At 47.2% G+C, this 57,671-nt stretch carries 43 protein-coding genes (2 of these 43 cut by a window edge); 31 read left to right on the plus strand and 12 right to left on the minus strand.

Annotation, left to right across the window (positions count from 1 at the left end):
* The 18 genes from ACN08Z_RS02390 to nrdR all read left to right on the plus strand — a co-directional run.
* On the plus strand, positions 1-945 hold the 3' portion of the coding sequence (locus ACN08Z_RS02390) for a UDP-N-acetylmuramoyl-tripeptide--D-alanyl-D-alanine ligase (protein WP_419103006.1). It extends 645 nt beyond the left edge of the window; 945 of the gene's 1,590 nt are visible here — the last part of the coding sequence; its start codon lies off the left edge, out of view; its stop codon occupies positions 943-945.
* Positions 942-2,060, plus strand: a complete 1,119-nt coding sequence (gene mraY / locus ACN08Z_RS02395; RefSeq protein ID WP_419103007.1) for a phospho-N-acetylmuramoyl-pentapeptide-transferase — start codon at positions 942-944, stop codon at positions 2,058-2,060. The genes ACN08Z_RS02390 and mraY overlap by 4 nt, the downstream gene beginning before the upstream one ends.
* A gap of 4 nt (positions 2,061-2,064) precedes the next feature.
* Positions 2,065-3,606 (plus strand): UDP-N-acetylmuramoyl-L-alanine--D-glutamate ligase, encoded by a 1,542-nt coding sequence (gene murD, locus ACN08Z_RS02400; protein WP_419103008.1) that lies wholly within the window; start codon positions 2,065-2,067, stop codon positions 3,604-3,606.
* Between the two features lie 95 nt (positions 3,607-3,701).
* The gene (locus ACN08Z_RS02405) at positions 3,702-5,498 is read left to right on the plus strand and encodes an FtsW/RodA/SpoVE family cell cycle protein (protein WP_419103009.1); all 1,797 of its coding nucleotides are present in this window, start codon (positions 3,702-3,704) and stop codon (positions 5,496-5,498) included.
* A 66-nt stretch (positions 5,499-5,564) separates the two neighbouring features.
* Positions 5,565-6,665, plus strand: coding sequence for an undecaprenyldiphospho-muramoylpentapeptide beta-N-acetylglucosaminyltransferase (gene murG, locus ACN08Z_RS02410; RefSeq protein ID WP_419103010.1), 1,101 nt, complete (start codon positions 5,565-5,567; stop codon positions 6,663-6,665).
* Entirely contained in the window at positions 6,658-8,139 is a 1,482-nt protein-coding gene (murC, locus tag ACN08Z_RS02415) for a UDP-N-acetylmuramate--L-alanine ligase (protein ID WP_419103011.1), read from the plus strand. The genes murG and murC overlap by 8 nt, the downstream gene beginning before the upstream one ends.
* A 2-nt stretch (positions 8,140-8,141) precedes the next feature.
* Positions 8,142-9,083: a cell division protein FtsQ/DivIB gene (locus ACN08Z_RS02420; RefSeq protein WP_419103012.1), complete on the plus strand. Its 942-nt coding sequence runs from the start codon at positions 8,142-8,144 to the stop codon at positions 9,081-9,083.
* A gap of 205 nt (positions 9,084-9,288) precedes the next feature.
* Complete coding sequence (ftsZ, locus tag ACN08Z_RS02425; RefSeq protein ID WP_419103013.1) at positions 9,289-10,473, plus strand: cell division protein FtsZ; 1,185 nt, start codon at positions 9,289-9,291, stop codon at positions 10,471-10,473.
* A 98-nt stretch (positions 10,474-10,571) separates the two neighbouring features.
* Positions 10,572-11,396 (plus strand): polyphenol oxidase family protein, encoded by an 825-nt coding sequence (locus ACN08Z_RS02430; RefSeq protein ID WP_419103014.1) that lies wholly within the window; start codon positions 10,572-10,574, stop codon positions 11,394-11,396.
* Positions 11,383-12,147: a YggS family pyridoxal phosphate-dependent enzyme gene (locus ACN08Z_RS02435; RefSeq protein ID WP_419103015.1), complete on the plus strand. Its 765-nt coding sequence runs from the start codon at positions 11,383-11,385 to the stop codon at positions 12,145-12,147. The genes ACN08Z_RS02430 and ACN08Z_RS02435 overlap by 14 nt, the downstream gene beginning before the upstream one ends.
* A 162-nt stretch (positions 12,148-12,309) precedes the next feature.
* Positions 12,310-13,011 (plus strand): cell division protein SepF, encoded by a 702-nt coding sequence (locus ACN08Z_RS02440; protein ID WP_419103016.1) that lies wholly within the window; start codon positions 12,310-12,312, stop codon positions 13,009-13,011.
* Positions 13,012-13,016: 5 nt separating this feature from the next.
* Entirely contained in the window at positions 13,017-13,319 is a 303-nt protein-coding gene (locus ACN08Z_RS02445) for a YggT family protein (protein WP_419103017.1), read from the plus strand.
* 350 nt (positions 13,320-13,669) lie between these two features.
* Complete coding sequence (locus ACN08Z_RS02450) at positions 13,670-14,371, plus strand: DivIVA domain-containing protein (RefSeq protein ID WP_419103018.1); 702 nt, start codon at positions 13,670-13,672, stop codon at positions 14,369-14,371.
* 174 nt (positions 14,372-14,545) lie between these two features.
* Positions 14,546-15,157 (plus strand): signal peptidase II, encoded by a 612-nt coding sequence (gene lspA / locus ACN08Z_RS02455; protein ID WP_419103019.1) that lies wholly within the window; start codon positions 14,546-14,548, stop codon positions 15,155-15,157.
* On the plus strand, positions 15,154-16,104 hold the full coding sequence (locus tag ACN08Z_RS02460) for an RluA family pseudouridine synthase (RefSeq protein ID WP_419103020.1): 951 nt from the start codon (positions 15,154-15,156) through the stop codon (positions 16,102-16,104). Before lspA ends, ACN08Z_RS02460 begins: the two co-directional genes overlap by 4 nt.
* Positions 16,105-16,154: 50 nt before the next feature.
* The gene (gene dnaE / locus ACN08Z_RS02465) at positions 16,155-19,697 is read left to right on the plus strand and encodes a DNA polymerase III subunit alpha (RefSeq protein ID WP_419103021.1); all 3,543 of its coding nucleotides are present in this window, start codon (positions 16,155-16,157) and stop codon (positions 19,695-19,697) included.
* 58 nt (positions 19,698-19,755) lie between these two features.
* Positions 19,756-21,138 (plus strand): histidinol dehydrogenase, encoded by a 1,383-nt coding sequence (hisD, locus tag ACN08Z_RS02470; RefSeq protein ID WP_419103022.1) that lies wholly within the window; start codon positions 19,756-19,758, stop codon positions 21,136-21,138.
* Positions 21,138-21,728 carry a transcriptional regulator NrdR gene (nrdR, locus tag ACN08Z_RS02475; RefSeq protein WP_419103023.1) on the plus strand — a complete coding sequence of 197 codons (591 nt, stop codon included), beginning with the start codon at positions 21,138-21,140 and terminating at the stop codon, positions 21,726-21,728. The genes hisD and nrdR overlap by 1 nt, the downstream gene beginning before the upstream one ends.
* A 93-nt stretch (positions 21,729-21,821) precedes the next feature.
* Here nrdR and ppgK read toward each other — a convergent pair whose 3' ends face one another.
* On the minus strand, positions 21,822-22,667 hold the full coding sequence (gene ppgK, locus ACN08Z_RS02480) for a polyphosphate--glucose phosphotransferase (RefSeq protein ID WP_419103024.1): 846 nt from the start codon (positions 22,665-22,667) through the stop codon (positions 21,822-21,824).
* A 29-nt stretch (positions 22,668-22,696) separates the two neighbouring features.
* Positions 22,697-23,608 carry a type I methionyl aminopeptidase gene (gene map, locus ACN08Z_RS02485; protein WP_419103025.1) on the minus strand — a complete coding sequence of 304 codons (912 nt, stop codon included), beginning with the start codon at positions 23,606-23,608 and terminating at the stop codon, positions 22,697-22,699.
* Positions 23,609-23,852: 244 nt separating this feature from the next.
* Between map and ACN08Z_RS02490 the strand changes: the two genes are divergently transcribed.
* From ACN08Z_RS02490 to ACN08Z_RS02505, 4 genes are all read left to right on the plus strand, one after another.
* Entirely contained in the window at positions 23,853-24,050 is a 198-nt protein-coding gene (locus ACN08Z_RS02490; protein ID WP_419103026.1) for an SPOR domain-containing protein, read from the plus strand.
* Positions 24,051-24,136: 86 nt separating this feature from the next.
* Positions 24,137-25,054, plus strand: coding sequence for a 3-methyl-2-oxobutanoate hydroxymethyltransferase (panB, locus tag ACN08Z_RS02495; RefSeq protein ID WP_419103027.1), 918 nt, complete (start codon positions 24,137-24,139; stop codon positions 25,052-25,054).
* A 173-nt stretch (positions 25,055-25,227) separates the two neighbouring features.
* The gene (gene glnA / locus ACN08Z_RS02500; RefSeq protein ID WP_419103028.1) at positions 25,228-26,568 is read left to right on the plus strand and encodes a type I glutamate--ammonia ligase; all 1,341 of its coding nucleotides are present in this window, start codon (positions 25,228-25,230) and stop codon (positions 26,566-26,568) included.
* A gap of 121 nt (positions 26,569-26,689) precedes the next feature.
* A complete protein-coding gene (locus ACN08Z_RS02505; protein ID WP_419103029.1) occupies positions 26,690-29,851 on the plus strand; it encodes a bifunctional [glutamine synthetase] adenylyltransferase/[glutamine synthetase]-adenylyl-L-tyrosine phosphorylase in 3,162 nt (1,053 codons plus the stop codon).
* A 12-nt stretch (positions 29,852-29,863) separates the two neighbouring features.
* On the opposite strand, the gene budA is transcribed toward ACN08Z_RS02505, so the two are convergent.
* Both budA and glnA (ACN08Z_RS02515) read right to left on the minus strand, forming a co-directional pair.
* Positions 29,864-30,622, minus strand: a complete 759-nt coding sequence (budA, locus tag ACN08Z_RS02510; RefSeq protein ID WP_419103030.1) for an acetolactate decarboxylase — start codon at positions 30,620-30,622, stop codon at positions 29,864-29,866.
* Positions 30,623-30,783: 161 nt separating this feature from the next.
* Complete coding sequence (gene glnA / locus ACN08Z_RS02515) at positions 30,784-32,208, minus strand: type I glutamate--ammonia ligase (RefSeq protein ID WP_419103031.1); 1,425 nt, start codon at positions 32,206-32,208, stop codon at positions 30,784-30,786.
* 201 nt (positions 32,209-32,409) lie between these two features.
* Here glnA (ACN08Z_RS02515) and ACN08Z_RS02520 point away from each other — a divergent pair, with 201 nt between their 5' ends.
* Positions 32,410-32,844, plus strand: a complete 435-nt coding sequence (locus ACN08Z_RS02520; protein WP_419103097.1) for an RDD family protein — start codon at positions 32,410-32,412, stop codon at positions 32,842-32,844.
* 80 nt (positions 32,845-32,924) lie between these two features.
* Here ACN08Z_RS02520 and ACN08Z_RS02525 read toward each other — a convergent pair whose 3' ends face one another.
* The 3 genes from ACN08Z_RS02525 to lipB all read right to left on the minus strand — a co-directional run bounded on the left by ACN08Z_RS02525 (position 32,925) and on the right by lipB (position 35,588).
* Complete coding sequence (locus tag ACN08Z_RS02525; RefSeq protein WP_419103032.1) at positions 32,925-33,650, minus strand: DUF4191 domain-containing protein; 726 nt, start codon at positions 33,648-33,650, stop codon at positions 32,925-32,927.
* A gap of 151 nt (positions 33,651-33,801) precedes the next feature.
* Positions 33,802-34,809 carry a lipoyl synthase gene (gene lipA, locus ACN08Z_RS02530; protein WP_419103033.1) on the minus strand — a complete coding sequence of 336 codons (1,008 nt, stop codon included), beginning with the start codon at positions 34,807-34,809 and terminating at the stop codon, positions 33,802-33,804.
* A 104-nt stretch (positions 34,810-34,913) separates the two neighbouring features.
* Positions 34,914-35,588, minus strand: coding sequence for a lipoyl(octanoyl) transferase LipB (lipB, locus tag ACN08Z_RS02535; RefSeq protein ID WP_419103034.1), 675 nt, complete (start codon positions 35,586-35,588; stop codon positions 34,914-34,916).
* Between the two features lie 211 nt (positions 35,589-35,799).
* Between lipB and ACN08Z_RS02540 the strand changes: the two genes are divergently transcribed.
* Positions 35,800-37,398 (plus strand): protein kinase domain-containing protein, encoded by a 1,599-nt coding sequence (locus ACN08Z_RS02540; protein ID WP_419103035.1) that lies wholly within the window; start codon positions 35,800-35,802, stop codon positions 37,396-37,398.
* Positions 37,399-37,470: 72 nt separating this feature from the next.
* Here ACN08Z_RS02540 and ACN08Z_RS02545 read toward each other — a convergent pair whose 3' ends face one another.
* From ACN08Z_RS02545 to ACN08Z_RS02560, 4 genes are all read right to left on the minus strand, one after another.
* Positions 37,471-37,842: a hypothetical protein gene (locus tag ACN08Z_RS02545; protein ID WP_419103036.1), complete on the minus strand. Its 372-nt coding sequence runs from the start codon at positions 37,840-37,842 to the stop codon at positions 37,471-37,473.
* A 178-nt stretch (positions 37,843-38,020) separates the two neighbouring features.
* Positions 38,021-39,685, minus strand: a complete 1,665-nt coding sequence (sucB, locus tag ACN08Z_RS02550) for a 2-oxoglutarate dehydrogenase, E2 component, dihydrolipoamide succinyltransferase (protein WP_419103037.1) — start codon at positions 39,683-39,685, stop codon at positions 38,021-38,023.
* A gap of 98 nt (positions 39,686-39,783) precedes the next feature.
* The gene (gene lpdA / locus ACN08Z_RS02555; RefSeq protein WP_419103038.1) at positions 39,784-41,199 is read right to left on the minus strand and encodes a dihydrolipoyl dehydrogenase; all 1,416 of its coding nucleotides are present in this window, start codon (positions 41,197-41,199) and stop codon (positions 39,784-39,786) included.
* A gap of 280 nt (positions 41,200-41,479) precedes the next feature.
* On the minus strand, positions 41,480-42,997 hold the full coding sequence (locus tag ACN08Z_RS02560) for a leucyl aminopeptidase (protein ID WP_419103039.1): 1,518 nt from the start codon (positions 42,995-42,997) through the stop codon (positions 41,480-41,482).
* Between the two features lie 320 nt (positions 42,998-43,317).
* On the opposite strand from ACN08Z_RS02560, the gene ACN08Z_RS02565 reads away from it, so the two are divergent.
* From ACN08Z_RS02565 to cydC, 7 genes are all read left to right on the plus strand, one after another.
* A complete protein-coding gene (locus ACN08Z_RS02565) occupies positions 43,318-44,286 on the plus strand; it encodes a PAC2 family protein (RefSeq protein ID WP_419103040.1) in 969 nt (322 codons plus the stop codon).
* Positions 44,287-44,521: 235 nt separating this feature from the next.
* Positions 44,522-45,916, plus strand: coding sequence for a hypothetical protein (locus ACN08Z_RS02570; RefSeq protein ID WP_419103041.1), 1,395 nt, complete (start codon positions 44,522-44,524; stop codon positions 45,914-45,916).
* 318 nt (positions 45,917-46,234) lie between these two features.
* Positions 46,235-47,620, plus strand: coding sequence for an RNA polymerase sigma factor (locus tag ACN08Z_RS02575; protein WP_419103042.1), 1,386 nt, complete (start codon positions 46,235-46,237; stop codon positions 47,618-47,620).
* A 260-nt stretch (positions 47,621-47,880) separates the two neighbouring features.
* Complete coding sequence (locus tag ACN08Z_RS02580; RefSeq protein WP_419103043.1) at positions 47,881-49,986, plus strand: DNA gyrase/topoisomerase IV subunit B; 2,106 nt, start codon at positions 47,881-47,883, stop codon at positions 49,984-49,986.
* Between the two features lie 631 nt (positions 49,987-50,617).
* Positions 50,618-52,189, plus strand: coding sequence for a cytochrome ubiquinol oxidase subunit I (locus tag ACN08Z_RS02585; protein ID WP_419103044.1), 1,572 nt, complete (start codon positions 50,618-50,620; stop codon positions 52,187-52,189).
* A gap of 18 nt (positions 52,190-52,207) precedes the next feature.
* Positions 52,208-53,278 (plus strand): cytochrome d ubiquinol oxidase subunit II, encoded by a 1,071-nt coding sequence (gene cydB / locus ACN08Z_RS02590; protein WP_419103045.1) that lies wholly within the window; start codon positions 52,208-52,210, stop codon positions 53,276-53,278.
* A gap of 209 nt (positions 53,279-53,487) precedes the next feature.
* Positions 53,488-57,150 carry a thiol reductant ABC exporter subunit CydC gene (gene cydC, locus ACN08Z_RS02595; RefSeq protein ID WP_419103046.1) on the plus strand — a complete coding sequence of 1,221 codons (3,663 nt, stop codon included), beginning with the start codon at positions 53,488-53,490 and terminating at the stop codon, positions 57,148-57,150.
* 85 nt (positions 57,151-57,235) lie between these two features.
* On the opposite strand, the gene ACN08Z_RS02600 is transcribed toward cydC, so the two are convergent.
* A protein-coding gene (locus ACN08Z_RS02600; RefSeq protein ID WP_419103047.1) for a DNA gyrase/topoisomerase IV subunit A crosses the window boundary here: on the minus strand, positions 57,236-57,671 show its end. Its footprint extends 2,168 nt past the window's final position; the window shows 436 of its 2,604 coding nt (coding positions 2,169-2,604); its start codon lies beyond the right edge, outside the window — the gene reads right to left on this strand; it ends in the stop codon at positions 57,236-57,238.

Raw genomic sequence — 57,671 nt, forward strand, 5'->3', positions numbered from 1 at the left:
AAAGGCGAACTTGCTGAAGGCGTGAAACTCAGTCTTTGCCTCAACGATGATGACCAACGTGTACGTCGAATGGTCTCACGAGCCACAACACCCGTCACCTATTTTGGTATCGGAGCAAACAATCAGCAAACAGACCAACACTATGAGCGTGTATACGCTCAAGACGTCCAAACAAATAACAATGGGTGCCCAGAATTTACTCTAGTCTTCCCCGATCATTCCTCATATAAGGTATGTTCACAACTCATCGGTGAGCACCACGTATACAACCTTCTCGCTGCTGCTAGTGTTGCGTATCAGGCAGGAATTTCTACGGAGGCTATTGCACAGGTCCTTAATACTTCTCAAGCTGTTTCGCGTTGGCGTATGCAACGTACGGACCGTCCCGATGGAATTATCGTCATTAACGATGCTTATAACGCAAACCCCGAATCTATGGTGGCAGCTTTACGAGCCTTAGCTCAATTGGGTCGTACTCAACAGCGACGGACGTGGGCTATTCTTGGGCCCATGCTTGAGCTGGGTGAGGTCTCTGTTGCCGAACACGATAAACTTGGACGTTACGCAGTACGGATGAATATTTCGAAGATTGTAGCTGTCGGCGATATTGCTCAGCCTATTTACAATGCAGCACACCTTGAAGGCTCCTGGGGAGAAGAGGCAACGTGGGTTGCGACTGTAGAAGAGGCCTATCAACTCATTCGTCATGAAGCTCAGCCAGAAGATATTCTTCTCTTTAAATCCTCTCATGCTGCCGGTCTTGGAAAATTGGGAGAACGTGTGGCTACCGTTGAGAAGTTGCTCAGTGAAGAACGTGACACAAACGCCACACAGTGGTTGAGCGCCGGTGAGCCTTCGCAACAGGTAAACTCAGATTTTGATATTCAGAACATGACCGAAAATACTCTTGTGCAACACAAGCCGGAAGGCGATACCACAGCATGATTCCCATTCTTTTAGCGGCAACTTTTGGATTGACGATTTCAATTTTCGGCACTCCAATACTCATCAAATATTTAACCCGTCATCGTTATGGCCAATTCATCCGTGAGGAAGGTCCAGAATCGCATCAGAAGAAACTGGGCACCCCTACTATGGGCGGGCTTGTGATGATGTTGGCAACTGCTTTGGGATTCTTCCTATCGCTCGTGATAACCGCGGTGTTTTTCAAATCTTCGTGGGTACCTTCTGCCTCCGCGCTATTGGCCTTATTCTTGATGTTGGGTATGGCAGGAATCGGACTCATCGACGATATACGCAAGATTTCTCAGAAACAGTCTGAAGGTCTTAAACCTCGTGAAAAATTTATTCTTCAAGGGCTTGTAGGTACTATCTTCACCGGTCTGGCTCTACTCTTCCCAAACGCTCAAGGTCGCACTCCAGCCTCTAGCGCGATTTCTATTACGAGGGACACCGCGTTTGACTTCTTAACCTTTGGCCCAATTATTGGAATACTCCTTTTTATCCTTTGGGGCAATTTGATTATCACCGGCACGAGTAATGCGGTGAACCTTACCGACGGTTTAGACGGTTTAGCTACTGGTGTTTCTATTCTGGTGTTTTCTGGATATCTGATGATTTCGCTGTGGCAGACCCAGCACCTGTGCAGCGGTGTAGCGGGAGAATCTGTCTGCTACGAAGTTCGTGATCCTCAACAGTTAGCGATGATTGCTGCTTCCCTTATTGGTGCGTTGGTCGGATTCTTATGGTGGAATACCTCTCCGGCTTCAATCTTTATGGGAGACACCGGAGCCTTAGGGCTTGGTGGGGCGTTAGCCGCTTTCGCTATCTTGACAAGAACTGAGCTGCTTCTTGTCCTCCTCGCAGGGCTATTTGTCGTGATTACCGTGACCGTTATAATGCAGCTAACTTATTTTAGGCTAACCAAAGGTAACCGTATTTTCCGGATGACTCCGTTGCAACATCATTTTGAGCTGGGTGGATGGCCGGAAGTTCAGGTTGTGATTCGTTTTTGGATTATAGCTGGAGTCTTTGTCATGCTTGGTCTTGGCGTATTTTATGGTGACTGGCTGATTGGCCACGGAGGGATAGTAAACTAGAACTATGCGTGCAACCAATGAGAACCCTGTCTACTCATCTTCACGTCTTGAAAACCTTACGAGCTGGGACGCACCATGGAAAGGTCTGCGTGTCGTCGTCGCTGGACTTGGCGTTTCAGGATTTTCTGCTGCCGATACTCTGATTGAACTGGGCGCAGAGGTATTAGTGATTGATAATGCTGATACTGAAGAAAACCGTTCAAAAGTTCAGACCCTTAAAATTGTTGGTCTAGCTGATGCGCTCTTATCTGAAGATGCGATGGATCATCTACCTCTCGTTAACGGGCAGCTTCCTGAACTTATTGTCACGAGCCCTGGGCTACGCCCTAACCTTGGGTTGTTCGTTGAAGCTCAAGAACACGGTATTCAGGTATGGGGTGATGTGGAGCTTGCTTGGCGTCTGAATACTCGTCAGGGACGAAAAACTCCACAATGGTTGTGTATTACTGGAACTAACGGTAAAACAACAACGGTGGGCATGACGGAATCTATCCTTCAGCAGGCAGGGTACCGTGCGGTTGCTGTGGGAAATGTGGGAACACCTATTCTCGATGCCTTGAGAGATCCTGTCGAATACGATTATTTTGCGGTGGAACTGTCTAGTTTCCAATTGCATTGGTCGCACTCAATGTCTCCTCTTGCCTCTGTAGTGCTTAACGTTGCAGAAGACCACGTTGATTGGCATGAAGGGTACGAGAACTATCTTGCGGATAAGGCCCGTATTTATGAAAATACACAGGTGGCGTGTATTTTCCATGCTGAACATCAGAACATTATTCGTATGGTTGAAGGAGCCGATGTTCTCGAAGGGTGCCGTGCTATCGGCTTCCACGCAAATTCTCCGGCGCTTTCGATGTTAGGCGTTGTTGAAGGATTATTGGTAGACCGTGCGTTCACCGATAACCGTCAACATGAGGCTTTAGAACTTGCTGAAATTGCTGATACTGGTGCTCTTCCCACCAAACATACTGTTGAGAATGCTTTAGCAGCGGCTGCTTTATGCCGTGCTGCTGGCGTTCTTCCACAAGATATTAAACGCGGTTTAAAGAGTTTCGAACCTGGCGCTCATCGTATTCAACCGGTAGCTCACACCCATTCGGTACTGTGGGTTAATGATTCAAAAGCTACTAATCCTCATGCTGCACACGCTTCGCTGAGCTCTTTTGATTCAGTCCTTTGGATTGCTGGAGGGCTCTCAAAAGGTGTTGACTATGAGGAGCTAGTACGTTCTCATGTACATCGTCTCAAAGCTGTGATTCTCATTGGTACAGATACGCTCTCCTTACGCGAGGCTTTGTCAAAGCATGCTCCCAGCGTTCCGCTTTATAATGTCACTGATGAGCTAGAAAAATCTGCTAGTGGCGCTGACATTATGTCTCGTGCTGTTGCTCAAGCTTATGAATTAGCTTCAGAAAAAGACACTGTGCTCATGGCTCCTGCTGCTGCTTCAATGGACCAATTTAAGTCGTATGCAGACCGTGGCGACTGTTTTATTGAGGCCGTTACGCAACTGGTAGAGAAACTTAGCTCAACAGAGGACGAATAAAACCGGTTCTTGTAAGAAGACATCATTTCTTCCTCAACCGGAGGTGAAAACACTAACCCTAGCGATTGTTAACTGCTAGGTGAAGGGACAATAGTTTGAGCACGACAACCCCAGAACACTCTTCTGGTGCCTCAGAACCTTTATCAGAGCACACTCATAGGAGCTTTCGTGACCGTTTAGTTTCTTGGTATGTGGGTGTTCGTGGACGTGCTGAGAACTCTTCAATTAGTGATGTAGCATTATTGCTTTTTTTGATTGCCGTGGGATTAACACTCTTTGGCATCATGATGGTACTTTCAGCTTCTAGTGTTGAAGCTATTGCTGCTCAACTTTCACCTTTTAGCCAAGCGGTACGCCAAGCTCTTTTTGGGGTGATTGGCTTTGTTGCTTTGAGTATTTTCTCTTATGTACCAGTAACGCTCTATCGTCGTGGCTGGATACTGCATATTTTGCTTGCCATTATGACAATCATTCAGCTTTTTACCTCTCAATTTGGTAAAGAAATTGGTGGTAACCGCAACTGGTTGAATATCGGTTTTATTCAAATTCAGCCGTCTGAGCTGGCAAAGATTGTTTTTGTTATCTGGATGGCGTGGGTCTTATCCCAGCGTAGACTTTCTCCGGAAGATTCTAAATCTCCTTTTCCTTTGAAAGTGCTTTGGGGGTTGCCTCTTATCGGTGCAATTACCTTAGGTAAAGATATCGGTACCGTTATTGTTTATGCCATTATTTTCTTAGGAATGTTGTGGTTCTCAGGAATTACTTCCAAGTCTTTTGCTACTCTTCTAGGTATTTTTGCTGTTGCCGGTGTTGCTTCAGTATTGGTGAGTTCAAACCGTTTACAACGTATTTTAGGGCTTTTTGGTAAGTGCCAAGGCTCAATTTGTGATCAGTCTGATGCAGGTTTGGCAGCTTTGACAACGGGCGGTTTTTGGGGTGTCGGCTTAGGCCGTTCACGCCAGAAATACAATTATCTTCCCGAAGCTCATAACGACTATATTTTTGCGGTCATTGGTGAAGAGCTTGGACTGGTCGGCACCTTATTGATCATCGTTCTATATCTTGGGCTTATTTACTGCTGTGTCCGTATCATGCTCCGTAGTGCTGATCGTTTCGTCATTCTTGCTACAGGCGGAATTATGCTATGGCTGGTAAGCCAAGCAACTATTAATATTGCTATGGTGACGGGAATCCTCCCCGTGATTGGTATTCCGCTACCTTTTATCTCATATGGTGGCTCGTCACTGGTGACCTCACTTTTGGCGGTGGGCATACTTATCGCTTTTGCCCGGCAGAGCCCGTTACTTTCGATTACAGCGGGTAATGAGCAACTCTTCTCTACCAAATCTCATGAGAAGGATGCTCGCCGTCGTGCACGTCTGGGAAGAATCGTTCGGGATGAAGAACGACGTCTTCGCCAACCGTTAGCTCCTTTTACTGAACGCTATGAGAAATCTATATCTGTACTAGGTTTCTTTGGCTTAGGGCCGGCGGCGGTCTCAACATCGTCACCTCAGGGTTCAAAATATCCTTCACGATCTTCTGCGCAACGCTCCCAACCTCGTCGCTACCAGGAGGCTTCGGCCTCTCAACGGAGACGTCCTCAAGGTGAGCCTTCTCGTCGGGGGAGCAATCCTCGTGTGTCTCGAGAACAACGAGAAAAACCTGTGGGTCAAGGAACCTCTGGTGCTAGTCGTGGGGCAGACCGGCATCCTCAACGTCGAGATAGGTCCGAACAGTTCCATCTCAGACAACAATCGCATAGGGCTCAGCGGGGTTCTCACGTAGATCGTAGAAATGAATTTGAAGCATCACGACGGACTTCACGTACGAATAATCATCGTCAGGGCTTTGCTCAAGGAGCTCGCCGTAGAACTCGTCGAGAAGAATAATCTTTGGGTTGTGAGAGGATCCGGCGTAGAATTGAAGTTCATACAAATTGAACGGAGACTTAACCCATGACGATAAGCCCCTCCATTGTTTTGGCAGGTGGCGGAACCGCCGGGCATATCAACCCTATGTTGGCTATTGCTCGAGAAGTTACTCGCCAATCACCTGACGCAAAAATTCTTATGGTCGGTACAGAGGATGGACTGGAAACAGACATCGTTCCTCAAGCTGGGTATGAGATAGCTTTTATTTCTCGTGCTCCTTTTCCTCGTAGGCCTAATCTGGCAGCGGTGAAGTTCCCCGTAAAGTTTATGCAGGGCGTGCAAAAGGCCCGTCAGATTCTGACGTCTTCGGGGGCTGATGTTGTGGTTGGTGTTGGCGGATATGTGTGTCCTCCGATGTATATTGCTGCTCAAATGCTTTCTGTTCCTGTCGTGATTCATGAGGCTAACGCAAAACCAGGAATGGCGAATGTTTTTGGAGCGAAGAGAGCTGCTTTTGTTGGAACAGCTTTTCCTGATACCAAAATTGCTCAAGCGCAACATGTCGGTATGCCAATGCGTGAGAATATTGAGTCTTTAGATCGTGAATCCTTACGAGAAGACGCTCGAAAGCGTTTAGGACTTGACCCGTCACTGCCAACGTTAGTGGTCACGGGCGGTTCTTTGGGAGCTAAGAGCCTAAACGATACTGTTGAGGGTATTCTTTCTGAATTGCCTCAGTGGAATTTTCAGATCTTGCATATTACAGGGCGTGACAAGTCAATAAAAACCCCTGACGGTATGTTGTTCGAAGCACCACGTTATGTGCAACGAGAGTTTATTACCAGCATGGAAGATGTGTATGCTGCTGCGGATCTTTTAGTTGTTCGTTCAGGAGCAGCTACCGTGAGCGAAGTCGCTGCTGTAGGTGTTCCCGCTGTTTTTGTTCCGTTGCCTATTGGCAATGGGGAGCAAGAGTTTAATGCTCGTTCTTTGATTCAATCCGGTGCCGGAGTCCTTGTCAAAGATGCAGAGTTTACTACTCAATGGTTTGTTGAGCATATTCCTGCTTTATTGGCAGATGCGAATAAACTCCGTGATATGTCAGAAAAATCCTATGCTCAAGGAATCCGTAATGCGGCTTCTACGATGGCAACTGAAGTACTAAAGGCGGTAAAGCATGACTAACAATTTGATGAACCTTCAGCTAGATCTTCCACATCCGTTAACTCCTCCTTTCCCAGAACGTTTATCGCTGGATTCTTTAGGAAAAGTTCACTTTGTGGGTATCGGCGGAGCCGGTATGTCTGCAATTGCCCGTCTGATGGTTCAGGCTGGGGTGAGCGTTTCTGGATCTGACCGTGCTGAGTCTTCGGTTACGGACAGTTTACGAGAACTTGGTATTGAGATTTTTACTCCGCAAGCAGCTGAGAACGTTGTGAATGTTGATACCGTTGTGGTGTCTACGGCGATTATGGCTGATAATCCAGAACTTGTAAAAGCTCGGGAGCTAGGGCTTCGTGTACTTCACCGTTCTGAGGCTTTAGCGGCAACGATGGGTACTTCTGAAGTTGTTGCAGTAGCTGGAACTCATGGGAAAACGACAACTAGCTCGATGATTTCTGTAACGCTGGGCGCTTTGGGCGCTGACCCTTCTTTTGCTGTTGGATCCACGATTGCCGGTTACGGTACGAATGCTCATTTGAGCTCTAACCAGCAGGGCTCTTGGTTTGTTGCTGAAGCTGATGAATCTGATGGCTCTTTTGTGCGCTATCGTCCTCAAATTGCTGTGGTAACAAACGTTGAACCTGACCACATTGATTTTTATGGAACAGCAGATAAAGTATATGAAGCTTTTGCACGGTTCGTTGCTTCGATGCCTGAGGATGGTGTTCTTATCGCTTGTATCGATGATGCAGGTGCTCGGGATTTAGCATCACGTACGCGTGAAGCCGGTTATTCTGTGATTACTTATGGTGAGGCTGAAGATGCTCACGTGCGTCTTTCCGAAACTACCAGTGACGGTATCGTTTGCTCTTCACAAGTGACATGGGATTTCATGGTAGGGGAGCAAAACGTACAAGGTGCCGGACAGCTGGTGCTCAATGTTCCGGGTAAACATAATCAGTTAAATGGTTTAGCTGCTTTTATTTGCGGTGTTTTGGCCGGTTATGAGGCTGAGTCTAGTCTCAAAGCAGTGACCCAATTTCAGGGCACTGACCGTCGTTTTACCCTGCGTGGAGTTGTCAACGATATTAGAGTTTTTGATGACTATGCGCATCATCCTACGGAGGTTTTTCGTGCACTAGAAGCAGGACGGACAGTTGCTGCTGGGCATAATCTCTATGTGTTGTTCCAACCGCATCTTTTTTCTCGCACTCAGGAGTTTGCTCAGGAGTTTGCTCAGGCTTTATCGACTGCAGACCGCTCGTATGTTTTGGATATCTATCCGGCTCGTGAGCTTCCTATCGAGGGTGTTACTAGCGCGTTGATTACTGAGGCGGGTTTCTCTGAGGTACATTATGCTCAGCCTGAGGAGGCTTTAGAGAAGATGATTTCTCAAGCTCGCCCTGGCGACGTCATCATGACGGTAGGTGCTGGGGATGTAACAGCTTATGGTTCAGAACTGGTTGAGCGTCTATCGAAACGCGCGAAAGTATAGGTATGTCTGAAGATCGTGAACAGCTTTCGACTTTGAAGGATGGACAGCCGTCGAATGACGCTCCTGTCGTTCGTATTAACTCTTCTAAGGTGAAGCCTGTAGAAGATGATTCTTTGGTCAGTGCGAACTCTCGGCGTTTTGCTCAATGGCGTTCTACTCGCGCTGCGGCGAAAGGCTCTTCTACAGGGCAACAGAGCAGTTCTGCTGTTCATACTGCGGCATCCTCCTCTTCGTCATCTGGCGTGTGGTCTTTTTCTCGTGAGTCAGTTAAACGCTGGATTTATACCTTCTTAGGTCTTCTGGTCATTGCTGCGATATTCGTTGGTGTAGTTTTTTACTCTCCGCTTTTGGCTATTAAAACGATTACTGTGCAGGGTGCTTCTTTGTTGTCGAGTTCGTCAGTTGAGGAGAAATTACGTGGCTTAGAGGGTGTTCCTTTAACTCGTGTGAGTGATCAAGAGGTGTCTGATTTGATTGGTCATCAACAGATTCTTCGAGGTGTTTCTATTTCTGCTCGGGCTCCCCACGAACTGATTGTTACTCTACATGAACGTATTCCGGTGGCTGCGATTCGCGATGGCTCAGAGTTTGTTTTAGTCGATAGTGATGGCGTGATGCTTTCTCGCGTTGATTCTTTAGAGGCTAGTGGTGTTCCTTTGATTGCTGGTGGTGGCGCTATTGTGAATACCCCACAGTTTAAAACGGTGACTCGGGTTCTTGAATCTTTGCCTCGTGATTTGTTGTCTATGGTGACTGAGGCGAAAGCTGATTCTACATCGACGATTACATTGATGATGGGTGATGATCGTCAGGTTTTGTGGGGGACAACAGCAGACAGTGACCTTAAAGCTAAAGTTCTTATTGAACTTATGAAGGCTTTGGGTGAGGATCAGCAGATTAAGGTCTTTGATGTCTCAAGCCCCTTGGTTCCTACGACTCGATAGTTCAACTTAAAGTTGAACTTCGGGTGCAATTCTTACTTTTTCGAGAAAATATCCTGTTTTTTTGAGATGTAAAGCGACAGAACCTCCGTAGTGTTGGTACTCTTCTAGTTGAAATACACATAAATCGAATAAATGTCATTCAATATAAAGTTGAAGGTTTGGTATTTATTCATCAATAATTCCTAAAAATCGTTAGAGGGACTTCATGGACGCAAATACCCCCCAGAACTACCTAGCAGTCATTAAAGTCGTCGGTATCGGCGGCGGCGGTGTCAACGCTGTCAACCGCATGATTGAGGTTGGTCTTCGCGGTGTCGAGTTCATCGCAATTAATACTGACGCACAAGCGCTGTTGATGTCTGATGCAGACGTTAAGCTCGACGTTGGTCGCGAGCTAACACGCGGTCTTGGTGCAGGCGCTAACCCCGAGGTTGGACGTCAGGCAGCAGAAGACCACGAGCAAGAAATCGAAGAGGTCCTCAAAGGCGCAGACATGGTGTTTGTGACTGCCGGTGAAGGTGGTGGCACCGGTACCGGTGGCGCTCCTGTCGTTGCTCGTATTGCACGTTCTTTGGGTGCGTTGACCATTGGTGTTGTAACACGCCCCTTCACCTTTGAAGGTCGTCGTCGTTCTAACCAAGCGGAAACCGGTATCGCAGCTTTGCGTGATGAAGTTGATACCTTGATTGTTATTCCTAACGACCGCTTGCTCTCTATCTCAGATCGTAACGTCTCAATGCTAGACGCCTTCAAATCTGCAGATCAGGTGCTTCTCTCTGGTGTTCAGGGCATTACTGACCTCATCACCACACCCGGCTTGATTAACCTTGACTTCGCAGACGTCAAGTCTGTGATGCAAGGAGCAGGTTCTGCATTGATGGGTATCGGCTCAGCTTCTGGTGAAGACCGCGCTGTTAAAGCTGCAGAGCTCGCTATTGCTTCACCTCTTCTTGAAGCATCTATCGATGGTGCACACGGTGTTCTTCTCTCTATCCAGGGTGGCTCAGATTTGGGTCTCTTCGAAATCAATGAAGCTGCTCGCCTCGTTCAGGAAGTTGCACACCCCGATGCGAACATCATCTTTGGTGCTGTTATTGATGATGCACTCGGTGATGAAGCTCGTGTGACCGTCATTGCAGCTGGCTTTGATTCTGTCAACCCTGAGACAAACGCTAACGGAAATAGCTCATCCGCTCAGCAGTCTGCACAGCAGAGCTCACCTTTTGGCGCAACTGCTAAAGCTCAGCCTTCTCAAGCGCCTGCAGCAAACTCTTGGCAGTCACAGGGCAACGACGTGCCTCACAACGCTGGTTTTGATGTAGATCTTCCACCAGTTGTTGAAGAAGCTCCTCGTAAAGATTCTTTGGACGTCCCTGACTTCCTCAAATAATCATCTAAAAGAGCAAAGCTCTTGGCGTAGAAACCTCACCGTATCTATAGCCAAGAGCTTTGCTCTTTTTATATCCACTCTTTTTTCTGGAGGACACCATGAGTTCACCTCTGGCCGCACATACGATTGAAACATTGCACGACCGTCCTGTCCATATTGCTTTTAGCTCTGCTTCAGCAGGAAATCTAGGGTTGCACGTAGGGAAAAATTTTTTAGATGTTCTCAAGAATCGTGAACACCTTGAACAGTCTTTAAACCTCGGCTCAGAACAATTTACGTATGTAAATCAGGTTCATGGTGTTGACATCGTCGACGCTGATACACAGTATCTTCAACCGGTAATGCCTCATTCTTGCCATGAACAAGAACGTCTGATGTACGCGCAGTCCCTCCTTGCTGATGCGCCTCAAGCAGATGCCGTGATATCTGCCCAAGGAAAACCTCTGGCCATTATGGTTGCTGACTGTATCCCTGTGATTTTTACTGCTGAATGTTCTGCCACATATTTTCCGTTGACTGCGGTTGCACATGCAGGGCGGAGAGGACTACTTGACGGCGTCTTGCAACAGACTGTGGAATCATTAGTGCGCCGAGGAGCAGAAAAAATTACTGCATGGATAGGCCCATCCATATGCGGTGAATGTTATGAAGTTCCCGAAAAGATGCAGGAAGAGTCTACTCAAATTCTTTCAGCTGTTCGATCTCAGACTCGTTGGGGCACGACGGCTTTAGACTTGCCTGCTGGTGCTGAACAAGCTCTTCGACAACTGCCGTATGAGATAAAAATTGACACATCTATGGCTTGTTGTACCTTTGAAAACCAGCATTTGTTCTCTCATCGTAGGGGTGAACCTCAAGGTCGTTTTGCAGGTCTTGTATGGGTTGAAAATCTTAGGGAAAGAGGTACTAGTGTTAACCTATAGCATGCAACGTGCAGAAGAGTTAAAGAGCAACCTGATGCGTGTTCAAGAACGTATCCGCTGTGCCGAGCAGGATTATTCTGGCTCCCGAACTGCTCAAAGTCACAAAGTCGAACTCACTGTTGTGACAAAATTCTTTCCTGCTGAAGATATCTTCGCTCTTTATCATGCGGGGGTTCGCTCTGTGGGTGAGAACCGTGATCAAGAAGCTCATGAGAAAGCTCGTACGCTTGAACCGATGTTAGATTCGCATGATTCTTTGAGATGGTCTTTTATCGGGCAGCTACAGCGCAATAAAGCGAAGTCTGTTGTTCGTTATGCGCATGAAGTGCATTCTGTTGACAGGATTTCCTTGGTGGAGGCTTTAAACAAAGCCAAAATTCAATGTGAACAGAATGGGGGAGAATCCTTAGTCTCTGGTCCTTTATCGTGCTTTGTACAAGTCAATTTATCGTCTGAAGCAGATGATAGTTCCTCGCGTGGAGGCGCTACTGGTGATGAGATATTTCGTATCGCTGAGCGTCTTGAACAATGTGAGGGGCTCTCGTGTTCTGGAGTGATGGCAGTTGCTCCTTTGGGCGGAGATGCTGAGAAAAGTTTTGAGAAACTTTATGGTATTTCTCAGAAGCTGCAAGAGTTTTTTCCTCAGGCTTGGGAAATTTCTGCTGGGATGAGTGGTGACCTTGAAGAAGCTATTCGTTGGGGGTCAACGAGGGTGCGTGTTGGCTCAGAGATTATGGGTGCACGTCCTTAAGTGACTAAAAACCACGTTGGTTTATTGTTCTCTTTTTCTTTCTTAGGCGCGTTTTCCTACCCTAAAGAACTCTAGAATTGATACTGTGAAACATTGAAGAAGCAACTATGCCGGATTTTGAGTCTTTATTTAAAACCGGTGATGTTATAGATGGAGTGAAAAATGGCAGGGCGTACATTTCATCAGGCGATGTCATTCCTTGGTTTAGGGGAACAGGCAGAACCTGCGCGAGATCGCGTACAAGATCGTTACGATGATTTTGACGATTATGCAGAAGAGTATGACGATGACTACCGTCAGAACCGTGATGTTCTTTATAATTTCCCTGATGATGAGTACGACCAGTATCCTGTAGAAGAGGATGCGTCTAGAGTCATGTCTCATGATTTGGTATCTGACCAGCGAGAAGACCCATATCTTGTTGATGAAGAGAAAGCTGAACAAAAGTACGAACCAACGTACAATATGACACCTTCAGAACAAAAAACTGAAAAATCTTTTGTATCCTCAAACGCTGTGGGCCGTACTCCTCAGCGTACTCAACCTAATGACGAAAGCGAAGAAGAATTGCGCCTCATCACCACCGTTCACCCCCGCTCCTATAACGACGCTAAGACCATTGGCGAAACCTATCGTAGTAACATCCCCGTTATCATGAATGTTACTGAGATGACAGAATCTGATGCGAAACGCCTCATCGATTTTTGTGCAGGTCTAACTTTTGCTTTAGAAGGTAGCCTAGAACGGGTGACCGAAAAAGTATTTCTTCTGACTCCGTCAAATGTTGAAGTTGCCGGTTCCAAAGCTACTGAAGTTCCTGTGGCGATTGATAGCGAATCTCTCGACTTCTTTACTCAAGGCTAAAACACATGGTTGGTTACCTTTTAGCTTTACTGAGCATCCTTGTCTTCATCCTGTACTTTGCATTGCTTTTACGTTTGGTGTTTGACTGGGTGCAGATGTTTTCACGTTTTTGGAAACCTCAAGGCGTGTTCCTTATCGTAGCTTCTGCGGTGTATGCGATAACGGACCCTCCACTGAAGGCTTTGCGTCGGCTTGTTCCTCCGCTACGCGTGGGTGGCATGTCCTTAGATTTGGGATTCTTGATTCTTATCTTTGCGATTATGATTATCAATAACTTCCTTTTCCGATTAATCTTTATGTTTTCTTAAACCAAACTCTTTGCAGATGAGCTGATTGAGGCATAAGAGTAGTAATCTAGTACAAGGAATGTTTTATGGTGGGTAGTTTTCAGCTCGAGATTCTTCTACGTTAATATCGGAGACCAACGACGGTGCAACGCAGATAGAGTGTCGTGTACAAAACAATAGTTCTCATATTTTTTGGGGATAATTGAAGAATTTTCCACGATAAAACGGCAACTTTACGTGAACTCACGTGTATCCTAGTTGCTGAGTTTAAAAAACTAGGAAGAATGTTCAGAGAGTAGCGGTGTTTTAGGGATGATGCACCGCTGCGTCGGGGAGTCCAGCAAAAGCTTGAATTTAGAGGTGAATATTTAGTGGCACTTACACCAGAAGCCGTCATTAACAAACGGTTCCAGGCAACCAAATTTAAAGAGGGGTACAACCCTGAGGAAGTCGACGACTTCCTTGATGAAATTGTTGTTGAATTGCGTCGTCTCAATAGCGAGAATGCAACTCTCAAACGAAACCTTGAAGAAGTCGAGAGTCGTTTGTCTCAGGCTCAAGAGGAACTGGAGCAGGTAGAAGCTCAAAGTGGCTCTGCTGTTGCTTCTGCTGAAGAACAGAACGCCCCTGTTGCTGCTGCAGCAGTTGCAGAACCTCAGCCTGCTGCAAGCACAGACCCCGAAGCTACCGACGCAGCAGAAAATGCTGGTGGTGGTCTCGGCGTGGGTACGAATAGTGCGGCTGGATTGCTTGCTATGGCTCAGAAACTTCACGATGATTACGTCTTCCAAGGTGAGACAGAGCGTGAACGTCTCATTGCTGAAGCACGTGAGGAGTCTGCACGACTGCTAACTTCTGCTCAAGAAGAGCGTTCCAAAGTTCTGGGTGAGCTCGAACAGAATAAAGTTAACCTTGAAGCTACTGTCGAGAAACTGCGCGGATTCGAGAAGAAATACCGTGAAGGTATGCGAAAGTACATCGAAGAGCAACTTCAGGATTTGGAGAGTGCTCCTTCTGTTGAGAGCAAACTTGACTCAACAGTTACTCCTACCGGTAGCTCCTTTATGCGCTAAAATCTTAGATTAGAGCTTTTGACGGGATAGTGGGAAGCATCATCATGATGCCTCACTATCCCGTCCGTTTATATAAAATAGTGATGAGAGCTGACCTTGAACCGGTGATACCGATAAGGATAAGCTCCACACCAACCATTTTGAGAACTTGTAGCAGATGGGAAAGAACACCGGATGTCTGAAGAACACACGCATCATGCGCAGAATTCATACTCGGCTGACTCCAATCCATCTGCGCACACCTTATCTGTCTTCCCCAAACTACTGACAGCATTCCTGACAGTGTTGATTGCTTACGGAGCAGATCAAGGCACTAAATATCTCGTTGAAACCACCATGACGCTGGGGGAAAAGATTCCAGTTATTCCCGGACTCCTTCGTTGGTATTACATTCTTAACTCTGGTGCAGCGTTCTCTCTGGGGACCAGCTACACCCTAGTTTTTACCCTCATCATGGTAGCTGCCGTCCTGATATGCTTATGGTGCCTTGTCCGAGCACGATCAACACTATGGATTTTCTCCTTAGCACTATTGTTAGGTGGCGTATTGGGGAACCTGACCGATAGGCTTCTTCGCCCGCCAGGATTTGGTATTGGACATGTTGTAGATTTTATTTCTATCGGAAACTTTGCCATCTTTAATGTCGCTGATTCGTGCATCTGCATCGCCATGGCACTGATTGTATTTCAGAATTTTCGTTCTGTTCGTCTTGACGGAACGTACGAATATTCTCAGAAGAAGAACCCACATAACACCGATCAGGAAAGTCACGAAACCAACGTATGAGTCAAAGAATTACATACCAGAGTGTTGTTAAAGAGTTTGCCGGTTTACGTCTTGACGCTGCTTTATCTGAAAGTCTTGATGTGGCAAGGACTCTAGCTGCAACTTGGATTAAAAACGGTGATGTTCAGGTGTTTGATGCCTCTGGACGTAGAGTCAAAGTTGCTAAAAGCTATAAGCTTTCGCTGGGGGACCAGATACAGGTCGACGCGCCAGCACCTCGAGATCTAAGCGATATTACCCCACAGCTTGTCGACGGTTTTTCTATTCTTTATGAGGATGAAGATATTGTCGTCATCGATAAACCTGCTGGGGTAGCAGCTCATCCCTCTCCAGGGTGGCACGGGCCTACCGTGCTTAGTGCTTTAATGGGATTAGGCGTGAGCATCTCAACTTCTGGAGCTGCTGAACGACGAGGTATCGTCCATCGTTTAGATGTTGGAACATCTGGTGTTATGGTGGTAGCAAAAAATGAGCATTCATATAGTTTTCTCAAACGTGCCTTCAAAGAACGTACGGTCACAAAGCTCTACCACACCTTAGTTCAAGGCATACCAGATCCATTAGAGGGTACTATTGACGCTCCTATTGGGAGGCATCCTGGCCACGAATGGCGTTTTGCGGTGGTCGAAGGTGGCCGTGACTCTATCACTCACTATCAGGTGCTAGAAGCTTTTGGCCGTGCGAGTTTGGTCAAGGTACATTTAGAGACAGGGCGCACCCACCAGATTCGTGTCCACTTTTCAGCGTTGAATCACCCTTGTTGCGGAGACCTGACCTACGGCGCAGATCCCTCGTTGAGCGCACATCTAGGGCTTACTCGCCAATGGCTACATGCCCATATCCTTGAGTTTGAGCATCCGGTCAGCGGCAAGAACATGAGATTCACCAGCGAATACCCTCAAGACCTTGAGTATGCTTTAGAGTCGTTAAGAGAAGGAACGTTCTAGGACTACTCCAAGTAGAATAAACCATCGAAGCTAGAGGAAAGAAGAACAACGTGAGCGGTAAAGGTTTTACTCATCTACACGTACACACCGAGTATTCTATGCTCGATGGTGCAGCGCGCCTGACCGAACTCTTTAGCCGTGCTAAAGAACTGAATATGGATGCCATGGCAACAACAGACCACGGCTTCCTCTTTGGGGCTTTTGACTTTTGGCAAAAAGCAAATGATGCCGGCGTTAAACCCATTATTGGTCTTGAAGCGTACGTCACCCCTGGTACTCACCGGACAGACCGTAGCCGTGTACGTTGGGGTGAACCAAATATCTCTGAATACGGTGACGTTTCTGGTGGTGGTGCATATACCCATATGACCTTGTGGGCAGAAACCACTCAAGGTATGCATAATCTCTTTAGAGCGTCCTCTTTGGCATCTCTTGAAGGCCACTTTTATAAGCCTCGTATGGACCGTGAACTTCTGCAAACTTATGGTAAAGGGCTGATTGGGACAACAGGGTGCCCCTCTGGAGAAGTTCAGACCCGCCTACGTCTTGGACAATATCAAGAAGCTCTTCAAGCTGCCTCCGATTTTCGAGATATTCTCGGTGCTGAGAATTACTATTGTGAGCTTATGGATCACGGCATCGGCATCGAAAAAGTTGTTGTTGAAGATTTGATGCGTCTCGCTCGAGATTTAAAGCTTCCACTCGTGGCTACCAACGATTTGCACTACACTCATGAACACGACGCTCAAGCGCACGCGGCGTTGCTCTGCGTACAATCTGGCACCACGCTGCAAGACCCTAAACGTTTTAAGTTCGACGCTTCAAACTTCTACCTTAAATCTCCAGAAGAAATGCGAGAACTCTATCGTGACTTTCCTGAAGCTTGCGATAATACCCTAGAAATTGCTGAACGTTGTAACGTAGAGTTCAACACAAAAGCAAACTATATGCCCGCATTCCCTACTCCCGAGGGAGAGAACGAAGAATCGTGGTTCGTTAAAGAAGTCGAAAAAGGTCTACACTTCCGCTTCCCCAAAGGCGTACCCGATGATGTGCGCCGACAAGCAGAATACGAAGTAGAAGTCATCTCAAAGATGGGGTTCCCGGGCTACTTCTTGGTGGTCGCTGACTTCATTAACTGGGCTAAAAATAATGGTATTCGTGTTGGTCCTGGGCGTGGTTCTGGTGCAGGTTCAATGGTTGCATACGCGATGCGTATTACTGAGCTCAACCCCCTAGAACATGATTTGCTCTTCGAACGTTTCTTGAACCCTGAGCGTGTGAGCATGCCTGACTTCGACGTGGACTTTGACGATCGTCGCCGTTCTGAAGTGATTCACTATGTCACTGAAAAATATGGTGAAGATAAAGTTGCTCAGATTGTTACCTACGGAACGATTAAAGCAAAACAAGCGCTTAAAGATTCTTCTCGCGTGCTGGGTTATCCCTTCTCGATGGGTGACCGCCTAACCAAGTTAATGCCACCAGATGTTCAGGGTAAAGGCATGACATTGAAAGAAATTATTGATGAGAAGTCAGCACGCTATGGCGAAGCCTCTGATATGCGCACTCAACTTCGTGAAGACCCTGAATGTCAGAAAGTCTTTGACACGGCTCTTGGCTTAGAAGGACTCAAACGTCAGTGGGGTGTACACGCTGCAGGTGTTATCATGTCGAGCCATGATTTGCTAGATTTGATTCCTATTATGCGCCGTGAACAGGACGGTCAGATTATCACCCAATTTGATTACCCAACGTGTGAAACTCTTGGGCTCATCAAGATGGACTTCTTGGGTCTGCGTAACCTAACAATCATCTCTGATGCTATTGAAAACATTAAACTAAACCGTGACTTCTTCCTTGACTTGGATGCGTTGTCTCTAGACGATAAAGAATCCTATGAGTTGCTAGCGCGCGGTGAAACATTAGGCGTATTCCAACTTGACGGTGGACCGATGCGTTCTTTGCTGAAAATGATGCAGCCGGATAACTTTGAAGACATTTCCGCGGTTTTAGCTCTGTACCGTCCTGGACCTATGGGTGCAAACTCTCACACAAACTATGCGTTGCGTAAAAACGGACAACAAGAAGTCACACCTATTCACCCAGAGCTAGATGAACCGCTGGCTGATATTCTCAATACCACCTACGGTTTGATCGTGTATCAAGAGCAGGTTATGGCTATTGCACAGAAATTAGCAAACTACACTCTGGGTGAAGCAGACTTATTACGTCGTGCAATGGGTAAGAAGAAAAAAGAAGAACTTGACCGGCAGTATGAGAGCTTCCATCAAGGAATGCTATCGAATGGGTATTCTGAAGAAGCTATTAAAGCGTTGTGGGATGTCCTGCTTCCCTTCTCCGCCTACGCATTTAATAAATCCCACACTGCAGCTTATGGTCTAGTCTCTTATTGGACGGCTTATCTGAAAGCACATTACCCTCAAGAATATATGGCTGCTTTGCTTACCTCCGTAGGCGACGATAAAGATAAACTTGCCTCGTATCTCAACGAATGTCGCCACATGGGCATTACGGTATTGCCTCCAGATGTTAACGAATCCGAGTTGAACTTTACTCCTGTCAATGACGATATCCGCTTTGGAATGGGCGCAATTCGTAACGTTGGTGCCCCCGTAGTTGCTGCACTTGTGAGTGCAAGAACTGAAAACGGACGTTTTGAATCTTTCCAAGATTTTATGAAGAAGGTTCCCCTGACCGTGTGTAATAAACGTACCGTTGATTCCTTGATTAAGGCTGGGGCGTTTGATGAGTTTGGGCAGAGTCGGCGTGCACTATCTTCGATTCATGAAGAAGCTGTAGATTCTGCTGCTTCCGTGAAACGTCGTGAAGCAACCGGACAATTTGACCTTTTCGGTAGCCTAGGACTTGAAGAAGAGGGCTTAGGGAACGAGTCTATTTTGCAGATCCCCGATATTCCTGAATGGGAGAAGCGGGATAAGCTGAACTTTGAACGTGAGATGCTGGGACTCTATATCTCAGACCACCCGCTCAGAGGTTTAGAAGACCAGCTTGATGCTTTATCTAGCTCGTCAATTCTGTCTCTTTTCGATGAAGAATCATCGGTACCAGATGGTTCAATGGTCACTATCGCTGGCATGATAACTTCTGTGACTCGCCGTGTGGCAAAAAAGAGTGGCAAACCGTATGCTCGTGTTGAGTTTGAGGACCGTACCGGTTCTATCGAAGTTATGTTCTTTGGACGCGCTTATGAGCCTATCGCACCTATCTTGACCGATGATCTTATTTGTACGGTTAAAGGTCGTTTGCAACGTCGAGATGATGGCGCTGTCAGTATTAGTGCTCAGGAAATTAAGGTCCTTGAACTTACCCCCGGTGACGCTGTTGGGCCTGTGACCATCTCTCTTCCAGAATATAAAGCAACTGAAGAAGTCTTGTTACAACTTCAACAGATTCTTAAGAATCACCCTGGGGAGGCCGAAGTTCGTATTGCGTTAGGCACTCGCACTGGCAAGACGTTGATGCGTCTTGGTAGCCACTTGCGTGTTACTCCTGATTCGTCTTTCTACGGTGACATAAAAGTTCTTTTAGGGCCAACTTGTTTGGAATAATGGGTGCTGTTTGTGCGCTGTTCTGGTTTTATTGCTCTAACACAGTAGAATGATGCATATGAGCAGACCTGCAGAAGAACAAGAATATTTGCCTCCTAAACTTTCTCTCTTGGACGTACGGGGGAAAGATTATAGTTATACGCAGCTTCGTGCTTTGATGCCTCGTCAAAGTTCAGAGTATGTTGGTAATGCTCAACAAACTGTTGAAGAGATTATTGCAGGGGTTAAAGACAGCGGCGCAGAATACATCCGTGAACTGGCAGAACGTTTTGACGGTGTTTGTCAGAGTTCCCTTCGTGTCCCCGAATCGGCTCTTGAGGATGCCTTAGAACGCTTAGATCCAAAAGTTCGAGTAGCTTTAGAGATTTCTATCGAACGTAACCGCACTTTCGCTCAAGCGCAACGTCCTCAAGACAGAACAATTGAGGTGGCTCCCGGTGCTCAACTCACGAACCGATGGACACCGGTTCGACGTGTAGGTTTATACGTTCCCGGTGGCTTAGCGGTTTATCCATCTTCGGTGATTATGAACGCTGTTCCGGCACAAGCTGCAGGCGTTGAATCTATCGTGTTATGTAGCCCGCCACAAAAAGAATTTGATGGGTTGCCTCACCCCACTATTTTGGCGGCTGCTGCGCTTCTAGGAATTCGTGAAGTTTGGGCTATTGGTGGTGCTCAGGCTCTCGCAGCCATGGCCTACGGCATACAAGATGCTGACGATGAACTCATCAGTGTTGATACTATTACCGGCCCAGGAAATATTTTTGTTGCTTTAGCTAAACGCGCGTTGCAAGGTGTTGTCGGTGTTGATGGTGAAGCAGGTACCACCGAAATTGCTGTGATTGCAGATAATTCTGCTCACGCAGAATATGTAGCTGCAGATTTAATCTCTCAAGCAGAGCATGACCCTAATGCTGGCTCTATTTTGATTACTGACTCGCCAGAATGCGCTGAACGTGTATCTCAAGCTATTGCTCATCAAGCATCGGTAACGAAACACCGAGACCGCGTGAAGACCGCCCTTGAAGGCTCCCAGTCAGGAATTATTCTGACAGATTCTTTAGAACAATCCATACGCGTTGCTGACGCTTATGCTGCTGAACACCTTGAGATTCATACGAAGAATCCTGTAGAGGTTGCTCAACGTGTGCGTAACGCTGGAGCTATTTTTATTGGCCCGTATTCTCCAGTTCCTCTCGGCGATTATGCTGCGGGGTCAAACCACGTGTTACCAACCTCTGGTACAGCTTCTTTCGCATCAGGTCTCAATACCTCAACTTTCATGAAGGTTGTTCAGCTGATTGAATATTCTCAACCTGCGTTAGAAGACATTGGCGACCACATCGTGACCTTGGCACAGGAAGAAGATCTCCCTGCGCATGGTGAAGCTATTAGCATTCGTAGCGCGAGCGATTCTTCTGAATCAGGAGGTAGCCTCTGATGAACTGCCCATACTGCCATAAGGCAGGATCACGCGTGATTGATTCGCGCGTGATTGAAGACGGCAGCGCGATTCGTCGCCGCCGTTTATGCGATAACTGTGAAGACCGTTTCACGACGTATGAAACAACGGGTATATCTGTTGTGAAACGTTCGGGAGTGACAGAGCCTTTTAAACGGGAAAAAATTGTGAATGGCTTACGTAAAGCCTGCCAAGGCAGACCTGTAAGCGAAGACGATTTAGCAAAACTTTCACAAGAAGTTGAAGAAAAAATTCGTTCTTTGGGAGATAACCGCGTAAAAGCTCATACCGTTGGATTAGCTATTCTTGAACCGCTATCACGGCTAGATGCTGTTGCCTATCTTCGTTTTGCGAGTGTATATCAGAACTTCGAGAATCTAGAAGATTTTGAGAAAGCTATCGAAGGGTTACGCGATACATATAAGAAGTATTCTGCTGACCTCTCACTCAATGACGAGACACCTCGAACTCTTGATATTACGGGACATGAAACATCTTCTCACCCTTCAGAAGATATCTTGTATCACCGCGAACAAGACGAGGGACCAGAACAACCAACCCTTTTATAAAGGACATACGACAAAGAACCTTCTGAGGAGGAAAGCGGTCTCCTCAGAAGGTTCTTTATGTGCCCTATTGAATGGGGAAGAAAACGATAGCCTTTAGCTCTCTTGTTCAGCTGCTAGTCTTTGGCGCTCGCCTTCAACAAACCCGAAAGCCCATAGCGCGGCTCCTACAATGCCAGCGTTATTCCGTAATGCGGCCATGACCATCGGGATATCAAGATCATCTTCGAAATATGGCATGAATTTTTCAGGATTTTTAGAGATTCCACCACCGATAATAAACAAGTCAGGGGAGAACAATAAGGTGAGGTGGCTGAAATAACGGTGTAGTCGTTTACCGTATTTCTTCCATGAGAGGTCATCTCGTTCACGTGCTCGCGCAGAGGCACGAGACTCTGCATTTTCTCCGTCTAATTCTAGGTGACCTAACTCCGTGTTAGGGATGAGCTGTCCATTGAGGATAAGGGCAGAGCCGATACCTGTGCCTAAGGTAATAACAGCGATGAGCCCTTGTTTGTCTCGTCCTTGTCCGTAGTATGCTTCTGCTAGTCCGGCCGCATCAGCATCGTTGAGGGCATAAACAGTTCGTCCGCCAAGTGCCTCAGACATGAGCTGTTCGATATTAACACCAATCCATGATTTATCTACATTAGCGGCTGACAGCGCAATACCGTTTTTGACGATAGCTGGAAAATCAACGCCGATAGGAGCATCTTTAGCCGGCGCTACAGGACGTGACTGAAGTTCTTGAACAATCTCAGCAACAACTTCTGCACAAGCTGCTGGCGTTGCTGGAGACGGCGTGGGGATACGGAATCGATCTGAAACAAGCTCGCCGGTACGAACGTTGACGATACCGCCCTTGATACCGGTTCCACCAATATCAATACCAATGGTGAGATCTTCACATGATACGTGTGTTGTGGTGTTCTCTGAAGTCATAGATTCTCCTAATAGAGGTTGAGGGGGGGCTAAAGAGAAGGAAGGGTAAGAATATCTGCACCGTCTTCGGTTACTACGAGAGTATGCTCAAATTGTGCAGAGCGTTGACGGTCTTTTGTGACGACAGTCCAATCATCTTTCCAAAGCTCCCACTCAATTCCACCGAGAGTAAGCATCGGCTCAATAGTGAAAATCATGCCCACTTCCATGACCGTGTTATACGCTGGTGCAGCATCGTAGTGAGGGATGATGAGCCCTGAATGAAATTCTCGCCCTACACCGTGTCCGGTGAAATCTCGAACGACTCCATACCCAAAACGTGCGGCATATTTTTCAATAACGCGACCAATAACATTAATTTCTCGTCCCGGTTTGACGGCCTTGATGGCACGGTCGAGAGATTCTTTAGTTCGTTCAACAAGAAGGCGTGATTGCTCATCAACATCACCGATGAGTAATGTCACATTAGTGTCTCCATGTACCCCATTTTTATAGGCTGTGACATCAAGATTGAGAATATCTCCATCTTCTAAAACAGTGCTATCTGGAATTCCATGGCAAATCACTTCATTGAGTGACGTACACACCGACTTCGGATACCCTCGGTATTCTACGGTTGAGGGGTACGCTCCATGATCACAAATGTATTCGTGAACAATGACATCGAGAGCGTCGGTGGTTACACCAGGGACAGCAGCTTTTGCTGCTTCAGCAATAGCATTTGCGGCAATAGTGCCAGACTCACGTACTAATTCAATCTCTTCAGGCGTATACATATTAGAGTCGTAGCCTTCACGAGCTTCGGCCTTTCCCACATACTCGGGGCGTTCAATATGAGACGGGACAGCCCTGATAGGGGTAACTACTCCAGGGGTTAAACAGCCGATAGGTGCTTGTCCTGGCGTTGCAGGAAGATTATGTGAAGTGGAAATTTTAGCCATAGGTTTATCCTAACTCGTCCAAGAGGGTCATTGACCGTTCTGCTCTTCTTTCAAGGAATGGATATTTTGCCGTATCTTGGCAAATAACGGCAGAAAATATTACTCATGCCAAAAAATAGAGAATCTATAAGGCATCTTAGAGAACAGTTCTAGGGTAGGCTGTGAGATATACCTCCAGCAGGTGGAGAAGAACACTTTGACGTCATAGAAATGTCTAGGGGCATGAGTTATAAGGAGAGACCTCATGAGTCGAGATTACTTACCCGGACCAGAAGAAAATGAGTACTGGTATAACTTGAGAACACAACAAGTACAACAAGGAAACCTCGGTTTAGGCACCGATTTGTGGGGACCTTACCCAAGTTATGAGGAAGCCTTACATGCTATGGAAAAAGCAAAACAACGTAACGAAGAATGGGACGAAAACAACGATTCTTGGTAGTACCCTCCAGCTTGAACTTAAAGTGTGAAAGGTATTCTGAGATTCTGCTGAGGTAAATACTCGATGATAGCGGTAGACTTTTATCTATGAGTTCTACACCTGCTTCTGAAGAAAACGCGCCCTATAACGCTCAAGAAACCACAACGCTTTCCCCTCGAGAAGAACCAACATCTCACACACCAAGCGTCTTCGATAACGTACGAAAAATTCGTACCGTCCACTTAAATGCGGCGAAAGCAGCTGGCGAAAAATTCGCGATGCTCACGTGCTACGATTACCTGACAGCACAAATTTTTGACGCCGCAGGAATCGAATTGCTCCTTGTCGGAGATTCAGCTTCAAATAATGTCCTCGGATATGAATCTACCTTAGCTATCACTGTTGATGAGATGATTCCACTTGTTGCTGCTGTATCTCGTGGCGCACAGCGCTCAATGGTTGTTGCAGACCTACCCTTCGGCTCATATCAGGCTTCCCCCGCTCAAGCAGTTGAGACTGCTAGCAGATTCATGAAAGAAGGCGGTGCACACGCCATCAAAATGGAAGCAAGCTCCGCATACGCCGAACACGTGAAAGCAATAACACAAGCGGGTATCCCCGTGATGGCACATATTGGGTTCACCCCACAATCCGAGCACGCACTTGGCGGTTTCAGAATCCAAGGGCGTGGCGATAGTCGAGAAAAAATTCTTCACGACGCACTCACCCTCACCGAAGCAGGAGCATTCTGCCTCCTCATGGAAATGGTGACAGAAGACGTTGCAGAAGCCGTCAACAAAGCAGTAGGAGACACCCCCACCATCGGTATCGGTGCAGGATCCTCAACGACAGGGCAAGTCCTCGTCTGGCAAGACGCATTTGGCCTACGCCAAGGAAAAATGGCGCGCTTTGTCAAACAATACGCACATATCGCTGAAGAACTAACTGACGCAGCAAAAACCTATCGACAAGAAGTTCGTGACGGCACATACCCCGGACCCGAACACATCTTCAAAAACTCATAACAAGAGGCGGAGTGTGAAGAAAGCATCACACCACCACCCACACCAAACGAAAGAACTCTACTCATTCTCTGACATGACACCTCTCAAAGGCAGAGAAAAAATGAGAGAGCTTATACAGTGTAGACAGAAACCCCATACAGTCACCGACGACTGAAAACAACACGAGGAGTACCATGGACCGCCAACAAGAATTTGTTTTGCGAACTATCGAAGAACGCGATGTGCGATTTGTCCGAATGTGGTTTACCGACGTCGTCGGCACACTCAAATCAGTTGCACTCGCCCCCGCAGAAGTCGAAAGTGCCTTCGCTGAAGGACTCGGGTTTGACGGCTCATCTATCGAAGGGCTATCCCGTATCTACGAATCAGATATGCTCTTACAACCTGACCCCGCAACATTCCAAATTCTTCCATGGCGTGGCGACGAAGAACCCACCTCCCGCATGTTCTGCGACCTGCTAACACCTGATGGGAAACCCAGCGCTGCAGACACCCGAGGCGTCCTCAAACGTACCCTCGAAAAAGCTGCAAGTATGGGTTTTACCTGCTACACCTCACCAGAAATTGAGTTCTACCTCCTCAAATCTAAAGAACTAGGCCCCAACGGATTCCCCATACCAGTAGACTCCGAATCCTATTTCGATCACACACCCGGAGGAGTCGTCCAAGACTTTCGTCGCAGAGCCGTGACCATGCTAGAAGAAGTCGGAATCTCCGTCGAGTTCTCTCACCACGAAGCTGGCCCCGGACAAAACGAAATCGACCTCCGTCATGCAGATGCACTACAAACTGCAGATAATATTATGAGTTTCCGCACCGTCATCAAAGAAGTTGCACTCTCCCAAAATATCTACGCAACATTTATGCCTAAACCCTTCACCGAACACCCCGGTTCTGGCATGCACACACACTTCTCACTCTTTGAAGGCGACACCAACGCCTTCTTCGAAGCCGGCGCAGAATACCAACTTTCACGTACTGCACGGCACTTTATTGCCGGTATCCTCAAACACGCACCAGAATTTACCTCTGTCACAAACCAATTCGTGAACTCTTATAAACGGCTTTGGGGCGGGGGAGAAGCACCCAGCTACGTATCGTGGGGACACAACAACCGCTCTGCACTCGTGCGTGTGCCACTCTATAAACCTAATAAAATGCAATCAGCGCGCATTGAATACCGTGGTATTGACTCCGCCGTCAACCCCTACCTTGCGTATGCTGTTATCCTCGGTGCCGGACTCAAAGGTATTGAAGGCGAATACGAACTTGGGCCAGCGGTAGTAGAAGACCTCCAAGCCATGAGCTCTGCAGAGCGCCGTGCAATGGGATACCACGCATTACCGTTCTCCCTACACGACGCCATCCATAAAACAGAAGAATCTGAATTTATGGCAGAAATACTGGGAGAACAGGTCTTTGAACAATTCCTACGGAACAAACGCACCGACTGGGAAGCATACCGTGCTGAGGTAACCCCATACGAACTTAAAAATAATCTAGGAATCCTCTAAAAAATAGGGTAGAGCTAGCATCACCAGAAAACCACTCTCATGCTAGCTTTACCCTATTTTTCTCGCACTATCAGCAGTACCGGCATCCTCCTTTTAACAACGGGCAGGGAAAGGACACACCGTGCCACCGACACAACCGGCAACAGGAACACTGAGCATCGAAGAACTCGAACGCCGCGCACAACTAAGCCAAATGGTCGCCATCGGATTCTTTGACGCACAAAAAAGTCTGCGTTGGCTTGACGCCCCCGAACTCAAAAACATTCACCGAGAAAAACTTTTTGAAGGACTACGCTACAGCCCCTCACCAGATAGTGCACTCATAAGCCTCGTACGCCTACTCGAAAAAGCGCCACAACTAGAAAAAACCCTCAACGCAGAACAAACTCCTCTCGCAATATATCGACTCCTTGGAGCCTCCGAAGCACTTGGCGATTTTCTACTCCGACACCCAGAACATCTTGACGTCTTAACCTCCCCTCAAGAACACCTATTAGAAGAACCCTGCCCACCCACACTATTACCAGAGAAAGACCACGAACACCTCTGCCCACAAGCACCCCTAGACACCCAATACCGCTGTTCTATCCTCAACGCCCTCGGCGCCAACCCCGAAGACGAAAACCCCACCGCAGAAAACTACGACAAAAACGCGTACATTACGCTTCGCACACTCTACCGGCGATACCTCTGCGAAATTGCTATCTGCGACCTCACCGCAGAAAACCCCCAAAAAATTATGCCTCTGGTAAGCCGAAAACTCGCCGACCTTGCATCTGCCGCCCTCGACGGAGCACTCGCTATTGCCCGCGCAGAAGCCAACAACAAATGGGGCACACACAACACACAACAAATACAACTAGCCATCATCGGTATGGGAAAATGCGGCGCCCGCGAACTCAACTACATCTCTGACGTTGACGTCATGTACGTTGTCGACACCAAAACCCCACCAGCGCCTGAGACAAAACTTACCGAAGAACACACCTCACGAATCGCCTCAGAAATGGTTCAAACCATCTCAAAAGTTATTATGTCCCCAGCAAGCGAACCTGCCCTCTGGGAACTTGATCCAAACCTCAGACCTGAAGGAAAAGACGGAGCACTCGTCAGAACCATCAACTCCTATACCTCCTATTACCAACGATGGGCAGAAAACTGGGAATTTCAAGCACTCCTTAAAGCACGCCCCATAGCAGGCAACGCAGACCTCGGCTACCGATGGATGCAAAAAATTACCGGATTCATCTGGGAATCCTCAAATAGAGAAGGTTTCGTCTCCTCCGTACAAAAAATGCGCGCTCGCGTGACCGAAAATATTCCTGCACAGCATCGGGAACGCCAACTTAAACTTGGGCCTGGCGGGCTACGCGATATTGAATTTACCGTACAACTTTTGCAACTGGTCCACGGGCGTTTTACTCCCTCCGTGAGAACTCAAGCCACCACAGATTCTTTACAAGCATTAAGCAAAGCAAGCTTTATCGGGCGTGCTGACGCACAGAGTTTTGAAGAACATTATCAGAAGATTCGTCTGATGGAACACCGTCTGCAACTACGATACATGCGACGGACACACCTCATGCCTGAGAAAGATGAAGATATTCGGGTGCTGGCACGAGCTATCACTTCTCCTGAACATATCGGTGAGCAGACAGCACAAGGACTCATCAAAGACTGGACAAAAACTAAGCGTGCCATTCGTTCTTTGCATGAGCGTCTTTTCTTTCGCCCTCTTCTGGCGGCTGTCTCGCATTTATCTCAAAGTGAAGTCGCCTTAACCCCGGAAGAAGCGCAGGCTCGTCTTGGAGCTTTAGGCTATAAAGATACACGAACAGCGATGCGACATATCCAGGCGCTCACCCAAGGTATTAAACGTAGCGCTGAGATACAACGTACGTTGATGCCAGTGCTTTTAGGATGGTTCGCGCAAGGTGTAGACCCTGACGCCGGATTATTAGGTTTCCGTCGATTATCAGAGTCTTTGGGCACAACACCTTGGTATCTGAGGATGCTCAGAGATTCTCCGGCGGCAGCTGAACGAGTCTGCCAGATTCTCTCGAGTTCACGTTTCATTGCGGATCTTCTAGAGGATGCACCAGAATCTATCGCGTGGCTAGATCATCAAGAAGATTTACTTCCACGTAGTGTGGAGGCTTTGCAAGAAGTTCTTCACAACAGTTTGATACGACATGAAGACACATCTGACGCAATTCGAAGTGTGCGGATGATTCGTCGCCGTGAAATTCTTCGTATTGCTATGGGCGAAGCCATCAATTTCTTGAACCTCGAACAGACCATGCAAGCGCTAACGACTATTGACCAAGTAACGGTCGAAGCGGCACTGAACATTGTTCTTCGCGAACGTTACACTCATACTCAACAAGAACCGAAAACTCAAGTGTGCATCATTGCGATGGGACGGCATGGCGGCTTTGAGATTGGGTACGGATCAGATGTGGATGTGATGTACGTTCATGAGCCATGTGAGGGGATTGATGAAAATGTTGCTGCCTCTGAAGCAACAGAGATTATTCATCGGATGGTACAGATCCTCAAACAGCCCTGTACTCCACCTCTGCGAGCAGAAAAAATTCTTGATATTGATGCGAACCTTCGTCCTGAAGGAAAATCTGGGCCGATGGTTCGTTCTTTGGAATCGTTTAGAGAATATTACGAACGCTGGGCTGATACATGGGAGTATCAGGCGTTGCTTCGTGCTCGTCCTTTTGCCGGTTCTCAGACACTTGGGCAGAAGTTTATGGAGTTGATTCGTCCGTATCGTTACCCTGCAACACTGACGGTGCAACAAATGATGGATATTCGACGTATCAAAGCCCGTGTTGAGAATGAGAGGATGCCTCAAGGCGCTGATAGAAACCGGCAACTCAAATTAGGCCGTGGTAGTTTATCTGACGTGGAATGGGTTATCCAACTGATACAGCTTTGCTGTGCATCTAAAATACCAGCTCTTCAAGTGACGGGAACTTTGCAAGCTCTGGAACAGGCAAGAATAGCTGGAGTTTTGAAAGACTCCGATGCAAATATTTTGGCTCAAGCCTGGAAACTAGCAACAAAGATTCGAGGATGTCAGGTGCTTCGAACGGGACGGTCTTCTGATGTGTTGACCAGTATGCGCACCGATTTAGAAGCAATCGCACGCTGGTGTGCTTACCCTGCAGGGCATACCCGTGAACTTGAAGAAGACTATTTACGGACGACGCGGCAAGCTCGACAAGTTTTTGAACGCCTTTTCTTCGATACTGATTTTCGCCAGCTCTAGAAGATTCCTCTTTTATGAGCTGTGTTTTTCAGCTTTAGATATTTGCTCTGCGAGGTCTTCTGGAGACAGGTTTGCTTGTGAGAACTCTGGGGTGAGTGGTAACTGTAGTTTGAGAGAGGTTCCCGGGCATATCTCTACGTGGGCTTCTTTGAGCTTAAAATCGACAACGTGCCCGCCTGCCTGATAGCTGTTTTCAATAAAGTGCGCGTGGCACCCAGGGACACCGATACCTTGCTCGTAGATTGGTGTCCTAAAACCAACAATGGTTCCTTCACAATGGTCGAATTGGACAATATCTTCGTTCTCTGTTGCTTCTACCATCTTGGGGTACGGTTTGGACTGTTTAATGACGGTTCTGGTGCGAACCCATTCAAAAGAACCAACAATTTTGATGGCGTACATGTAGTTTTGTGAGACGGTGAAATCATCAAGTACCTGAGTTGCTGAACGTCTAAGAATGTTGTGGGGAAGGTCTCGTTTGATAACGGGGTTGAAATGAGTCACTACCGCAAAAGGTGTCTTTTGGTGCATTTGCGCAGGGCTGATAGAACCGTCGTGACGCATCTGGTAGCACTGCCCATCGAGGATAATCATCTCTCCGTCAAGCCCGTTAAACGTACCGATGCCAAAATCTCCGTGTGTGAGAAGTTCTTCAACTGTCATCTCTCCTTCGTAGACTCCGTCGAGTAATTGTGCCATGAGCCCAGTTTGAAATACTTCGTGAGGGCGCAATAAGGATTGAGGTGTTGTGATGTTCGAGGCGGATTCCATGTGCTGATTTAACTTTCTCAACGGGGGGGGTAGAAATGAGGATATTGTTCTTTTTATTCTAGAGCAACTGAATTATGCGATGAATAGTGCTGTAAAAATACGAGAAAGGTCCTCCTCGAATAAAACGAGGAGGACCTTTCAATACTCATGCAATACGAGTGTTAGACACCGTAGTACATGGCGAATTCAAGTGGGTGAGGAACAAGAGAGAGAGGCTCAAGTTCTTGTGTTCGTTTGTACTCAATCCATGCGTTGATGAGGTCTTCGGTGAAGACGTCACCTTGGAGTAGGAACTCATGGTCTGCTTCAAGAGCTTCAAGTGCTTCAGCAAGACTTGCAGGAGCTTTCTTGATATCTTTAGCTTCTTCTGCAGGTAGCTCGTAGAGGTCTTTATCAACTGGAGCAGGTGGTTCAATACGGTTGCGGATACCGTCTAGACCTGCCATGAGTTGAGCAGCAAAAGCGAAGTATGGGTTACAGGAGGGGTCAGGGGCACGGAACTCGAGACGTTTTGCCTTAGGGTTGGTTCCGGTGATAGGGATACGGATACCGGCAGAACGGTTACCCTGTGAATACACCATGTTAACAGGTGCTTCATAGCCGGGGACTAGACGCTTATAGGAGTTGACGGTGGGGTTCGTGAAAGCAAGGACTGCTGAGGAATGCTCAATCAGACCGCCAATATACCAGCGTGCGGTGTCGGAGAGGTTCGCGTAGCCGCGCTCGTCGTAGAAGAGAGGTTCTCCGTTGTTCCATAGTGACTGGTGGCAGTGCATACCGGAACCGTTATCACCAAAAATTGGTTTAGGCATGAAAGTCACAGACTTACCGTATGCGTCAGCGGTATTTTTGACGACGTATTTGAATTTTAGAAGGTCGTCTGCTGCTTGGGTGAGGGTAGAGAACTTGTAGTTAATCTCTGCCTGTCCGGGTCCGCCTACTTCGTGGTGAGAGCGCTCTACTTCGAGCCCGACTTCGTCGAGTGCTACACAGATAGAGTCTCGAAGGTCTGCTTGTTTATCAACGGGGGATACGGGGAAATATCCACCTTTGGTGGGGGTTTTATTACCGAGGTTTCCGCCTTCTTCAACGCGTCCGGTGTTCCACTGCGCTTCGTCAGAGTCGACAGCGTAGAAGGAGCCTTGAGGCTGGACGTCGTATCGGACGTCTTCAAAGACAAAGAATTCTGCTTCAGATGCGAAGAACGCGGTGTCAGCAATACCTGTAGATTTGAGGTATTCTTCAGCGCGTTCAGCAACACCTCGAGGGTCACGGTGATATGGTTCGCCGGTGCGTGGGTTGACGATGGAGCAGGTGATGACCAGAGTTTTTTCAACGCGGAAAGGATCTACGTAAGCAGAATTGACGTCGGGGATGAGCTGCATATCAGATTCTGCGATACCTTGGAACCCGCGGATAGAAGATCCGTCAAAGAGCTGTCCGTTGACGAAGAAATCGTCATCAATGGATTTAGCAGGAAGGTTGAAGTGCTGTTGCACGCCGGGCATATCACAGAAGCGGATGTCGACAAATACAACTTCTTCATCCTTGATGAAATCTAGAACTTCTTGTGCGCTGGTAAACATGGTCGGTTGTTCTCCTTAGATGAGTTTTGAGGCGACCGTAAAAATTTAGGTAATCCCCTGTGGTTGTTGTTAACCATATTCTGATATTTTTGCTCAGACGTATCTTTTATGTTTCGTGTTCGTAACATGAATGAGAGATGTAAGTCACCTCTAGGGTGTTCCTCTGACCATATGTGAAAAGTTAGATACTCTTAAACCGTGATGAAACGTGAAGATTTAGGATCATGGCTTAATGGCCCACCCACCGATCAAAAATACCCGGGCGAACATATGGGAAGACCTCAGCAAGGCCCTGGCTCTATCGCCCGTTTTGGACGAAGAATAATTGCTTTTTGTATCGACTGGTACTTGTGGTGGGCGGTGCTATACCTCTTGAACGTTCCACACCTACAAATATTCGTACTTCTTGTTGTTTGGGCATATCAAAGTATCACCATCGGCTTATACGGACATACCTTAGGGCATTTCTTATGCGGGATGCAGGTTCAAACAGTGGACGGTCACCCTGTAGGTCTTAAAAATGCTATCTTGCGTTCTACCTTAGTAATGCTCGTTCTTCCTGTCTTTATGATGGATGCAGATACTCGAGGCGTTCACGATAGAGTCCGCAATATGATTCTTGTACGTATCCGTTAATGTCTTCGAGGATACAGACATTAAATAAGGCTGGTTGGTGATGTATACATCACCAACCACCCTTATTTAATACTGGTCTTTTAGCGTCCGCGCATTGCCTGACGGTCAGGGCGCATACGGCTTGGATCAATACCCTTAGGAATGGGCAACATATTATTCTGCAATGAAGACAACCGATTATTAACGGCATGAACTTCTTGCTGGGTGAGCTGTTTAGGAAGCTTCTTCATCTGAGGAACAATTTTCTTCAGAGGAGTTTGTCCTTCACCGTTGCCAGAATGAATCACATGAACAGGAACGTTAGGAATCACTCGCTTAAGGCGTTTCTTCTCCTGATTAATAAGTGAAGAAACACGAGCTGGGGAACCTTCAGCGACCAAAACAATGCCAGGGCGACCAAGCGCACGGAATACAACGTCTTGGGTGCGAGGGTTAATAGCTACTGGCTGTTGTTCTACAATCCATCCTCGACGTAGAGAATTTAATGCTGCACCAGAGGCACCGGTCTGACCTTCAATCTGACCGAAGGCAGCTTTTTCTGCTTTTCGAGACAGAACCATAACAGCAACGAGAAGAGCAAAAGGAATACCGATAATAGTCCAAGTAATCCAGTTTTTCAGGAGGATGCCGATGAGGACAAAGGCAATAAGAACAGCTGCTGCCCAGAAGAAAAGAATCCAGCCAATACGAGGCTCAGAGGTGCGTGTCATAGCATAGACTTGCTTCATCTGAGCAAACATGCCAGGACCTTTATTCTTTTTCTTCTTTTCTTGTTGTGCGCGCTTTTCGTCGCGTGATGAAGTCACTGTGCGTCCTTCGCTTAAGGTGATGTGCTGGGGCACCCAACCACGCAGGCTGAGAGCGTACAAATATTTATTCTATATGACGTATCGGCTAAGACGATGTTGGAAAAAGAAAATATGCAGAGCAAAACGTGCCACTGACATAAGTTTTCTCTTAGTATCCTGCAGCTACTAGAGCAGAAGCCTCTTGCATTGCTCCGCCGTCGTCATCAATGTGAGCGAGTTCAGGAGGAATAGGGTAACCGTGATGTTTCATAGCACGTGCCCAGAGTCGTCCTGCACGGTAAGATGAACGAACCATAGGCCCTGCCATAACTCCAGCGAAACCGATTTCTTCTGCCATGGCAGAGTATTTGAGGAACTCTTGGGGTTTGACCCAACGATCAATGGGGTGGAAGAGCGGACCTGGTCGTAGGTATTGTGTCAAGGTAATAGTGTCGCACCCATAATCGTAGAGGTCGCAAAGGGCTTCGTAGATTTCTTCTTCGGTTTCGCCCATTCCAAGAATGAGGTTCGATTTGGTGATGAGTCCGGCCTCTTTACCCTGTTGAATCACTTCAAGGGATCGTTCATAGCGGAATGCTGGGCGAATCTTTCGGAAAATTCGTGGAACAGTCTCGAGGTTATGGGCAAAGACTTCTGGTTTAGCGTCGATGACTTGCTGTACGTCTTCTGGTGTGCCTTTAAAGTCAGGGATGAGAATTTCGACGCCTGTTCCCGGTGATACTTTGTGAATCTGTCGGATGGTTTCTGCATAGAGCCATGCGCCACCGTCGGGTAGGTCGTCTCGTGCAACACCGGTTACGGTGGTGTAACGTAGCCCCATTTTTTTAACGGATAGCGCAACTTTAATTGGTTCAGTACGGTCTAAAGCTAGAGGTTTTCCGGTGGCAATTTGGCAGAAATCGCAGCGGCGAGTACATTCTGAACCGCCGATGAGGTATGTTGCTTCACGGTCTTCCCAACATTCGTAAATGTTAGGGCAGCCGGCTTCTTCGCAGACCGTATGCAAACCAGAGCCACGAGCGAGGTTAATCATGTCTTTATAGGCAGGACCAACTTTAGCTTTAGTTTTAATCCAGTGAGGTTTTTTCTCGATGGGGACTTCAGCGTTACGTGCTTCCACGCGCAATAGCTTGCGTCCTTCGGTAGCTACGCTCATCTTTAGTGCTCCTTTTTCTTCCAATGACCTGATGAAATTCTAATGCCATATGGGTCATTCATTAATAATTTATTGCGTGTGTGATGCAATGAAGTCTGTGATGTTTATTGTGCTCGCGGTTCAAAAGACTCGGCTAGTTGGTCGCTATACCTTAAAAGCTCAGCTTCGAGAGAATCTAATAATTCTTCAGGGGTGAAGTGTCTGCCAAGTTGTTCGCTAATGCTCGTCACTCCAGCATCGCTAATTCCACAGGGAATAAACTGGCTAAACGGCGCTAAATCGTTGCAACAGTTAATAGCGAAGCCATGCATCGTAGTATTTTTTGCGACGCGTATACCAATAGCAGCAATTTTTCGGTCTGGTGTGTTGCCTTCTCCGAGAACCCACACACCAGAGCGCCCTTGAACTCTTTGCCCCTGTATCCCTAGTTGTGCAAGAACATTAATCATGATGTCTTCACAGATACGAACATAACGTACAACGTCAAGTGGCTCAGGCAGACGTACGATAGGGTAGCCGACTAATTGCCCTGGGCCGTGCCAGGTGAGCTTTCCACCTCTATCAATAGGGACTACTGGCGTGCTGGTATCTGCTGCGGGATATTCGTGTGCTTCAGTGCGTTTGCCAGCTGTGATAACAGGTTGGTGTTCTAATAACAACACCGTATTTTGTTGTTCATAAGCGGAGACTTTATCGTGAATGCGCTGTTGTAAAGAAAGTGCTTCAACATAGTCTACGTAATCGGGGGCAAAACCAACCCGCTTAATCTCTAAGCTCATATCTTCTACAGTATCCTTGTTTTTCTCTGTTCGGAAATTCCTCAAACGTGAGATTCGTCCGAGACCAGACAAAGGATAACCTAATTTTTTGGATGAATATGACAGAAATATTTCTCGAATAACATCTCTGTCCACAGCCTTATGACTAGTCGAAACGCTCTTTTGTGGATACCTGATGCCCTAAAAATTCTTCATCAGATATACCAGAGGTATGAGTACTCAGCCAGAGAATTACCCTCGTAGCATTTCCCTTGATCAATACGCTACTTTCCGATACTCCCTCGGGGCAACACAACAGCGAAGCTTATGGGCGGTAAGTTACCTTCCTGAAGAAGGGCATAATCCACTCTCTATCCCAGAAGGAAATTATGCCCTCGAAGAGATTTTCAACATCTCCCCAGCTGAAATGCGCCCTGCTGAAAGACTATGTTCTTTACCTACCCACGAAGACGTAGCAACTGTTTTTGCTATTTCCTCGGCAGGAGACAACGAATATATCTGGTATGAACAAACAGACGCAGGAACTCTCGAGAATCTTTTAAGTGAAAAAGGAAAAATTACGCCAGAAGAAGTGACAGGCATGGTTGAACAACTTTGCCGTGGTTTACGTTGGCTCCATGAACAGCAGATGGCATACCGTGCGTTAAACCCTCGAAATATTGGTTTTACCAGTAACGGAAAACTGAAACTATACGCTCCAGAACGAGAGTTACGTGGCGCAACCAAAACAGTTATTGAAGAGTATATTCGTCACGATACTTCAGCTCTTGCCTCTATTATTTGGCGATGTTTGACAGGGGAGGAGCCTGCAAATGCCAGTGATCGAACACCTCTACATTTCCTCTATCCGACGATGAATAAAGAGCTGATGTATTGTCTAGAAGCCGCTATCGATCACAGTGAACATATGCCTCAACTTCACGAAATCTATCGCCTACTGGCACATGAGTTCGTGCCTCGTCCAGTGAATCTTTTCGCTAGTGCACATCCTCAAACACATGGAACCCTACCTGCTGAGCACCCTTGGAACCCGCCTACCCCTGAACAGAAAACTTCTTTTCAGCGATTCTTTGGGCGAAAGAGTATAGAGGTTCCCTCAGCCCTTGACCTTAACCAAGATGTACCATCCCATCGAATGAAAAAGTTTTTATCCGGCAAAATAACACGCCTTGTTCAGTTGTTGTCACAACGTAAAATTCTATGGGGAGCAATAGCCGTCTTCGGCATATTCATCATAACGATGATGTATGGGGTGAGTGGGCTCTCTGGATTACCCTTAGCCGAACCGCACCAAGAAAAGACTCATACTACTCCTTCTTCTGAGGATAAAAGAACGGTGAGTTTGCCACAACATAGTGATGCTCCTTCTGCGCAGCAGGACTCTTCACCTTCTATTTATCCCGACCCACCTGAAGGAGAAGAGCTTGCTGAGCTCTTAGATGAACTCTTGCACAAACGTCAGGAATCTTTTTCTCAAAATCATCCATTGGTCAATACATATGCTGTGAAGGACTCTCCACAATATTTAGCTGATATGGCTTTACATGAACGCGATACCCAGCGAGAACTTGGAGAACAAAGTGTGAGACTAACTCACATACAGCAGGTTCAGGGGGAGAGCGATCGTATAGAAGTCCAAGCCGATATTGTGTCTTCTGCTCACAGTGCAAAACTTTTAACAGATGAAGAGAAACAGCGGTATGGGATTAAAACGGTGGGTGAACATGTGCAACAAACAGTGTGTTTTACTCTTCTACCAGATGATACAACGTGGAAAATCTATGATGCTCTCCCGTTGAATGGAGAATAAAAGAACGCGCTGTGAGCATCGAGTTATTCATCGATACTCACAGCGCGTTCTAATCTGTGTGTAGAAATATTTTTAGTGCCAGAGCGTTGCTAGCGCGATATTGATGAGGGCAAGTCCACCAACAGCGTGAGCTAAGGGGATATTGCGTGCTTTTTCAAGCGTGCCAGCAGCTCGTGCTGATTTATATTGACGCTGGCCCACAAAAGCGGCTACGCAGATAACGATTGCCAAGAGAATTTTGATGCCAATTTTCATATGGTTTAACTCTGCGTGCTGGGACATCTGAATAAAGTACAGGGCAAAACCTGTTGCTAGCTGGAGAAGAGCTGCATGAAATTGTCCGGGCAGGACGATTGCCTGTTTAAAATGTGCTACCCAAATTCCAAAGACTAATGCTGCTCCGACGATGTGTAAGAAAACTAAGAATGCAATGACCGTACTCATGTCTCTAGTCTACGGAACAAACAAATATTTTGCAGACACATTGACAGTAAAACCCTGTTCAGTGCTCAAAAACACGCAGATAAACAATGGTGGGTATGAACCACACAATGTGTGTGGCTCATACCCACCGACTCATAACTCAGGTTTTACCCTAAATCATAAAAACTATCGCTAGTTTTTAGAGACCGACCTCAGCTTCAAATGCAGCACCCTCGAGGCGAGTCTGCAAGAAGTGGAGGAAACGGCCCGCGTCTGCGCCATCAATGACGCGGTGATCATAGGTCAAGGAGAGGTAAGCCATGCTACGGATAGCAATGACATCGTTACCCTCTGCATCTTGAATCACTGCAGGACGCTTAACTGTTGCACCAATACCCAAAATAGCAACATTAGGCTGGTTAATAATCGGAGTGAAGAATACACCGCCGGTATTACCAATGTTGGAAATGGTGAAAGTGGAACCAGAAAGTTCTTCAGGGTTAATCTGACCGGTACGTGCGCGAGAAGCAACATCACCAATCTTCTTTGCCAAGCCAGCTACGTTCAAGTTGCCTGCGTCCTGAATAACAGGAACAAGCAGACCCTTAGGAGTATCTGCAGCAATACCGATGTTCTCAGTGTTGTGGTAGGTAATTTCCTTGAGGTCTTCAGACATAGAAGCGTTGAACTGAGGGAACTGCTGAAGAGCCTCAGTAACTGCCTTAGTGAAGAACGGCAAGAAGGTGAGCTTAGCACCTTCACGTGCAGCAAACCCATCTTTTGCTTTGTTGCGAAGAGCAACAAGACGAGTCAAATCAACCTCAGCGACCTGAGTGAGCTGAGCAGAAGTTGCCAAAGACTCCACCATACGCTTTGCGATGGTCTGGCGGATACGAGGAGCTTTTTCAGTTGTTCCACGCTTTGAGGAGACCTTAGGTGCAGGAGCGCTCTTTTGTTCGGTAGCTGGGCTGGCAGCCGCAGCAACAGGAGCCGGTGCAGCAGGAGCAACAGGTGCAGCAGGAGCGGAGGACTTCTTTGCCTCTACTGCTGCCTGAATATCCTGCTTACGGATACGTCCGCCAACGCCAGTGCCCTTAATAGTTGAAAGGTCAATGCCCTCTTGCTTTGCCAACTTGCGAACAAGTGGAGTGACGTATACTTCGCCCTGTTCAGTAGTAGGAGCTTCAGCAGTAGGCGCCACAGGAGTAGCAGGAGTAGCAGGAGCAGCTGTAGGAGCTTCAGCCGCTGGCTCAGCTGGTGCAGCAGGTGCGCTAGACGCGCTACCGATAACAGCAAGAACCTGACCAACCTCAGCTTCTTCGTCCTCTTCAACACGGATTTCTAGAAGAGTACCTGCAGCAGGGGAAGGTACTTCGGTATCAACCTTATCGGTAGAAACTTCGAGAAGTGGTTCATCAACTTCAACGGTCTCGCCTACTTCTTTGAGCCAACGAGTGACCGTACCAGAAGAAACAGACTCACCAAGTGCAGGAAGAACAACTTCCTGTCCTTCTGCAGAACCAGTAGCAGCTGGCTCAGCCGGTACAGCAGGAGCTTCTTCCTGCTGAGCAACAGGAGCAGATTCTTCTGCGGCAGCTGCAGGCGCAGCAGGAGCGGCAGCACCAGAACCATCGCCAATCACGATGAGAGGAGCGCCAACTTCAACGTCAGCATCTTCTTCAACAAGAATCTGCTCTACAACGCCAGCTACCGGTGAAGGAACCTCAGTATCTACCTTGTCGGTAGAAACTTCGAGAAGGGGATCATCAACGGCTACGGTATCGCCAACTTCAACGAGCCAGCGGGTAACGGTACCCTCGGTTACGGATTCGCCCAATGCGGGCAGTTCTACTGTGTGGGACATATCTTCCCGTTCTCCTTGTGAATTCGGAAATTATAAAAAAGTGGAGGTGAAGGCGTAACAACCTTAGCTGATACGCCAACACAAAATACTGAGAAGTATTAGCCGTGTAGGGGAGCCCCAGCAAGTGCCATAGCAGCTTCGCCAAGAGACTCATTCTGAGTTGGATGTGCGTGAATGAACTGTGCTACATCCTCAGGGAAAGCTTCCCAAACAACCCACATCTGAGCTTCGCCGATTTGCTCACCCATGCGCTTACCAATAGCATGAACACCGACGATAGGGCCATCTTTCTGGCGGACAACCTTAACGATGCCGCCAGTACCCAAAATCGCTGACTTACCGTTACCAGCCAAATTGTATTCAGTAGTTTCGATATTTTCAGCACCGAACTTTTCTTCAGCCTTAGGCTGAGAATAGCCGACAGAAGCAATTTCAGGTTCGCAGAAAGTAACCTTAGGGATGTTAACATCCTCAACAATCTGAGGGTTCAAACCAGCAATTTCTTCTGCAACGAAACGACCCTGCTGGTAGCCGCGGTGTGCCAACTGAACGCCAGGAACAATATCACCAATAGCGTAGATATTGCCAACACCAGTGTGTAGACGCTCGTTAGTGATAACAAAACCGCGGTCCATGGTAAGCCCCTGCTCTTCATAACCGAAACCAGCAGTGTTGGGGCCACGACCAACAGCGACAAGAACGATATCTGCTTCAAAGACTTTTCCGTCAGCCAAAGTAACTTTAGCGCCGTTAGCATCCTGTTCAACCTTCTCAAAAAGAGTTCCGGTGTTAAACTTGATGCCACGCTTCTTGAACTCACGTTCAAGAACTTTAATGATGGAAGGATCTTCGTTAGGTACGAGGTGAGGTAGACCCTCGATGATAGTAACCTCAACGCCCATGGAGTTCCACATAGACGCAAACTCAGAACCAATGACGCCGCCACCAAGAACGATAGCGCTCTTGGGCAGGTAATCCATCTGAAGTGCTTCGGTGGAGGTAAGAACTCGGTCACGAATCTCTAAGCCAAAAGTCTTTGATACAGAACCAGAAGCCAAGATGATGTGCTTGCCCTTATAAGCAGTTCCATCAACAGTGATGGTATCGGTAGCGGTCAGTTTACCTTCACCAGAAATAACGGTGACTTTTTTCATCTTCAAAAGACCAGAAAGTCCCTTGAACTTTCCTGCAACGATGCCGTCTTTGTAATCGCGAACTTTACCCATATCAATGGATTCCACGGTTGCGTTAACGCCGTATTTGGATGCTTCACGAGATTCCTCAGCTAATTCCGCTGCGTGCAAATACGCTTTGGTCGGAATGCAACCGGTGTGAAGACAGGTGCCACCGAGTTTTTCTTTCTCGATAAGACCGACGGTGAATCCTAGCTGAACTGCGCGAAGAGCTGATGAATAACCAGCGCTTCCGCCACCGAGGATGAGAATATCAAATTCTTGAGCTGTTGCCGTATCGGGCACTTTTGCGCTCCCTTGCGTAGATTGGAATAAATCCATTTTGCTTAAGGTTTCGGTTCATCGACCTAAAAGTCTGCTCTCTTACAAAGTTCTCAGAAAGAGCGCAGATAGCCTATGAACTCTCCTCTCTACCGTACCGCAACTCAGATGTGTGGAGTGTACAAAGGTGAAAGTGTTACACATGTTTTAGGAAGAACACATCACACTGGGGTAGAGGTCACGTTTAAAAACACCCCAAAAAGTTCTATGTATTAACAAAGTCGGGCTTTTTGCGTGTGCAAAAAGCCCGACCCTCGCCTTTGAACCTATCTTAACGACGTTAGGAAGCTAGAGACTCCACAAACGTCAAAAGTGTTGCAACTGACATGCCAGTGCCTTCCTTAGGGGTAAATCCATAAGGAGATTCCTCATTAAAAGAAGGACCAGCGATATCAAGGTGTGCCCAAGGAATCTGCTGTTCATCAACAGAGCCAACAAACTCTTTGAGGAACAACCCAGCGCTTAGCATTCCACCATAACGGCCACCGATATTCTTCAAATCAGCAACGGGAGAGTTCAAGCTTGCGCGAAGATGTTCTGGTAAAGGCATAGGCCAGAAGGTTTCTCCTGCCTGACGTGAAGCCTGAACAATATCTTCACGAACCTTCTCATCGCCCATAACTGCAGCATAACGAGCACCTAGAGCAACGAGTTGAGCTCCCGTAAGTGTTGCAACATCAATAAGAACATCAGGTGCTGACTCAGAAGCGTATGCTAAACCATCAGCCATGACAAGACGTCCCTCTGCGTCAGTGTTGAGAACCTCAACAGTTTGCCCGTCACGCATCGTCAAAACATCTTCAGGGCGGATAGCTGTACCACCGGGCATGTTCTCTGCCAAGCACAAAATTGCTGTAACAGCTACAGGCAGTTCAAGTTCAGCAGCAGCTGCAACAACATTCAGTACGGTTGCTGCACCAGCCATATCGCTTTTCATGGTCATCATTGCATTGCCTGGCTTGATGGAGTTTCCACCAGAGTCAAAAGTGATGCCTTTGCCAACTAAAGCAACATGTTTTTGAGCGCCTTCGGGAGCGTACTTTACCTCGACCATACGTGGAGGTCGTGCGGAACCCTGCCCTACGCCTGCAATGCCGCCAAAACCGCCATCTTTGAGTTCTTGTTCATCAAAAACTTTAACTGTTACATCTTTGAGGTCAGCAACACGTTCTGTAGCTTTCTGAGCAAACGTTTCAGGGTAAAGGGAAGATGGGGGTGTATTCACCAAACGACGTGTAGAATCCACCGCTTGACCAAGAATCAGTGCACGAGTGAGAACATCAGAAGCTGCATCAGATTCTACTTCGGTCACAATGGTGATGTTCTCGACCGCAGTCTTAACAGAGTCTGCAGTGCGAACTCGTAACTGTGGATCGCTAAAAGCACCCAGCGCAGCACCTTCAGCGATAGCAGCTACCTCAGCAACATTCTGTGCTGGTAGAGCAAGAGCAACATCTGAGAATCCTGCAAGCTGGCGGATAGCAGAACCTGTGGCGTAACGTAACGCATCAATATGTGCTTGAGTATCTTCCTGACGTGCTCCTAGACCGATTAATGCAAGAACATCAGCGTTGGTCTCATCGACACCAGGTAAACGATGTAATTGATCTGCAGCACCGGTTACTCCCAGATCCTCAAGAACTGCTTCAAGCCCCTGCGCTGTTTCTTCGCCCAAAGGACCGCGCTCAAGAACTGGACCTTCTGTAGAAGAATAAACTCCTAGGACAAGAATCTGAGCCTCAATAGTTTCAAGGTCGGGGGAAGCGACTGAAAAAGTAAGATCGGATGAATCAGACATTATTCTCCTCATCAAGATAGATGGTAGTGTTTGGACTCTTAAAGATCTTTAAGTCGATAATGTTCCTACCGTTTATAGAGACATAATCAAAGGCGAGATAGATAAGAGTTGTATCTCATACTATCTTGCACCATGACCAGAAGACAGCTGTTTGAACTAATACAACAGAGAAGAAACAGAGAGTTTGCCGATTTCTCTGATTACACTAACTTAAGACATGCTCTAATACAGAACAGGTTCAGCCTTCTTGAACGTGTAGATATACTAGAGTGTTTCAAGAACTCAAGAGCATAACGGTACGAGAAAATGAGGGAGGGAATATGCTCAATCCAGAAGACTTATATGAGGAACAATCTGGGATGCTCAGCCATCCGCGTATTCAAGGGCTTCCTCTGCTGGTGTCTCTAGAGCCTCCACATGATATTGGCGGAACCGCCTATGGGGTAGCCGACGTGTTACGCAAAGAACTAGAACATATTAAGCTCGCTGAATTCGATTTTGACCAGCTATGCCGCTACAGAGAACGAAGCTTGCACTCTTTATTCCGTAAAGGCCTCTTTGACGAGATGTCTCTACCTGAGGTGAACTTGTACCTCATGGAAGATCACCTCAAACAGCCATTTTTGCTTCTTGCCGGTGCTGAACCTGACTATCAGTGGCAACGATTTGTCCAAGCTATACTGCGTATCATCCGTCAAGTTAAAAGCTCTTATGTCATGCTCGTGTCTGGGTACGCAATGTCCTTTCCTCACACTCGCCCTATCGTCGTGACGATTCGTGGCTCCTATGAGGAAGTTGTTGCCCCTCTGCGTACCGTCAACCATGTTTTTGAGATGCATCAGTCACATACTGATTTCTTAGAATATATGCTTGCTCGTCAGAACATTAAAACAGTGAAATTTAATGTGCATGTGCCACGATACTTAGGAGATAACTTTTTACCGCAAGCTGTATTACGGGCATTGGAACATATTACGTTGGTCTCGAAATTGTCTCTACCTCTTGAAAAAATGGTGGTGGCTTCAGGACAAGCTCAAAAAAGCATTAACGAGATGTTCAAAGACAACCAAGAAATTGCCTTCCTTATTAAAAAATTTGAAGAAGAGTATGACAGGTATATGAAGCATTATCCTCTCAGCATGCTGGAGCTAGATGTTCAGGAAAATGATTCTTTACTTGACCGCGAGACGATAGGTCAAGAAATTGAAAAATATCTTGAAGAATTAGGGGAAAGCTCTTCTTCTGACTCATCGAATGCTGATAAACCTGATTCGCCGAGAACCTCATGATGATAAAACGTAGTTCATGATGTCGATACCTATCGATATCATGAACTAACAACTCTGATGAGAGCCTACTTAATTGCTGGAGACCTATGAAGTCTCTCCTTAACCTAAAAATACAAGTAGCTTTTTCTCGATGATTGCAGGAGCTGGGGTATTGCCCTCTTTCGTTCGTCACGTCTTATCCACAGTTTTCTGATACTCAGTACTTTTAGCCATAATCCTCATGCACAGTGGAGATATGGCATCTTCACATCACCCTTATTTTTTCGAATCCTTAGCACCTCACCCTGACTCACCTGCTCATGCCGTGGCGTACATCGTGCACCAACTAGGTTATTGGCCTGAAGACTCCGTTGTTCTCGTTCTTGCTGACACAACGCTCGGGCCTTTAGTACGTATCGATAGCAGGCAAGAATGTTCTCGCCAAGAATCGATATCATTGATAACCCATCTTGTTCAGATGCTTTCCGAAAAACCCATAACCGAGGATAAGCTACCGTATTTTTTACTTGCCGTTTTTGGGCCGAACACACCCACTCGTAGAAGACAACTAGAAAATAATCTTAACCAACCTCCTTGTATCGAAGAGATTGAAACTGATCGATTAGCATCTGCGCTGTGTACCTACTGGCAACACGTCGGTATAGAGGTTGCATCGGTGCATCAAAAGACGCTCCTTGACGTCTTATATATTGGAGAAGTTTCGTATTGGAGAGCTCATCGAGATACCCACGAAATGATGTTGAGCGGATTCATCGATGAGGTGCAACGAACCGATGTCTACCTTAACTTGTTACTTGCTGGTTCTTGTGTTGCGCCCTGTGAGCTAGAAGCACAGAAACACTATTTACCTTCGCTAGAGAAAAGCCGTGATGTAGAGTCTAAGAACTGGTGGGAGGAAGAAATGGTGTTATGGCTGAAGGAATACCTCCAACACATTAAAACGCCAGATAGCGCCTATGCACAAGATTTTTTAACTCAAAAATACTATGAGAATATTTTGTGGAACCACGCCCTTATCCACGTAATAGAAACAATAAACCAATATCAGCGAACAGACTCAGCAGAGTTTGCTGATGCCATACGAAAAATACTAGACCCACACCTTATTGCTTTTCTTGGGGCAACATTAACGTCTGAACTTAGCGCACAATCTGTTATATATACCGTAGCTCTAGGCATAGACGAAACATCTTCTTTGTACCAGAAATTATCCAGCGCATATAAGAACTATCCGACGCATGAGATTCTTTGCCCACTTGGGTACGAACAATATCTGAGGCAGGCTAAAAGAATGATGAAACAAAAGACTAAAAAATCTCAACAACAAGATAGGGATATGCTTAATCTTTCACTTGAGAAATTTGCGTCAGTACTCCTAGGGAAACATCGTATAAAACCTGACCCCCAGAGAATTGCTGCCATGGAGATTTTATGTGCTCTGATTCTTCGCGCATATGAAAAACCTGACACTGCGCGAGCTTACGTTCTTTTGGCATGGGGGAGTTGGGCTATTGGACAAGGCACTAAGGCTCGTGAATATCTTCGAAAAGTGCAGGAACAACTTCCCACGGAAGAACTTTTTCTCAAAAATATAGAACAACTTCCACCGTGGCTAGGCGGAGAATTTTAAAAGAACGTTAAAAACTCTTGACAATAGAGCTGAAATCTGAGTTTATGTGGTGCGAATTATGAAAAACAGAATCAACGCCACACCGATAACCTACCGCAAGGAGCCGTAAATATCTGACATACTCTATTACTGACCCCGTACGAGTCTGCGATAAGACAGTATCAACGAGTTGGAATAATCTACAGATGACCATTGTTATCTATGGTAGAACCCTCGTCTGATGATGCTTATCGTGATAAGCAGACTTGACAGGGTCTTAGGTGTTTTGACTGCAAGGCACTCCCACTGTCTGTAGTCTGTCAAATAGAAAGGTACTCTGTGTCACCTGCTGCACGTAAGAAGGTTGATGAAGCGGAAGAAAACGCTACACAAACCGCTACTGCTCAAAAGAAAAAAACTACTCGGACTAAAACAACCGCTAAAACTGCTAAGGCTGCTCAAGAACCTAACGAAGCTACTGCTGTAGAAGAAACTGAAGGCACTCAACCTAAAGCTCAGCGCAAAACTAAGAAAACTTCTACTACAAAGAGCACCAAAACCAAAGCAACTTCTAAAAAAGCTGCCAGCGAAGAAGACGAAATTCTCGACGAAGACATCGAAGCCGAAGAACTCGACATCGACGTCAGCGATGAAATTTTAGACACCGATGACCTCGATGAGGACGTCGATGATGAAGAGAACGCCAAAAAAGAAGAAAAGAAGCAGACCGAAGAAACTGCTGCTAAACGTAACGGCTTTGTTCTTACGTCAAATGATGAAGACGACGCCCCTGCCCAGCGCGTTATCGCACCCGGCGCAACCGCTGACCCCGTCAAAGATTATCTCAAACAAATTGGTAAAGTATCTCTTCTGAACGCTGAGCAAGAAGTAGACCTTGCGATGCGTATTGAAGCTGGACTTTACGCAGAACATAAGCTCAAAGAAAACCCACAAATGGACCGTGAGCTTAAAAAAGAACTTCGTTGGGTCATTCACGACGGACGTCGTGCCAAAAACCACCTTCTTGAAGCAAACCTACGTTTGGTCGTATCTCTAGCGAAACGTTACACCGGACGAGGAATGCTGTTCTTGGACTTGATTCAAGAAGGAAACCTCGGTCTAATCCGTGCTGTTGAAAAGTTTGATTATTCTAAAGGTTTTAAATTCTCAACGTACGCAACATGGTGGATTCGCCAGGCTATTACCCGTGCAATGGCTGATCAAGCGCGCACCATTCGTATTCCTGTACATATGGTTGAAGTCATTAACAAATTGGCTCGTGTGCAGCGTCAGATGCTTCAGGATTTAGGTCACGAACCTACCCCTGAACAGCTAGGTGAAGAACTCGATATGGCTCCAGAGAAGGTTATTGAAGTACAGAAGTACGGACGTGAACCTATCTCCTTGCACACGCCTTTGGGTGAGGACGGAGACTCAGAGTTTGGCGATTTGATTGAAGATTCAGAGGCCGTTGTACCTGCTGATGCAGTGTCCTTTACACTATTGCAAGAACAGCTTCATTCTGTCTTAGACACTTTGTCTGAACGTGAGGCAGGAGTAGTTGCCATGCGCTTTGGTATGACAGATGGGCAGCCTAAAACTCTCGATGAAATCGGTAAAGTTTATGGTGTAACCCGTGAACGTATCCGCCAGATTGAGTCTAAGACGATGTCTAAACTTCGTCACCCATCACGTTCTCAGGTACTACGAGACTACCTCGACTAAGAAGACGATGACGAGGATTTTAGCAACATATTAGAGTCCTAAAACATCGAGTACCTCAACATTGAACACCTAAAATCTCTTGAACTCATTGAGAGAAAAGCCGGTGGCTATCTCATAGATAGATGGCCACCGGCTTTTAGCGTCTCTGAAGAAAAGAACAAATAGCGTTGAAACACCCAAAAAATTTGAGGTGCATAGATAGAATAAAGAACCTAAAATAGGTAGGTTAGTAACCACTCTGCTCAACTAGGGAGAACACCGTGGCAACCTCTTCATATACCGCTCGAAACCTTTCCGTCCTCGAAGGGCTCGAAGCCGTACGTAAACGCCCCGGTATGTATATCGGTTCAACCGACTCTCGCGGTTTAATGCATTGCCTCTGGGAAATTATCGATAACTCTGTAGACGAAGCTCTTGCCGGATACGGACAATCCATCGACATCGTTCTGTACCGTGATGGCTCAGTAGAAGTTCGTGACGACGGGCGAGGTGTCCCGACCGATATCGAACCTCGCACCGGACTGAGCGGTGTGGAAGTGGTGTACACCAAACTTCATGCTGGTGGAAAATTCGGTGGAGGCTCCTATGCTGCCTCTGGTGGTCTGCACGGTGTCGGCGCTTCCGTTGTTAATGCTTTATCAAGCCGGTTAGATGTGCAAGTAGACCGTGGTGGGAAAACCTACCAAATGAGTTTCCGTCACGGCATCCCTGGAGTGTTTAAAGACGGGCGAACACCAACACCACAAGCCTCTTTTACCCCTTCACAAAAAGAAAACGATTCCTTAGTTGTTATCGGCAAGGCTAAACGAGGTGTGACCGGAACCCGCGTACGCTACTGGGCTGATCCACAGATTTTTACACCAGATGCAAAGTTCAGTTATCAGGAACTTGCTCAGCGTGCTCGCCAAACCTCATTTCTCATTCCGGGTCTACGCATCGCCATTCGTGATGAACGTCGGCTAGCTGGCACTCCAGGCGAACACGACACCTACGAAGAAGTGTTCCACCATGATGGTGGTATCTCTGAATTTGTTGAGTACCTTGGACATGATTCATCTGTGACAGATATTTGGCGTTTTCAAGGGCGTGACACCTTTACCGAAACTGTTCCTGTTCTGGATGAAGAAGGGCATTCTCAGCTTCAAGAAGTGGAACGTGAATGTGAAGTTGATATTGCCCTGCGGTGGGGGATTGGATATGACACGACTGTTCGTTCTTTCGTTAACATTATTTCTACCCCTAAAGGCGGCACTCACCTCACAGGCTTTGAACAAGGGCTTTTGAAGACCTTTAGAAAACATCTGAGTGATAATGCCAGAAAATATAAAGTTGGTGCTCAAGATAAGTTTGAAAAAGACGATATTCTTGCTGGACTAACAGCGGTACTCAATGTTCGTTTAGCGGAACCGCAATTTGAAGGACAAACAAAAGAGATTCTTGGTACCTCTGCGGTACGTCAGATTGTCTCGAAAATTGTGAGTACTCAACTAGCCCAGAAACTTAAAGCGACAGCTCGTGCTGATAAACAGCAGGCTCATTCCTTAAGCGAAAAAGTTGTGGCTGAGATGAAATCACGTATCTCAGCGCGAGTGCATAAAGAGACTCAGCGGCGAAAAAATGCTTTAGAAACCAGTTCTATGCCCGCGAAACTTGTGGATTGTCGTTCTCACGATGTCGCTCGTTCTGAACTTTTTATTGTTGAGGGAGACTCTGCTCTAGGAACAGCGCGTCTGGCTCGTTCGTCAAGTTATCAGGCTCTTTTGCCGATTCGCGGAAAGATTCTGAACGTTCAGAAAGCTTCACTGACGGACATGTTAGCTAATGCTGAATGTGCCGCAATTATTCAGGTTCTTGGTGCAGGCTCTGGTCGAACCTTTGATGTCGAAAGTATCCGCTACGGCAAGGTTGTGATGATGACGGATGCTGACGTTGATGGCGCACATATTCGTACTTTGCTTTTGACCTTGTTCTATCGTTATATGCGCCCTATGGTTGAAGCCGGTCGAGTCTATGCTGCGGTGCCTCCGTTGCATCGAGTTGAAGTCATCCATCGTGGACGGGCTAACGAGATGATTTATACGTATTCTGAACGTGAGTTAGAAGAACTTTTGCGCCGTTTAGAAGATGAAGGAAAGAACTATAAAGAGCCGATTCAACGATATAAAGGGTTGGGTGAGATGGATGCTGACCAGCTCGCGGAGACGACGATGGATCCTCGCCATAGAATGTTGCGTCGTATTCGCATTGAAGATGCGCAAGCTGCTGAGCAGGCTTTCTCTTTGTTGATGGGTTCAGAGGTTGCTCCTCGCAAGGAATTTATTATTAACAGTGCCCATAAATTATCTGATGACCAAATTGATGTGTAGTTAGTGTCTTGTTGTTCTTTTCCTGTGTTGTGTTCTCGAGGGTAATGGCAGATTGTTCCGGGATTGTTAGAAGATGAGTTCTCGAGAGAGTATGTGCGTCGTTCTATCGATGAATTATTTTTAGAGCGCGAGAGTGTTGCTCGTTTAGGGCTTCTTGGTCCGCGTGGATAAGTGCTTGCGTCCTTTTACTTTGCGACACGCTGGTGTTTGAGTAGAGATAAAGTGCAATAATTTTTATGAAAAAAATCACCACTATTCTCTATGGTGTTTCATGACAGATTATATAAAGGTGTCAATATATGGGTGGAAAATCTTTACGAGATAGTTTCAAATCTACTTTTTCTCATTGGTTAAAAACTTTTTGAAACACCCAAATAATGCTATTTGACTAGGGTAAATATTGATACTTAGGGGAGTGTTGTCAATTGTTGAAAAAAGCCCAGAACATAAAAAGTGCTTACTGTGAAAATAACCTTTAGAGCAACGTCAAGTCCCCAACTTAAAAGAGTAAATGACAGGGTGTAAACGACTATAAGACAAACCTTGCAACACACCGTAATCTAAATGTGATAAAGCGTGAGTCTCAACAACTCACGGCTCACACATTAAGGTTTATAAAAGGATACAAGCAGTGGATCCACTACTTATAGCACGGTGGCAATTTGGCATCACCACCGTATACCACTTCTTCATGGTGCCTCTGACACTAGGTCTCGGCCCTCTTGTCGCGTACTTCCACTGGAAATACGTCAAAACTGGAAGTGAACGATTTAAACGTCTCACCAAATTCTGGGGAAAACTCTTCCTGATCAACTTTGCCATGGGTGTCGCAACAGGCCTCGTCCAAGAATTCCAATTCGGTATGGCATGGAGCAACTACTCACGATTTGTCGGCGACGTCTTCGGTGCCCCCCTAGCAATGGAAGGCCTCTTTGCTTTCTTCTTCGAATCCACCTTCATCGGACTATGGATTTTCGGCTGGGGTAAACTCTCACCTAAAATTCACGCATGGACTATCACCATCGCCGTTATCGGTACCTGGATCTCCGCATACTTCATCCTTGTAGCAAACTCTTGGATGCAACACCCCGTCGGTGTAGAAATGGTTGACGGACGCCCCGTCATGACCGACATCCTCGCCGTGCTCTTTAACATCACCGCGGTACTCACCGTCCCACACGTTATTACCGGTGCACTCCTCGTCGGTGGAGCCTTCCTCGTCGGTATCTCTTGGTGGCATCTTTGGAAACGCCGTAAAGACGGAATCGACACCGTCGTTGACGGAAAAGTTGTCATCGGTGAGCGCGCTGAAGGCGTTCGCGACAAAGAAGATTTTCACGCTTGGCGCTACGCCCTACGCTTTGGTGCAATCGTAGCCCTCGTCGGATTCCTCGGAACCGCCTTTACCGGCCACGCACAAGCCCAGCTGATGATTCAACAACAGCCACTTAAAATGGCAGCTGCAGAAGCCGCCTGCGAAGACACCACAGCGTTCTCCCTCTTCTCCTACAGCACCAACCCCGGTAGCCAGAACTGTGCAGATATCCATACTGTCCTAAAAATTCCTGGTCTGCTTTCCTTCCTTGCTCACGAAAACTTCACAGAAGAAGTACCCGGCGTCGAAACCCTCCTCAAGGAATACCGCGAACAGCTAGGAACTCACTACCCTAACCAGCCAGAAGTCTACGGCGAGTACGCAGGACAAGAAATTCAATACACACCGCTGGTTGAAGTTACCTACTACGGCTTCCGTGGCATGTTCACCCTCGGTGGTATGAGCGCATTGATGGCTATCTACGCGCTATGGATAACCCGCAAAAACGGTACCGGCACAGTTCCCGCATCCAACGGTATTAAGAACCTACAGCTTGTAGCACTATGGTTCCCATTCCTTGGCAATGCAGCTGGCTGGATTTTCACCGAAATGGGACGTCAACCATTCGTTGTTGCACCAAACTTCCAAGGCGACACCGCTGTTATGATGTTCACCGCTGCCGGTGTCTCACCAGAAGTATCAGCAGGAACCATTCTTTTCTCACTGATTACACTAGGACTACTCTACGGAGTCCTTGCAATCGTTGAGATATACCTGCTCACCAAATACGTTCGTTCCGGTATCGTGGCATCCATGCCTGAACTACTCGAAGACGACGAAGACACCAACCACGATGAAAAACGCGACGTCCTCGCGTTTGCATACTAAGAAGAGAGGACGAACACTATGAACATCTTCGCTGACCAGCCTCTGCTTCCTACCATATGGTTCATCATCATCGGCGTATTCTGGATTGGATACCTCATCCTCGAAGGATTTGACTTCGGAGTCGGCATGATGATGTCAAAAGTCTTTTCAAAAAATGAAAAAGAAAAACGACTTCTTCTCAACACCATCGGCCCTGTATGGGACGGAAACGAAGTTTGGATTGTAACCGGAGGTGCCGCAACCTTTGCAGCTTTCCCCTTCTGGTACGCTTCACTCTTCTCCGCGCTCTACATTCCGCTAACCCTAGCACTCGTATTCCTCATCTTGCGAGTCGTCGCTATCGATTACCGCGGAAAACACCATAGCGAAAAATGGGTCAACTTCTGGAATGCATCCATCTCCGTATCTTCCTTCTTCATCGCCTTCCTCGTTGGTGCACTGCTTGGAATTACCTCCACCGGTTTGCCGATTAATGAGAACGGCGACGTTGTTGGAGCCTTCACATGGGTGTTCAACCCCTTCACCTATATCGGTGGACTCGGAATTGTTCTCTTCTCGTATCTACAGGGGCTTGCCTTTATCGCCCTCAAAACAGACGGAGAAGTACGTTACCGTGCGAGTAAAACACTAGTACGGCTCATGCCATTAGGTGTTCTGCCCTGTGTTATCTGGGTGCTTTACCTACAATTCACCGGCATGAGCGCCGGAATACTCTCTTGGGCCATGGTTATTTTTGCTGTCATTAGCTGTGCATTTGCATACCTTAAAGCACGTGCAGGACGTGAAGGTTGGACTTTTGTCGGAACTTCACTGTTCATCACGACTGGTGCTCTAGCTATCTTCCTAGCGTTATACCCCAATGTTTTCCCCTCAACATTGGACCCAGCTTACAGCCTGAATATTGCTAATGCCTCAAGCTCTCCCTATACCTTGACTATCATGACGTGGCTAGCATGTTTGATGTTGCCTTTCATCATTTTGTATCAGGCATGGGGATACTACATGTTCCGCAAACGCATGACAGTAGAACATATCCCTGACGCACATGATGCTACCGAGCTAGCAACTATGTCTAAGGGAAGCCACTAAACACTGGTTCAGAAGGAACGAGATATCTCATTCCTTCACAAAAAAGCGGGTGCGTCTATCAACCATAGGCGCACCCGCTTTCATCTACCACCCCATCATTGACATCACAATAAAACCTTCTGCCCATTCACCAGAAAAATATATTTTTCAAAGGTAGACTCAAAAGAACATCTGTCTATACCTTCATACCCGAAAGTTCACCGTTACCTATGGATAAGCGTCCTCCACTGGGGCCCAACGCCACAACTAACCTCGGCATCTTTGCGCTCATCACCATCATAAAAACGAGTGCGACAGTACTTTTTGCCGCCGTTCTTGGTACAGCTATCGCTTACATGGCTAGACTCACCTATGCTGCGATACACCGTAACCAAATCTTCACCAGTGATTATGACCGTCAGCAAGCAGTTTTTGGTGGCAACGCTGAAGCCCACCTAGACGGTATCTGGCTCGCAACTTTTGGGCAAAAACCAACCGTTATGATGCTGTTACTCGTTGCTTTCATCGCACTAGTATTACGTGCAGCAAGCGACTGGGCGCTGAGCTATTTCGCGCAACGTGCAGCCACCGGAACAAAATCAACTATCCGTGCACAACTGGTTGAAAGAGTCCTTGCCACTGGAGGAGTAGACACCCCCGATGGTACTGGCGGAACAGCAGTTCTGATCTCTCGAGGGCTCGACGCTATCGACGACTACTACACCAAAACTCTTACCGCACTTGTTAGCACCGCGGTAACCCCCATCATGATTCTTTGTGTACTGGGCTTCTACGACTTAACCTCCGCCATCGTCATTATCGCGACGCTGCCCCTCATTCCAGTCTTCATGGTACTCATCGGTAAAACCACGAAAAAAGACACTGAAAAAGCCCAACAAGAATTACTGCGTCTGTCTGACCATATTGTAGAGCTTGTCAAAGGATTGCCTGTGCTCGTTGGACTCGGTCGTGCTCGTGCCCAATCAAAAGCTCTAGCAGAACTAGGGGAGCGTTATCGCAAAACAACAGTATTCACCCTACGCTCAGCGTTTCTTTCATCTTTCTGGCTTGAACTGCTCACCACCATTTCTATCGCCGTCATTGCGGTGCTCATCGGCGTACGCCTAGTCCACGGAAATATGGGTCTAGACGTGGCACTACTAGCATTACTTTTAGCTCCCGAATGCTATCAGCCATTACGCGACGTAGGTAGCGCCTACCATCAGTCTGAAGATGGCTTAGCCGCTCTACGACGTGCCCAGAGTATCATCGACCGTCCTCTCCCCGAAGAGAAAACCTTCTTTGACGGAGAAGAACTAAGCATCCAAAACGTCTGTGTCACATATCCCGGACGAAGCCAAGTTCTACACGACGTGAGCTTTACCGTTCCGCATGGAAGTACCGTCAGCATTACCGGACCTTCTGGTTGCGGAAAATCTACCTTATTGGGGGTTATCAACGGTTCTGTCGCTGACGGGCTAATCCCTACCGGATCTCGCAAACCTTTACAGGTCAGTGGTGAAGTCAGCGGTACCGGATCCATCGTATGGGTCAGCCAATCACCAGCCTTTATCGCAACCTCAGTGATTAACGAAGTTGCACTTTACGGATTCCCCGCCGTCGTTGATAGTGAAGAAGACTTTGCCGCCGTACTCAAGCTCTTGAGCGAAACCGGACCACTTTCTCTATCTGCCCGCGGACGTGAACGATACCGTCAATACCTACGAGTTGTGGGGTTGGAAGATTTCGCCGACCTTGCACCAGAATCTTTGAGCGCCGGACAAATGCGCCGTCTAGCCATTGCACGGGCATTAGCACGTGTTGATGCTTTAGAACGTGTGGGGGAAAAGGTCACCGTACTTGTAGACGAACCAACAGCTCACCTTGATGCAATCGCCTCAGACCGCGTCAATATTTCATTGGCAGCTTTAGCTACCACGGGCGCTACTTTACTTATCGTCACCCATGACGAAGACCTTGCACGGCGAACAGACTTCCGCCTTGACGCTACAACGGACGAACGCGGAACCGCAACATCATGGACCATGAGTCGTAGTACTTCCATGGGGTGGAACGTTGAGAGCTTCAAAGAATCTCTACGACAGCATTCCGCCGAGAGCCCGCAAACAGCAGAGAAAAAGCCTCACCGTCCTGATACGGGGGCATACCGGCAACAATATGGTTCTGTCCTTCAAACGTTGAGAGATATTCGTTCACTGACCGGTATCACTTTTAAACAGAGCCTCATTCCTATTATCCTGTCTGCTCTAGCATTATCATTTTCTATTATGCTGACGGCACTTTCTGGCTGGCTCATCGTACGAGCCGCAGAACAGCCTGCCATTATGTACCTCATGGTCGCCATCGTCGGAGTACGGTTCTTTGGACTTGGGCGAGCCTGCACTCGTTATGTAGAACGTTTACGCACCCACGATCTTGTGCTCAAAGCAGCGAACTTCTTGCGAGTAAGAGCATGGGATTCTGCCGGAAGAACCGTGCTATCTTTGCGTTCGCTTCTTCGTGGCGACCGAATTCTTAACCGTCTTGTTGGAGATATTGACGAACTACGCGACGCTTTACCTCGTGTGATTCTTCCAGTAGGTTCTCACCTGACGGTGATGATTTTGGCGGTCGTCGTTACTTTAAGCGTTGCCCCTATTGCTACTCCTATTATTCTGTGTGCAGCGGTTATTTCTACCGTCGTCATACCGGCTTTGGTTCGATACACTGATCATCGCGCTGACGCTATTGCCCGATTCTCAACCTCAGAATTATTACGTTTAGGGGTCTCAACCCTTGACGCTGCCGCTGACCTTCGAGCCAATGGGCTCAACTACCTTGCGACTGCAGCCTTCAAAGAAAAAGACCAACGTAATGTTGAGTCAATCCTTGCAGGTTCAAAGGCTAGTGGCTTCGGACATGCTCTTACTATCGTGACGTGGTGGGGTGCGGCTCTAGGAACTATCGTCATCACATGGGCACAAGTTCGCTCTGGAGAATTGACAGGTCCGCTTGTCGCAATCATTCTCTTAATGTGCACCGCAATGGGAGAAAGCACCGCCGGACATATTGAAGCTGTACGAGGATGGCCTGCACTTGCTGAACTTGTACGACGTATGCGCCCCCTCGTGGAAACAAACTCAGTTCAGAACACTGCAACCGATGTTGCACAAACTCGTCAACGTCTAGGAACACCCATTACTTTGACGATGGAAAATGTTGCAACTCGTTGGCCCAGCATGAAAGAACCTGTTTTTACAGGACTTAACGCTTCGATTAGTTCTGGGCAATGGCTCGGCATTACCGGTGTTTCTGGTGCCGGTAAAACTACTGCTCTGGCAACATTGTTGGGATTCTTACCTGTAGAGAATGGGTCAATTAGTGTTAACGGGCAGACACTCGAAAGTGCTGATTTACGTGGTTATGCTGCATGGTGTCCACAATCTGCGTATATTTTCGAATCTTCGATTGCGAATAACCTTGCCTTGGCAGCTTCTGCGAAAAATCGGCCTAGTGAAGCTGACATGTACTCTGTTCTGGATAGAGTCGGGCTAGGAGACTTCGTACGTTCTCTGCCTGAAGGTCTAAACACTCCTGTAGGAGCTGGCGGTTCGTATGTCTCTGGCGGTCAACGCCAGCGTATTGCGATTGCTCGTACCCTATTGACACAGTCTCCACTACTTCTTATGGACGAGCCGACTGCGCATTTAGACGCTCCAGCAGCACGTGCCCTGATTGCAGAAGTATCTCGTGGAACCAAAATAGATGTGGATACGATGAAACATGTTGCACGGCCTGATTCTGGTCTTCAGATACCTCCAGCTGTGGTTCTCGTGTCACACCGTCGCGACGATATTCAAGCCTGCGACCGTATTGTTGAGTTATCACCCTAAATAAACTCTCGTAGATACAAGAATGCCGTGGTTGCTTACGAAACTGAGCAACCACGGCATTCTTGTGCCAGAAATACGTGATGTTCTATGAGAAGAGAGTTCCTTCAAGGGGCAACTCAGCTTCAGCTGACGCCTTTTGGGAGCTGTGCTCTGGGACAGAAGGGTCATCCTTCGTCTCTGTTCCGGTGTTTGGCAATAACCACTGAGTGTGTTGATATGAGGAACCCACCGCAGCAATAGATTGAGTGAGGGGGATACCCGAATCATCACGAGCAGAAAACTCTGTTGGTACAGCCCTTGCTACACCAGCGGGGCTTACTGCCTTTAACGCTCCACGACCAATAAACGCTAACGTCAAAGAAGACTCGCCCGATAAGAAGCGATGACAACGAACGCCACCGGTGGCACGTCCTTTTTGAGGGAATTGTTCTAACTCAGTAACTTTGGCACTATCTTCGGAGCCACCGTGAGCAATCGTCATGACAACAGCATCACTACGCGCAGGGGTAACACCAAAAGCA

The organism is Rothia sp. P7181 (assembly GCF_048513015.1).
In the GTDB taxonomy this organism is placed as follows: Bacteria; Actinomycetota; Actinomycetes; order Actinomycetales; family Micrococcaceae; genus Rothia.

Excerpts from the sequence above, each read along its gene's own strand:
- mraY (WP_419103007.1), top strand. The coding sequence starts at position 942 with ATGATTCCCATTCTTTTAGCGGCAACTTTTGGATTGACGATTTCAATT.
- murD (WP_419103008.1), top strand. The coding sequence starts at position 2,065 with ATGCGTGCAACCAATGAGAACCCTGTCTACTCATCTTCACGTCTTGAA.
- murG (WP_419103010.1), top strand. The coding sequence starts at position 5,565 with ATGACGATAAGCCCCTCCATTGTTTTGGCAGGTGGCGGAACCGCCGGG.
- murC (WP_419103011.1), top strand. The coding sequence starts at position 6,658 with ATGACTAACAATTTGATGAACCTTCAGCTAGATCTTCCACATCCGTTA.
- ACN08Z_RS02420 (WP_419103012.1), top strand. The coding sequence starts at position 8,142 with ATGTCTGAAGATCGTGAACAGCTTTCGACTTTGAAGGATGGACAGCCG.
- ftsZ (WP_419103013.1), top strand. The coding sequence starts at position 9,289 with ATGGACGCAAATACCCCCCAGAACTACCTAGCAGTCATTAAAGTCGTC.
- ACN08Z_RS02430 (WP_419103014.1), top strand. The coding sequence starts at position 10,572 with ATGAGTTCACCTCTGGCCGCACATACGATTGAAACATTGCACGACCGT.
- ACN08Z_RS02440 (WP_419103016.1), top strand. The coding sequence starts at position 12,310 with ATGGCAGGGCGTACATTTCATCAGGCGATGTCATTCCTTGGTTTAGGG.
- ACN08Z_RS02445 (WP_419103017.1), top strand. The coding sequence starts at position 13,017 with ATGGTTGGTTACCTTTTAGCTTTACTGAGCATCCTTGTCTTCATCCTG.
- lspA (WP_419103019.1), top strand. The coding sequence starts at position 14,546 with ATGTCTGAAGAACACACGCATCATGCGCAGAATTCATACTCGGCTGAC.
- ACN08Z_RS02460 (WP_419103020.1), top strand. The coding sequence starts at position 15,154 with ATGAGTCAAAGAATTACATACCAGAGTGTTGTTAAAGAGTTTGCCGGT.
- hisD (WP_419103022.1), top strand. The coding sequence starts at position 19,756 with ATGAGCAGACCTGCAGAAGAACAAGAATATTTGCCTCCTAAACTTTCT.
- nrdR (WP_419103023.1), top strand. The coding sequence starts at position 21,138 with ATGAACTGCCCATACTGCCATAAGGCAGGATCACGCGTGATTGATTCG.
- ppgK (WP_419103024.1), bottom strand. The coding sequence starts at position 22,667 with ATGACTTCAGAGAACACCACAACACACGTATCATGTGAAGATCTCACC.
- map (WP_419103025.1), bottom strand. The coding sequence starts at position 23,608 with ATGGCTAAAATTTCCACTTCACATAATCTTCCTGCAACGCCAGGACAA.
- ACN08Z_RS02490 (WP_419103026.1), top strand. The coding sequence starts at position 23,853 with ATGAGTCGAGATTACTTACCCGGACCAGAAGAAAATGAGTACTGGTAT.
- panB (WP_419103027.1), top strand. The coding sequence starts at position 24,137 with ATGAGTTCTACACCTGCTTCTGAAGAAAACGCGCCCTATAACGCTCAA.
- glnA (WP_419103028.1), top strand. The coding sequence starts at position 25,228 with ATGGACCGCCAACAAGAATTTGTTTTGCGAACTATCGAAGAACGCGAT.
- budA (WP_419103030.1), bottom strand. The coding sequence starts at position 30,622 with ATGGAATCCGCCTCGAACATCACAACACCTCAATCCTTATTGCGCCCT.
- glnA (WP_419103031.1), bottom strand. The coding sequence starts at position 32,208 with ATGTTTACCAGCGCACAAGAAGTTCTAGATTTCATCAAGGATGAAGAA.
- ACN08Z_RS02520 (WP_419103097.1), top strand. The coding sequence starts at position 32,410 with ATGAAACGTGAAGATTTAGGATCATGGCTTAATGGCCCACCCACCGAT.
- lipA (WP_419103033.1), bottom strand. The coding sequence starts at position 34,809 with ATGAGCGTAGCTACCGAAGGACGCAAGCTATTGCGCGTGGAAGCACGT.
- lipB (WP_419103034.1), bottom strand. The coding sequence starts at position 35,588 with ATGAGCTTAGAGATTAAGCGGGTTGGTTTTGCCCCCGATTACGTAGAC.
- ACN08Z_RS02540 (WP_419103035.1), top strand. The coding sequence starts at position 35,800 with ATGAGTACTCAGCCAGAGAATTACCCTCGTAGCATTTCCCTTGATCAA.
- ACN08Z_RS02545 (WP_419103036.1), bottom strand. The coding sequence starts at position 37,842 with ATGAGTACGGTCATTGCATTCTTAGTTTTCTTACACATCGTCGGAGCA.
- sucB (WP_419103037.1), bottom strand. The coding sequence starts at position 39,685 with ATGTCCCACACAGTAGAACTGCCCGCATTGGGCGAATCCGTAACCGAG.
- lpdA (WP_419103038.1), bottom strand. The coding sequence starts at position 41,199 with ATGGATTTATTCCAATCTACGCAAGGGAGCGCAAAAGTGCCCGATACG.
- ACN08Z_RS02560 (WP_419103039.1), bottom strand. The coding sequence starts at position 42,997 with ATGTCTGATTCATCCGATCTTACTTTTTCAGTCGCTTCCCCCGACCTT.
- ACN08Z_RS02565 (WP_419103040.1), top strand. The coding sequence starts at position 43,318 with ATGCTCAATCCAGAAGACTTATATGAGGAACAATCTGGGATGCTCAGC.
- ACN08Z_RS02570 (WP_419103041.1), top strand. The coding sequence starts at position 44,522 with ATGGCATCTTCACATCACCCTTATTTTTTCGAATCCTTAGCACCTCAC.
- cydB (WP_419103045.1), top strand. The coding sequence starts at position 52,208 with ATGAACATCTTCGCTGACCAGCCTCTGCTTCCTACCATATGGTTCATC.
- cydC (WP_419103046.1), top strand. The coding sequence starts at position 53,488 with ATGGATAAGCGTCCTCCACTGGGGCCCAACGCCACAACTAACCTCGGC.